A 52,310-nucleotide genomic window follows, 5' to 3' on the forward strand; every position below is an offset into this window, starting at 1 on the left:
TGAAACCTGTAAAACTGTCCGTAAGAGGCATTATTATGGACAAAAATCGACTTGTTGCGGTCTTTTTTGCTTTAATAGGGGGGAGTGGTCATGTTGAAATTTTCAGCCTTGAACAGAGATGCCATTCTAAAGGAAATGGGGGAAGAGGAATTTGATGTACTGGTGGTCGGTGGTGGGATAACAGGCTGTGGAATTGCATTTGATGCTGTAACTAGGGGATTAAAAACGGCTTTAGTGGAAATGCAAGATTTTGCCGGCGGGACATCTAGCCGGTCGACAAAGCTTGTCCATGGCGGTTTGCGTTACTTAAAGCATTTTGAAGTGGGGTTAGTTGCGGAAGTTGGCAAAGAACGTGCGATTGTATATGAAAACGGTCTGCACGTCACAACGCCAGAATGGATGCTTTTGCCTATCTATAAAGATGGGACGTTTGGAAAGATTGCAACAACAATTGGACTAAGTGTTTATGACTTTTTAGCTGGAGTGAGCAAAGAAGAGCGAAGAATAATTCTGTCTCGAGATGAAACCATTGAAAAGGAGCCGCTTATTAAAAGAGAAGGTTTAATCGGCGGCGGATACTATGTAGAGTATCGCACCGATGATGCTCGGTTGACCATTGAAGTCATAAAGGAAGCCGTGGAGAACGGGGTTAAAGCCGTCAATTATGCTAAGGTGATTGACCTTTTGTATAAAGAGGGCATAGTGAGCGGTGCAAGAGTGAAGAACCAAATAGATGGTGTTGTTTACGACATTTATGCAAAAAAAGTCATTAATGCGACGGGGCCATGGGTAGATATGCTTCGAGAAAAAGATCAATCGCTGAGAGGGAAACAACTGCGGCTGACAAAAGGGGTTCATTTGGTATTTGATCAATTGCTGTTTCCCCTAAGGCAGGCAGTTTACTTCGACACGTTGGATGGCCGGATGATATTCGCAATACCGCGCGAAGGGAAAACGTATGTGGGGACAACCGATACCTTCTATAATCAGGATCCGATCAATCCGGAAGTCACCTTAGCTGACAAGACGTATCTTATTAATGCGGTCAATTATATGTTTCCTACTCTAAATGTAACGGAAGAGGATATTGAATCAAGCTGGGCAGGAGTACGGCCGCTGATCTATGAGGAAGCTAAGGGTCCCTCCGAGATTTCCCGAAAGGATGAAATTTGGATATCTAACTCCGGACTTGTTACGATTGCAGGCGGAAAGCTAACGGGTTATAGAAAGATGGCGGAAACGGTTGTGGACTTCATAGTAAAGCTTTTACAAAAGAAAGAGGGGCAGAATTTTAAAGCTTGCCAGACAAAACATTTGCCAATTTCAGGCGGGCACTTTTGCAGTTCAGGTAAGTTTCATTCATTGATTGAGTTGAAGGCAAAAGCGGCTGAACTAATTGGTTTCTCACCAGAACAATATTTAAAATTAGTGAAACGCTACGGATCCAATATTGAGCGTATTTTTGACATTGCCAAAACGTATGATCAAAACAATAAATACGGCTTGCCATTAGAGGTGTATGTTCAAATTATGTATGGAATAGAAGAGGAAATGACCGTGAAGCCAGTGGACTTTTTTATCCGCCGAACCGGGGCGTTATTATTCGATATTAAATGGGTTTATGAGTGGAAGCAATCAATCCTCGAGATAATGGCAGATTCCTTCGACTGGACAGAGGAGGAGAAAAACAAAGCAGAGAAAGAACTCGAAACACAGCTAAACAATAAGATAAATCCAGAGGGTAAACTGTAAAAGAAACAGGCGCCATCCAGAAAGTTGATAGTGCCTGTCAGCTTCCATAAATAAATAAAAGAGCGCTTTCGTTTAGGCGCTCGCTGTGACAAAGTCGCTGATGTATTTGTTGAAGAGATCTTTTTTTTCGATGTTGCTTAGGTGTCCTGTGTTTTTTAATAGGGCTGTTTGTGCTCGCCTTATAAAAATTCCCATCATAAATATGTTTATCGAAGGTGTGACCTTATCATGTGTGCTGCCGATCAGAAGGACAGGCTTCCTGATTGTCGGAAGGATAAAAAAGTAATTGATCCCTACAGATGCTTTTGCAGATTCAATGTATGTGTCCCGAATATGAAAAGCCTTTTTGGCCTCTTCTTTAAAAGCTGAATCGTACAGCCCTCTTGATACAATGTTGTCCACTAGTTCTTCTTCACCTTTTTGCAGCAGTTTGTTGGATTCGCTGATTATTTTATGTCCTAAAATAGCTGGCACATATGAAGTGGTATTTGAAAGGATTAATCCACTAACCATTTCTGGACGCTGCCTATACAATTCCTGAGCAACAATTCCACCTAATGACAATCCGCAAATGAAAGCTGAGCTGACGTTTAAGTGCTCCATCAGTTCGATAATGTCTGAAGCAAAGTTCTTAATGGTAAGATCTTCATTCAAATCTGTTTCCCCGTGGCCTCTCAAATCAGGAATGATTAACCGATAGTTATTTGCCAGCTCATGCTGTGGAGTCCAGGCTTCTTTCTTACTCCCTAGACCATGAATAAGAACAATCGGCTTTCCTTTACCTAGATCGTTGAACTTTAACATTATCAACAACCCCTCATTTCATTCCCTCAAAAAGCAATCTTTGTTATTTCTAGGCATTATGGTTTTGGAGGGAGCTATTTATTAAAACAGTATGAACAACAGATTGCTAAACCAAACCACTTCAACTGCAAAAAATTGAAACCAGCCTATTTTTTTCCTTATAACCAAAAATAACTTTATTTTATCCCCCTGCCGACTGTTTGGAGGCGCCCTGAGGTTTCAAGAGTAATGGGTAACAAAATTTTGCATTCCGAAATAAATGAAATCATTACAATATTTTTCCTTATAAGATAGCGCTTGCGCTTTTCTTTAAAAAAGATAAATACAAATTCTTGACTTTGAGAATTGTCTAGCTCCAGCGCCCAGCGACTAGTGGACTTCGCTCACCTCCTTACGATAAGTCAAGCACGAATGCGCTTCCGCTCTTCGTGTTTCCTTTATCTCATACGGTGCGCTCCAGTCCATACGTCGCTAAACGGGCGCTTACGCTTTTCTTATGAAAACGGATTATAAATGACTTTATATTCTTATGCAGAAAGAGAAATATAGTGCTAGTACCGTGAAAAATCATTCATAGAAATAAATTTACTCTTTTTTTAAAGATGCGGGCATTCACCGTTCCACTATTTTCATCCTTTCATAACTTGTACCAAACGTTATGAAAGGAATAGATAAGCAATGTTTGGATATTCAATGGTACAAATGGTACGGGCCCATGCTCATAAGCTGGATGGATCTGTTCGGGAAGAGATTTTAAATCTCTATAAACCGTTCAAAAGGATGCCATGTTTTTTGCATAAATTCTTTGAGAATTCCATTAAAAAAAGGAAAAAACTTTCACTCATTATTGAATTTGAGAATAGCTGTCATGAGGTGGGACGGAACCAAATAAATGATATCTTGAAAAAACATAAAAATAATCGCATAAAGCATGAATTTCCAAGAGTTTTTTGCTGTAGTACGGAGATGACGCCAACGGGATTAGAGGAGGTTCTCTCAAGCTGTAGCCATATTCGGAGGGTGTATTTAAACAGGGATGTTCGTGCACTTCTTGATGTAGCGGTACCTTCTGCAAATGCAAAAAATATTGTAAAAAACAATACATCACTAACAGGAAAGGGAGTAACTATCGCTATCGTGGATACAGGTATTTATCCACACCAGGATCTTTCAGGGAGAATTATAGGATTTAAGGATTTTATTAAAAATAAGACAGCGCCATATGATGATAATGGTCACGGTACTCACTGTGCAGGAGACGCCGCGGGAAACGGTGCTGCTTCCAAATTTAAATATGCAGGACCGGCCCCAGAGGCAAACCTTATAGGGGTGAAAGTCTTAAATAATAATGGATCTGGGTCATTAGAGACGATAATGCAGGGGATTGAGTGGTGCATCCAATATAACGAGAATAACCGATTGAAAAAAATTGATATCATCAGCATGTCATTAGGAAGTACAGCCCAGACCTATACCAACGAAAATGAGGATCCAATGGTAAAAATCGTTGAAAAAGCCTGGACCGCTGGAATTGTCGTATGTGTTGCTGCTGGAAATGATGGCCCAGAAGCGAGAACGATCAGCAGTCCTGGTATAAGTAATCAGGTCATTACCGTTGGGGCACTTGATGATCGTGATACAACTGGAACAAACAAGGATGATGACATTGCAAGCTTCTCAAGTAGGGGTCCAACGCTTTATGGAGTTACAAAACCGGATATTGTAGCTCCAGGGGTAAATATTGTTTCATTAAGGTCACCTAAGTCTTCCTTGGACAGGCAGCAAAAAGCCAATCGAGTAGGAAGATATTACTTTGTTTTATCAGGTACCTCAATGGCTACTCCCATATGTGCCGGCGTCGTTGCATTGATTAAACAATGGAAACCTGACGTATCACCTCAGGAAGTAAAAGACATTCTGAAAAATGGCGCCGATTTATGGAGAGACAGGGATCCTAACACATATGGGGCTGGATACATTAATGCGGGGAATTCGATTCGGTTACTTTGATAAATATCGGACAAAAAATAAGTAAGCTTTTAAATGATCCAGGGAATGGTAAAATAAAGAAACATAGATGCTTATCTAATCGGAGGATGCCTCAAATGGATGTAATTGAAAAAGCACTCATGATGGCAAGTCAGGCACATGAGAATCAATACCGAAAAAAAACAAAAATTCCCTATATCACTCATCCTGTTGCTGTGGGGATGATTTTAATGAAAGCAGGTTATGGGGATGATCTTGTTGCAGCTGGAATCCTGCATGATACGGTTGAAGACACCCCCCTCACTTTGGCTGATATTGAGGAATCATTTGGACCAAAGATTGCAAAAATTGTTGAGGGCTGTTCCGAACCGGATAAATCACTTCCTTGGGAGGAAAGGAAGAATCATACAATTGAATTCCTAAAGACAGCCCCGCTTGAGACTCGTGCCGTTGTATCTGCAGACAAACTGCATAATATTCGATCAATCATCGATGATTATGAACAACAGGGGGAAGAGGTTTGGAATAAGTTTAAGCGCGGGAGGGACCAGCAAAAGTGGTACTACACGAAAGTACTTGAAAGTCTAGGATTCCAATCTCATTTTCAGTTATTAGATAAATTAAAAATAGAGGTCGATCGGTTATTCAAATAATCAAAGGGACGGATCTCTTGCTTTTAAAAGCAAGAGATCCGTCCCTTTTTTTCACAATATAAGAAAGTTTAAAGTTTTGAACATAGATAACTGTCTAGCTCCAGCGCCCAGCGACTAGTGTACTTCGCCCACCTCCCTACGATAAGTCAAGCACGAATGCGCTTCCGCTCTTCGTGTTTCCTTTATCTCAGTCGGTGTGCTCCAGTCCTGTCGTGCGCTAAACGGGCGCTTTTGCTTTTCTATTTTGCAGGAAATAATAAAAGCAAAAGGGGGTGTTGTAAATTGACGAATATTATCGATGGCATGGATGCAGCGAGATTTCAAGCACCGAACTCTAGTAATAACAAGCTTAAAAAGAAGATAAATGAAGAAGAGAAGAAAATGCCGATGGTTGTAAGAAACCTAAAAAATGGGTCATGAAATGAAAAAAACAATCTTTCAAAAATAGCATAAAGAAGGGCTCGGAGAAGACTTCGGGCCCTTCTTTACATGCGAAATACATAAAAGGTCAGTGCCATGTAATTTTTTTAAAATAATTTATTAGTATATATCCAATAATTACTGAATGGGTTGGCTATGATCCATGATATGAACCATTTCTATATCAAACTGCGATAGCTTTCATCTAAATTATATATTGTTAATATGAATAAAATGAGTTAAAATGAATTTATGTTATTTTAAGAAAGTTTTGGATAAAGATTTCTCTATATTAATATAGTGTAAATCAAAAAGCATATAGCAATGAAAACATCAGCTTGTGCATTTATTATTAATAGATTGGAGTGGTACAAATGAAAAAGGTCAGCCTAGCATGGCAAATTTTTATTGGCTTAGTTCTTGGTATTATTATTGGTGCGGTCTTTTACGGAAATCCGCATTTGGAGCAAGTATTACAGCCAATTGGGAATATATTCCTAAGACTAATTAAAATGATTGTTGTTCCTATTGTCATTTCATGCCTTGTCGTTGGAGTAGCAGGGGCAGGAGATATGAAGTCACTAGGGAAGCTCGGCGGAAAAACGCTTATATATTTTGAGGTTATTACAACGATCGCCATCGTTGTTGGGCTTCTTACAGCGAATATTTTTCACCCGGGTACAGGTGTTGACCGTTCCCAACTTATTAAATCAGACATTAGCTCTTATATAACGACTGAAAAAACAACAGCGTCACATTCAAAGATTGATACATTTGTAAATATCGTCCCTACCAATGTCGTTCAGGCATTTGCAAATGGCGATATGTTAGCCATTATTTTCTTCTCAGTTATGTTTGGACTTGGCGTTTCTGCTATTGGAGAAAAAGGTGCTCCGATATTAGCATTTTTTAGGGGAACAGCAGATGCGATGTTCTATGTAACAAATCAGATTATGAAGATCGCTCCATTAGGTGTTTTTGCATTAATAGGTGTAACTGTTTCAAAATTTGGTTTAGCATCTCTAATCCCGCTCGGAAAACTTGTGCTGGTTGTATACGGCGCAATGATATTCTTTATTATCGTTGTTATGGGAATTGTTGCTAAAATTGCTGGATATAACATTTTCAAATTGTTAAGTTATTTAAAAGACGAATTAATTTTAGGTTATTCAACAGCCAGCTCCGAAACCGTACTTCCAAGAATAATGGAGAAAATGGAAAGGATCGGCTGTCCAAAGGCGATTACATCCTTTGTTATCCCAACTGGTTATTCCTTTAATCTTGATGGATCAACATTATATCAGGCAATCGCAGCCTTGTTTATTGCCCAAATGTATGGAATTCATTTGAGCATTGGTCACCAAATTACATTGGTGCTTATCTTGATGATCACTTCTAAAGGTATTGCAGGAGTTCCAGGCGTTTCGATTGTTGTTCTTCTTTCTACATTAGGAAGTGTGGGTATTCCAGTTGAAGGTCTAGCATTTATTTTAGGTGTTGACCGAATTCTTGATATGGCACGTACATGTGTGAATGTTGTTGGAAACTCCTTAGCTGCCATTGTTATTTCAAAATGGGAAGGTCATAAGCTTAAAGATCATGCCGAGCAACAAGCAGCCTAAAGCTATAATTTATATTAATGATATTAGATAAACAACAAAGCCTGTTTCTCGATTTTTCGGAAACAGGCTTTTTTTTTCGGAGCATCCTGGTGTTTATGAAGCGAACTTGCTTGCACTAGACCCGAAAGATCCTGATGTCCAAGCGTCGGGAGGGAAAATTGTTTGAGGGAAATTTGGACATAGGATAGTAAAGCAAACCTAGCTATAATATGATTAGAATACAAATTGAAGATAAAAGGATGATAGCGGTGAGCAAACAAAAAAAACTAGGTTTGCTAGTAGATGTTGAAACAACGGGATTAGGGCCTGATTCAGATGAGATCATTGAACTTGCATTAAAATTATTTTCCTATCGAAGTGATTCTGGTGAAGTCATCGACATTCTAGAAGAAGATTCATTTCTACGAGAGCCGACATCAAATTCTGCTCTAAAAAATTACAACCAGGCATATAGAGTTCACGGCATTCCGTTTGAGTCGGTACGGGGAAAAAGCTTTTATGATGTGAAGATTAAAACTTATTTTCACAGGACAGACTCTGTGTTTGCACACAATGCTTCCTTCGACCGCAGCTTTTTATACCGGTTATACCCAGAAATCAATGATTTAAAGTGGTTTTGTACCATGCGTGGTGTCCCATGGAAAAAATATGGATTCCCGAATGGAAAGCTGCTTACCCTCTTACAATCACATCAGATAACGGATTATCAAACACACCGTGCCATGGACGATATTACATATCTGTTAGAGCTCCTCAAAAAGACCAGCCCAAATGGGAATCTTTATTTACGCGAGATACTTGAAAATGGTCCAATGAGAAAATATCAGCCGACTGGTCAAGCAAAGATGGGCTAGAGAAAAATAAATTGGGTAAGCAGGACTGGGGCGGCATTTGCCTAGTCCTGCTTCTTTGTATACCGTACTTGAACTGAAAAATATACAAATTATCTGAAAAGGCAACATATAAATGTTACAATTAAGTGAATTAAAAATACATTTATATGGTGATCAACGTGGAATTTTTACTATTATACATTTTTCTTGCATTCAGTTTAATGCTTTTTATGTATTCGAAAAAAATATATGTAGGTACAGCTGCGATGGCTGCTGTTATGGCATTTGGAATTACGACACAAGGGGTTCTTTTTAATTTTTTTGGCAGTCATTTCTTTTATAGCACAGGTGGAAGAATTCTTAGTATATTGGACCTAGCCTTATGGAGCTCTTTTGTATTTTCCTTTGCTTTATCGTACTTCAATAAAAAATTTAAAGAAGTACATTATTCCAATCTAATCAATCGCTTTGGAATGGGAACATGGGTTGCAGGCACTTCTATTTGTGGAATCTTAGTTGATAAACAATTTAACGAATGGGAATTTTTCGTTAAAATCATTTTATGCATTAATGTAGCTCTGTGGGCTTTTTACATATGGATCTGTTTGAGAACTCTGGCGGATGTACGTAACAAGCGCCTTACAAAAAGTGTTCATGGAGTCCTGCTTTTAACTACGGTAAGTACCCAGTCGCTAGTACTATTCGCTAGTACGGTTTATAAAGGTGTACCCTTATTTATTGACCTCGTTCTCATTACAATCGGGATCGCATTCTATTTCGTCAGTGCTATTTTAATCATAAAACGGTACAGTTCACTTGGGACATGGTCCATTCGGACGGATTGGAACAATACAAACTGTATCCTTCATGGGGCATTGTCGATCACAGGTCTTGCCTGTCTTGTTTCACATCTCTTAACTAATCACAGTGTGATGATTATCTGGTTTTGTTCAGCGCTGGTTTTTCTTATTGTTGAATTGATCGAACTTTATCGACTTATTGACAGAATAAACTTTTATGGATGGAAGCGGGCCATTTTGGTTTATGATGTAAGTCAATGGAGCCGGGTTTTTACATTTGCGATGTTCTATACATTTACTTATCTGAGCGGACCAAACCTTTATTTCATTTCACTCATTCGTAAAACGATTATTATTTCAGGAATATGGCTAGTCCTTCTGTTAGCAATTTTTGAAATAGGGCTGGTTGTAAAATATTTAAGTGGAAATCATCCAACCAACTTGAAGAGAAGTTCTTCTGACGGGATTGATCCTTCATTTTAATAATTCGGAACAAAATGCTACAAAATGCGTGGATTTCCTACTTGGGATTGGCGATAATTTATCGACATTTGTATAATGACAATGAATAGACTTTTTAATACGCTGTCTTCCTCCAAAAAACATATAAGTGTATCGATATTTTTTTGGAATACTATTAATATCAAGGAGGGGAAAAGGTGGAGCCGATTATCCACATCGAGAATGTTTCTTTTTCTTATAAAATAAATGAACAAACGTCAGTTCCGGTCCTAAAAGATCTATCCTTTTCAATTTTCCCCGGAGAATATGTCGCTATTATTGGACACAACGGTTCAGGCAAGTCCACATTATCAAAGCATTTTAACGGTCTATTGAAACCAAATTCAGGAGACGTGTGGGTTCACGGCCTTAATACGAAGGATGAAAGCAAAAAGAGGGAGATCCGCAAAGCCGTAGGAATTGTGTTTCAGCATCCTGATAACCAAATCGTTGCGACGATTGTTGAAGAGGATGTAGCATTTGGTCTTGAAAACATTGGAATCCCCCGGGATGAAATGAAAAAGCGGATTGATGAGGCACTAAATGTTGTGAAAATGTCTGAATTTCGCAAAAGGCCACCCCACCACTTATCAGGTGGGCAAAAACAAAGGGTTGCGATTGCCGGAGTGCTGGCTATGCATCCTGATTGTATCGTATTTGACGAAGCAACCAGTATGTTAGACAGCTTTGGCAGGAAAGAAGTCCTTCAAGTAATGAAAAAAATGAACGATATGGGAATGACCATCGTTACTGTCACACACCGAATGTCAGAGGCAGCTGAAGCAGACCGCATTATTGTGATTGAGGGTGGACAAGTTGTTATGGATGGATCACCGCGCGAAATTTTTAGACATAAGCAAAAATTAACAGCGCTTCAATTAGAAGTCCCGTCAGTAAGCCAAATGGCAGAAATTATTCATAATCGATTTTCCGATTTCTCAAAAGATATGATTCAAGAAGATGAGCTCATCTCTGAAGTTGCAAGGCTCAGGGGGAGCAGGGGGTATTTAAGCTGAACAGTCCCAACCAACCTCTCATCGAGGTAATTAATTTATCACATATTTATATGAAAAATACTCCAATGGAGCATATTGCCTTACAGGGTGTAAACATGTATGCCAACGAAGGAGAGTGTATTGCGATTATCGGGCATACTGGTTCGGGAAAATCAACTTTAATCCAGCATTTCAATGGGTTAATGAGGCCCGAATCAGGAAAAGTGCTAATTGATGGACAGGATTTATCCAATAAAAAGGTCGACTTAAAAACACTGAGGCGCAAGGTCGGATTGGTATTTCAAAATCCTGAGGATCAAATTTTTGAAAAAGTTATTGGTGATGACATCGCCTATGGGCCGTTCAAGCTTGGATTACCACTGAAGGAGGTAAGGGAGCGTGTGAAATGGGCTATGGGTGTTGTTGGTTTAGACTTTGAAGAAATGAAGGACAGGCAGACATTCGCGTTAAGTGGCGGCCAAAAACGAAAAGTTGCTCTTGCTGGCATTTTAGCACTAAAACCCAAAATCTTGGTACTTGACGAGCCGACCGCAGGCTTAGACCCAAAATCAAGAAATGAACTATTAGACAAAATTAAGTTTCTGAATAAGGAAGAGGGATTAACAGTCGTATTTGTTTCACACAATATGGAAGAAGTGGCCTTTTTAGCTGATCGGGTCTATTGTATGGCGAATGGAACAGACGTGTTAACGGGGACGCCAAAAGAGATCTTCTCAGATAAAGAAAAGCTTGAGCGTTACCAAATTGGAACCCCCGAAACTGTACAGATTCTTTATCGGTTGACAGATCTTGGCTACAATGTGAATACATCAGCATTTACAATTTCAGAAGCATCAGATGAAATTATGAAGGTTCTTAGCAGTAAAGAGGGTGGGCACAATGTCTAGTGAATTTGATCTTACTAGGAACATAACAATCGGTCAGTATATACCAACGGATTCGTATATCCATCGATTAGACCCGAGAATTAAGCTATTCTTGTTTATTATTCTTGTATTAGCTATCGCACTTAATACTAGTTATCTTGGCAATGCAATCGGTCTTATCTTATCTTTTTATTTATTTTGGGCAGCAAAGATTCCAATTAGCTACGGTCTATCAGGCGTAAAGCCGGCAATTCCCTTTATTATTATTTTAGGGCTCCTGCAGCTGCTCTTTCAGGGCGAGCTTTTTTCGGGTGGAACTGTTTTCGTTCACTACGGATTTATCCTTATTACGAGTGAGAGCATTCGTCTTGTTATTGTTTCCACAGTCCGGTTTGTTGAGATTATTTTTTTAAGCAGTGTGTTAACGCTCTCAACATCAATTACCGAATTAACTCATTCAATTCAGAGTTTACTAAGCCCGCTTCAGAAGATAAAATTTCCAGTCCATGAAATATCGCTCATCACGACAATTGCGATTCGTTTTGTCCCGACCTTCGCAATGGAAATGGAGAAAATGATGAAGGCACAAGCATCACGTGGGGCAGACTTTGGATCGGGAAGCTGGTGGAGAATCATTCAAAGAACCAAGGATATGTTTCCGATCATCATTCCTTTATTCAATACAGCGTTATCAAGGGCTGAAGATCTTATTTTAGCAATGGAGTCACGCTGCTATACACCTGGAGGTGATCGAACCTCATTTCTTGTTTACAAAGCACGGCTGAAAGACTACGTTGTTTTAGTAATTGGATTAATCCTTGCTTTTACTTTATTCTTTTATCGTTTTCCATATTAATCCCAAAAGTGTGGGCACAGATATAATTTGTGAATTAATGTACAAATCTGCGAGATTAAACTAAAGTCGGCAAAATAACGAAACTAAGGTTTGTCCTAAAGGGAGGAAAAGTAAGTGAAAAAGTCATTAACGGTACGAGATATCGTTATTGCTGGTGTTTTAGGGGCGGTAGCAATTTTGTTAGGTGTTACAAGGCTAGGGTATATTCCTGTTCCAACAGCCGCCGGTAATGCTACGATCATGCACATACCAGCTATTATTGGTGGAATCATGCAGGGACCTGCTGTAGGTTTAATCGTTGGTGCCATTTTCGGTGTCTCATCTTTTTTAAATGCAACTGTACCTTTGTTCAAAGATCCACTTGTGGCTATTTTACCGCGCCTTTTTATTGGAGTAGTAGCATGGCTGGTTTATGCAGGAATCCGTCGGAAGAGTGAGTTTCTAGCTGTTGCAGTATCATCGTTTTTGGGAACATTGACAAATACTGCGCTTGTTTTAATCATGGCGGTGATCCGCAATTACATGTCTGCAAAGGTTGCTTGGACAGTAGCAATTACGAACGGAATTCCGGAAGCAATTGTTGGGATGATTGTGACTTTAGCTGTCGTGTTATCATGGAAGCAAGTGGGAAAAAGTAAAAAATCGAAGATATCTGATGAAGTAGAATGAGCGGACAAATTATCGATGTGCCAGGTGTAAAGGTTGGTCAAAAACAGGATTTGAAGGCCTTAACAGGATGTACGGCCATCCTTTTTGAAGAAGGAGCAGTTGGAGGAGTAGATGTAAGAGGATCTGCTCCGGGTACCCGGGAAACAGATTTATTGAACCCAATCAATCTAGTGGAAAAAGTCCATGGAATTTGCTTGAGCGGCGGCAGCGCCTTTGGTTTGGATGCAGCTTCTGGTGTGATGCAGTATTTAGAAGATCAAGGGATTGGTTTGGATGTGGGTGTTGCGAAGGTTCCGATCGTTCCAGCAGCAGTCCTGTTTGATCTTGCAGTTGGTGATCCGAAAGTCCGCCCCAATAAGCAAATGGGCTATGAAGCAGCAGCACTAGCAACTCCGAAAAAGTTTCCTTCCGGTAATTATGGTGCAGGCTGTGGTGCGACAGTCGGAAAATTAGCTGGACCTGATTCATGTATGAAGGGCGGACTTGGCAGTGCTTCGATTTGTTTGGAAAATGGGGTTGTGATTGGGGCAATTGTTGCGGTTAATGCGGTAGGAGAGATCCGCGATCCGGCTAATGGAAAAGTAATTGCAGGAGTCTATGATCGAAAAAGTGGAACGATTCTAGATAGTATGACGCTGCTCGAGAAGAATTACCAAGCACCAATTCCGGCTGGAACGAATACTACCATTGGGGTAGTAGCCGTAAATGCCGATTTTACAAAGGCCGAAGTCAATAAAATTTCGCAAATGGCCCAGGACGGGTTTGCCAGGACCATTTATCCTGCCCATACCATGAATGATGGAGATACTATTTTTGCAGCAGCCACTGGGGGAATAAAGGTCCCAGTTGATGTTGCCGGTGCCTTAGCTGCAAAGGTAATCAAGATGGCCATTTTAGATGCCGTCCGTTCAGCTGAGAGTGTGGCAGGGATACCTGCGTATAATGATATTAATTGAACTATGGGTTGAGAGTAAAACAGAGGGATTTCCGTTAGTTGGAAATCCCTTTTTTTTCTGTTAATTAAGTAAATGTGCCCGAAGACAAAAAAAGAGCAAATAAATAGTAACAGATAAAGGCTATCGTCCAGTGAACGCAAAACCTTTTTTTATAAAAAAATCCTTTATTTTTGGAAATGTATGGAATATAATTTAAACTGTATTAAGGATAATAGTACACTTAGTACAGATGAGGGGGTAATTATGTTTGAGCTTGACATGAGAAGTCGTAAACCTATTTATGAACAGCTTGTCGACAAATTGAAAGAGTTGATCATTAATGAAGTATTTAAGTCTGATGAACAGCTGCCATCTGTCCGAACGCTTGCCGGCCAGCTTACGATTAATCCAAACACGATTCAAAAAGCCTATCGGGAACTCGAAACTCAAGGCTTTATTTATTCAATAAAAGGCAAAGGAAGCTTCGTAAATTCAAACCATCAGAAAAAAGATAAAGAAAGGATTGATTCGGTGAAAAGGGAGCTTGAAAAACTGATATTGGAGGCATTGTACCTTGGCGTTCCTGCTAATGAACTAATTGGGTTGGTCCAAGATTTAGAAGCTTCAAAAGGGGGAGGGGCAGGCAATGATTGAATTGAAGAAAGTGTGCAAAGGATTTGGCCGCTTTAACGTGATCGAAAACGTTGACCTTTCCATTCAAAAAGGATCCATTTATGGGTTAATTGGGTCGAATGGTGCTGGAAAAACAACCTTAATTAAACTGTTGGCAGGGATCTATCAGCAAGATAAAGGTGAAGTCACGATAGATGGCATGCCGGTATTTGAAAATGTTCATTTGAAGCAAAACATTTTCTATATTCCGGACCAGCCCTATTTCTTGTCTCATTATACAATTAAACAAATGGCCAGTTTTTATAAAAGTATCTATCCTAGCTGGAACGAAGAGCGTTTTCATAAGCTGGTGAAGCTGTTTGAAATTGACCTCGATAAAAAAATCCACACCTTTTCAAAGGGATGGCAAAGGCAGGTGGCATTTGTTCTGGCGCTTTCGGCAATGCCTGAGATTCTTCTCCTGGATGAACCGTTGGATGGTCTTGATCCTGTTGTTAGAAAAAAAGTGAAGAACCTGTTAATTCAAGATGTCGCCGACAGGACAATGACCATCTTAATTTCATCCCATAATCTCCGTGAGGTAGAAGATCTTTGTGACCATGTCGGGATCATCCATAAAGGAACGATTGTCATGGAAAAAGAGCTGGATGAACTAAAATTGAACATCCATAAAGTCCAAGTTGCCTATCAAGGCGAGGGCCAAACGGAGAATGTACTGAAAAGTCTCCGCTCCCTTCATACAGAGAAAAGAGGGAGTATCCTCCTGTGCATAGTCCGAGGGGATGAGGATGAGATTGCTAAACAAATTCGGAAAACAAACCCGGTAATCTTTGATTTACTACCACTTACTCTCGAAGAAATATTCATTTATGAAATGGAGGATATCGGCTATGCCATTGAAAATGTCATTGTTTAACAAGGAACTCATCCTTCAGATTGGACGAAGCACTGGCTGGATCTCCATCGTTTACATACTAGGCCTGTTGTTTGCCCTGCCGCTCAAGATGATGATGATGTATTCAGATAAAAATCATCTCCAAAATTACAACAAGGTAAATAATCTTTTTCAATATGATTTTTCCATTCAAATTACGCTCTTGGTAACAATCCCAATTTTATTGGCTGTATTCTTATTCAGGTTCTTGCACGTTAAACAAGCAGCAGACCACATGCACAGCCTGCCGTTAAAAAGAGGTAAGATTTTTCACCACTACGCATTATTCGGTTTGGTGTTTCTGATTTTGCCAATTTTGATCACAGCAATTGTGGTCTTGTTCACACATGCTGCATTTGACCTGACACCTTATTTTACAAAAAGGGATGTCCTCTATTGGACAGTCATTACCATCGTTGTGAATCTCATTTTGTATACAGGTAGTATTTTTGTTGCGATGATGACGGGAATATCGGCAGTACATGCGGTTTTATCCTATGTTTTTCTCTTTTTCCCAGTCGGGATCATGCTGTTATTATTTTATAACTTAAAGGCAATGCTCTATGGATTTCCTAGTGATTATTTTCTCAATAAAGACCTTGAAAAAATGTCGCCGATTACCTATGCAGCTGCCCTTGACGGCAAACCTTTTCAACTCAATGTAGCTGTTATTTACTTAGTTTTCACGGTCATCCTTTATTGGCTAGGGCTGTTTTTTTACAAAAAAAGAAAACTAGAAGCCGCTTCAGAGGCAATTGCGTTTGCAAAATTACGGGTGGTATTCAAATACGGAGTGACCTTTTGTACCATGCTCGCAGGTGGTATGTATTTTAGTGAAGTTCAGGCAAACAGCCTTGGCTGGACTAACTTTGGATATGCGGTGGGAGCGGTAATTGGCTATTTCGTTGCTAATATGGTGCTCCAAAAAACTTGGCGGGTTTTCAAATCTGTTAAAGGTCTTGCTGTCTATACAGTTGTAATCATTGTTGTGGTAACTGTGGTTAAATCACTTGGAATCTATGAAAATAGCATTCCAGAACAGAATCAGATCAAAAGTGCCATGCTTACTGACAATCCGAATATTTTTCTTGATCAAAATGAAAGCTACGAATTAGCCTTCTTGCCAAAGCCTTTGTACGAAAAAGGCAATATCAAGGCAGTCAGGAAACTGCATCAGCAGATCCTCAATGATAAGGAAGTTAATCAGCAGGAAAATGTATACCAGTATGATCTGTATGGCCCATATGACCCCCACGAAAACGCCTTTCTTATCTATGAGATGATAGATGGAAGCAAAGTCATTCGTGAATACAGGATAAATAAACTTCTTTATAATGATTTTTACAAGCCAATCTATGAATCTGAAGAATATAAACGAAATTCCAAGGAAATTTTTAAAGTAAAAGAAAACAAAATCAAGTCCATCTTGATAACGGCAAATGGACCTGTGAATAAATCAGTTACCATTTCCGATCCAAAAGATGTGAGTGAAATGATTTCCCTTTTAAAAGCAGAGGTATTGGCTGAAAACTACGAGGACAGCGTTTATTTCAGAGATAGAGGTGCCACCGTTGAAATTAATATGGGAAAAGGCCGGGTTGTGAATATGGGAATAAAGCCATCCTATTTGAAATTAACCAAGTGGTTGGCGGACAAGGGCTTGTACGAAAAGACAATGGTTACGGAAAACGATTTTGATTATGTACTGGTAGGAAAAAATAACTTTGCAGGTTTGAAGAATCCGGATTTGGTCGTGCAGGAAATGGAAAAACAAGCGGGTATTATAAAAGTAACGGATAAACAACAAATGAAAAGTACTATTGATCATGCTGGGGTATTAAATACCGGTAATTATGCGGTTGTATTTCGTTACAAACAGGGAAGAAACTATGAAGTGTTTTATTTTGATGATAAGCATGTACCAGATTTTGTAAAAGAGCAGATTAAATAAAGAAAAAGATTGAAAGCTTAATTGAGGGTATCCAAATGTTATTGGATACCCTCAATTACTTATGCTTGAAAAATCCGGTCGATTTTTTCGATTTCTTCTTTTGATAAGCTTACTTTTAAGGTCTTTAGATTTTCGCTTACTTGTTCAGGCCGTTTTGCTCCAGGGATTAAAACATCAATGGAGTCGCGGGTTAAGTACCATGCTAAGACTACATGGGCTGTCTCTGCATTTTTTGCTAAAGCAATTTCGCGGACCCGTTCAACTTTTTCAAGGTTCTGTGCAAATGTCTCACCCTGGAAGAGAGGATTTTTCGCCCTGCCATCAATAAATTTGGAATCCTTATGGTATTTCCCACCTAATAATCCCGAAGCAAGCGGGAAATAAGGGATAAAGGAAATCTTATTCTCTGCCGTATATGGTAATAAGTCTTTTTCAGCACCGCGTTTGAATAGGTTGTATTCTGATTGTACGACATCGACATAGCCGTCTTTATTTGCTTCCTTCAATTGTTCAATCGAAAAATTAGAAACTCCAATGGCTCTAATCTTTCCTGCATCCTTTAATTCTTTTAGTGCTCCGACAGCCTCATCCTTTGGCGTATCATGATCAGGAAAATGAATATAGAATAAATCAATATAATCAGTTTGAAGCCGCTTTAAACTGCTCTCAACAGCTGCCTTTAAGAAAGCAGGGGAATTGTCAAAGGCCATTTGGCCATCAACAAATTTATGTGCTCCTTTTGTAGCAATGACGATGTCATGGCGATTCCCTTTTTCTTTTACTACTTCGCCAATTAACTGTTCTGAACGTTCAGGACCGTATATGTATGCGGTGTCTAAAAAGTTAATGCCATTTGTTAATGCCGTACGAACGATTTCTCTTCCAGTTTCATCATTTAAATTGGGGAAAAGATTGTGCCCGCCAACGGCATTTGTTCCAAGTCCAATTGGGCTGACATATAAATCTGTCTTTCCTAACTGATTTTTCTTGCACATAAAATCATCTCCTTTTCCACTTTGTTTTATCATAACAAATTCTAAAGATAGAGGTGAAGTCGTCAGGCTTGGCCAGCACGATATAGTTTAATCAAACGTTTGATTAAACTATTGAAAAGATATTTAATATTTTTCGGTTAACAAAGGTAAAGTTAACCAGCGTGAGGTTTTTAATTTACAAAATATGTTAAAAAGCTCATAACTCATTAAAAATGGTGCATAACTCTCCCAAAATGGAACATAAATGCTTGAAAATGGTGCATAACCTCTTGGAAATGGTTCATACCTCTTGAAAATAGTTAATATCCCAAAAATTTCTATTTAAAAAAGCCTGCCATTGAATTTTGGGCAGGCTGGGGAGGTTTAACGTCCCCACTTTATTGCAAATGACAAAGAGCAGCAGTTTTCTGGGGCATGATGGTTTTCTCGTGAATGAAGGGTAAAAATAATCCCTGTTGGCGAAAAATGCGTAGTAATGGGAACAGTCAGACCAATTGACTTTACTAAAGCCTCGACCTGTGTATTTTTACCATGCTGAGCAGCCTCCATGATCCTATAAGCAAAGGAAGGATTGCTTAGCCGATTTAGCAATACTCTTCCCTGTTCCATTAAAGGTGAAAAGGCCTTAACAGAATGGATGAACACCTTTGTGTCAACGGTTGGATAAGCAAAACGGAAATTGGCTGGAGTGGGTGGTAAAATAGTGAAAAAAGGGGATGAAGGATAGTAGCTAGGGTGTCCGTACATATTTACACTCCTCGTTAGTAGAATTAAAATCCTCCTTCAGAAGGGTTAAACGGGATTGTAAGTCTGTTCTCCACAACCCGGAGCCTCGTGTTTAATCGATTCAATTGGCGCGATTGTCTTACATTGATATCATTCAGCCTTGTCAGTTCATGAGTAAGTCGATGTACTTCTCCATTTAACCGGTGGATTTCTTTATTTTGACGGACTAGTTCATCGCTTAGCCGACTTAGTTCCTTTATTTGCTGGATATTTTGCCGCTCTAGTGCACTTACCCTTTTTTCAATTCCTTGTGCTTGGGGTGGTTCTCTGTATGGATCAAAATAGTGGTCATTATAAATTTGCTGGAGTACAGGATAATGATATGGATTCATTGGGCATCTCTCCTTTTCAAGTACGGGCTAATTCCCTATAACATATGTAGTAAATGATAGCATGGCACGGCGATCACCCAACTACAAGCACCAATTAGTAATTTGCAAAAACTAATTTTCAATATCAATATGTTTAAAGCTTGGTACATGAAATAACCCTATGTCTGTTAACTTTAGTTCAGGTATAACAGGGAGGGCCAAGAACGATAACGTTAAAAAAGGATTAAAAAAACCGCTTGCCCCTAGATCCTTGAGCGCATTGTTGATAAAGCTAAGGTTTGAATTAACCTGCTGATAAGGCTGATCTGACAGTAATCCGGCAATTGGTAATTCAAGCGAAGCTAAACTTCTTCCATTTTCGACGACAATTAATCCACCTTGCATCTTTTTCATTTTCTCAGCAGCAAATAGAAGATCAGAATCGTTCGTGCCCGCAAGGATTAGATTATGGGAGTCATGGGCTACGGTGGTGGCGATTGCGCCTGATTTCAATCCTAAACCTTTAACAATACCTAAGCCAATTTGCCTGGTCATATGATGACGTTCAATGACAGCAAGCTTTAATTGGTCTTTTTGAATCGAGGGTTGAAAAAGGCCATCTTCATTAACTGTTACTTCCTCAACAATATGACGAGTTACTAAGCTATTTGGAATAATTTCAATTATGTTTGCCTTTGGATGCATTAAATAAATATTGAAATCAGTTTCGGTCAGCTTATCAAAGTGAACAGTATTTGTTAGTTTTTCTTTCTTGACCGCGGGACTTGGCTCAGGATAATCAACCAAACGGTTATTTTCCATAACAAGTTTTCCATCTTTATAAACATGGGAGATTGCAACAGTGTCAAGATCATGGAGAATAAGGAAATCGGCTTTGTAGCCAGGGGCAATTGCTCCTTTATCAGGAATACTAAAACATTCTGCAGGATTAATGGTTGCCATTTGGTAGGCAATGATCGGATCTAAGCCTTCGGAAATAGCCAATTTCACATTGTGATCTATACTTCCCTCTGAAAGTAAATCATCTAAAAGCTTATCATCTGTAACAAACAAACAACGGCGGGAATTACGCTCATTTACAACTGGCAGTAATTTCCGTAAATCTTTCGCTACCGTACCCTCTCTGATCATTAAATACATTCCTTTTCTTAACCGTTCCTTTGCCTCTTCAGATGTTGTACTTTCATGATCAGTTCGTATTCCTGCTGCCATATAAATATTTAAGTCTGTGGCTGATAATCCCGCTGCATGCCCGTCTATTTTTTTTCCAGCCCTTTGGGTTTCGAAAATTTTATCTATCATGGAACCTTCACCATTATGAACTGCCGGGAAATTCATGACTTCAGCTAGTCCTAGAACCTTTGGATGGAGATAAAAGGGCTTTAAATCCTCAATATTGAGAATTGCACCTGAATGTTCAAACTCAGTTGCAGGAACACATGATGGCAGCATGGTGTAAATATCGAATGGGAGATTTTCAGAGGAGTCTAACATATATTGAATACCCTCAACACCTGAAACATTGGCAATTTCATGTGGGTCAGTAACAACAGTAGTAACTCCATGTAAAAGGAGGACTTGAGCAAATTCATAAGGAACGACCATTGATGATTCAATATGCACATGTCCATCAATAAAAGCGGGAGTTATATATTGTCCTTTTGCGTCAATAATGGTTTCTCCGCTGTATTCACCGATTCCAGCAATGGATCCGTCCATAATAGCAATGTCTCCGTCTATGATTTCACCATTAAACACATCAAGAATTTGTCCATTTTTAATAACAAGATCAGCAGGGGATCTCCCTGCTGCAACATCAATTCTCCGCATTAAGTCCTTTTTGTCCAATATCCTCTGCTCCTTCTATTTAGTATGAAACCTTTGTACTTGAAGCCTCCCAGGCTTTGAATGGAGAATAAAACTCCTGTGGAATCAGCTGTTGCATCCTAATTGAGCGTTTTTCGATCGGAAGCTTGATTTGTTCATAGATAAAATGATCGTCAAACCCTATTCTGGCAGCATCTTCTTTTGTACAAGCATAATAAACTGACCTTGGTCTAGCCCAATAAATTGCTCCAATACACATAGGGCAGGGTTCACAACTTGTGTAGATGTCACAATCTTTTAGCTGAAACTCCTTAAGGTAATTACATGCTGCCCTTATTGCTTGGATTTCGGCATGGGCAGTAGGGTCATTTGTGGCAGTCACCAGGTTTCTGCCCACTCCAATAATTTTTCCAGCCTTCACAACAACAGCCCCAAAAGGACCACCATTGTTCTTTTCTACATTCTCAACAGCAACTTCAACTGCCTTTTTTATATATTCCCACTGATCCAAAAAATCACCCCATCAGAAAAAGGTTTACTTACTACTATGATTCCTCGCTCCTATTTAGTAGATTTTTTCTTTAACAATCATTTTGAAATTTGCCATTCCCCTGCCTTATTTAAATTATTTATTATTGGATACTGAAAATCTATTCTCTTATCAGAAAGCCTTCCAGCTTTTTAATAACGGGTATACTGGCACTCATCAAGTTGGAAAGTACCGTATCATTTGCCATGCAAAAGAAATACTAATTTAGGCGGTATTATATAAAGGGGGTCTCACAATAAATGCGAAGAGTAAATCATTTGCCAACACTAATTAGGTTGGGACTGTTAGTTTCATCATTCTTGACAATGTTTTTTATTCCTAAAGAAGCAATAAAAAAATATTTCCCTGTAGCAACCTTTTCATCAATACTGGTAATAGTGCTTAGTTTATTTAACATTTCTTTTAAATGGTGGAAAGTTGAAGGTAGATTACCAAATAAAATTTTTAATGACTTGTCTTTTATACTAGGCCCATACTTTTGTGGAACTATTTGGATTTTTCATTTAACCTTTGGAAAGTTTATAAAATATTTTTTGACTAACCTGGTAATGGATGCTTTGCTTTCATTTCCTGCGGTTACATTGTTTCGAAAATTAAAAATTTTTAAATTAGTCGGATTTAAGCCGAAAAATATTTTTTACATCACTTTTAGTTATGCACTCGTTCTATACGTATTCCAGTTATTTAAATCTCGTTTAAAAACAAGTAAGTGATAAACCTGATTTTCTTTTATTCGATCGGTTCAAAATGCTGTCTCTTACTCACTTTGTGAGCAATAATGTAAATGAAAAAATAAATGGGTACTCCATAATAATGCTTCCATTTTAACAGTGCATAAAGTTTCATCCATTCAAATAAAGGTTCAAATAAGATTGCAGAAAAAACAGCAAAGAATATTGCTTTTAGATAAGGACTTATATTTGGCTTGTATTGGATTAACAACATGACCATAACAGGAAAAGCCCCAAAGTCCCAAGGCATGAAAAATGAGTGTATATAAGGAAAAGGTGTATATAAATAAAACCATAGTCCAAATGCTACACCGGCAGAATCAAGCCCCGAGGTAATTAAATAAACAAATAATCCCGACAACAACAACCGATTGGTACTTTGCTTCTTTCTTACGATAAGCCAAAAAATCCAAGGCAAAATTAAGATCGCTGTAGTTAACCACCAACGCCATGTGAGAAACATATCTTCTTTCCAAATTTCTATATAGGTCTCATTCATTTTTCCGATTGTCTTATGTATTTGAGTCATCTTTTTAATAAGTTCATCAACCATAGTATCATCACTCATCCTTAAATCTAAGAAGTTATTATTATTGATAGGATTACCAATAAATAACTCTTATTACACATCTCTTTCAGGAATGATAATTAAAATGTAGTGAAAAATAGTAAAATCGTTAAACAAACATTTTGCTAAAATAATGATTGAAATGATACGATTTTTTTAGAGTAAAACAATCTGGAGGAAAATCTATATGAATTCTAAATTTAAAAGCTTGTTTGAGTCCTATCAATTTTCCAATGGCGTAAGCTTGAAAAATCGTATCATCATGGCACCGATGACTAACTTTTCTTCTAATCCCGATGGCACTGTATCGGATGCCGAAGTAAATTACTATACCCGCCGCTCAAAAGGAGTCAGCATGGTTATTACTGCGTGTACATACGTAACACCTAATGGAAAAGGGTTTCCGGGCGAATTTGCCGGTGACCGGGATGAGATGGTTCCCAGCCTGCAAAAATTAGCAACCGCAATTAAAGCGCAAGGCGCCAAGGCAATTTTACAAATTTTTCACGGTGGAAGAGAGTGCCCTCCTAATGCAGTACCAAATGGAGAAGTTGTAAGTGCTAGTGCTGTTCCTTCTGAGCGAGCAGGTTCTGTGACACCAAGGGAATTGCATACGGATGAAATTGAATCGATTATTCGCGCTTTTGGTCAGACAGCAAGGCGTGCGATTGAGGCCGGTTACGACGGTATTGAAATTCATGGCGCAAACGGATACCTGATCCAGCAGTTCTTTTCTCCTCATTCTAATCGCCGGGAAGATAAATGGGGAGGGACACTTGAAAAACGTCTTTCTTTTCCCCTTGCAGTTGTGGAAGAGGTACAAAAGGTTGTTAACGACCATGCTAAACACCCTTTCATTGTAGGTTACCGCTTTTCACCGGAGGAACCGGAAACACCAGGTATTACAATGGATAATACATTAAGATTGGTTGATGCATTAACAGACAAAAAATTGGACTATCTTCATGTCTCGCAACTCGATTTTAAGGCTGGACCAAGAAGGGGTGTAGAAGATACCCGCTCAAGACTTGAAATCATTCAAGAACGAGTTGGGGACCGAATTCCAGTGATTGGCGTGGGTTCTATTTATCAAGCCGAAGATGCACTGAAAGCATTAGAAACCGGCGTTCCCCTGCTGGCATTAGGACGGGAGTTAATTATCGATCCTGATTGGGTAGAGAAAATTGAAAATGGCCGTGAAGCTGAAATCGTGACGAAAATTGACAAAAATGCGCAAGAGCGTTTAGTCGTCCCTGATCCTCTTTGGCAGGCAATTGTCCATCGTCCAGGCTGGTTTCCTGGAATTGAATAATAATATAATTTTAAAATGGGGATTTCCCCATTTTTTTTGCAATAAAAATACTATAAAGTGTGAATTTAATAGTATTTACAAAGAATATCCATAACGCAAGAACATTTTATTGACATAATAATATTTCTGGATTACTCTAAGAAAGTTGTTTAATAAATTAAAGCCTATAAGGATACGGGGGATTAGAACATGAAAAAATCATTATTACTTTTCCTTGGTTTATTTTTAGTACTGGCCTTAGCTGCTTGCAGTGGCACGACGAAAAAGAATGACCAAAAGGCAACGGCTAACAAAACTCTTTATGATCAAATTAAATCTAAAGGTGAAGTCACGATTGGAACTGAAGGTACTTACGCTCCATTTACCTTCCATGATAAAAGTGGCAAGTTAACTGGTTTTGATATCGAGGTTGCTCAGGAAGTATTCAAGCGTCTTAACATAAAGCCGAAATTTATTGAAACAAAATGGGATGGTATGATTGCTGGTTTAGATGCAAAACGCTATGATATGGTTGCCAATGAAGTTGCGATTCGACCTGACCGTCTGCAAAAGTATGATATGTCAGATCCATATATTGCTTCAAAGGCAGTATTAATTGTAAGAGCGGATAATACGACAATTAAATCTCTTGATGATTTGAATGGTAAAAAAGTTGGTCAATCATTAGATAGCAATTACCGTAAAACTGCGGAAGATCACGGTGCAACAAACACAGTTGTTGAGGGATTCAACCAAGCAATTGATTTATTAACATCGAATCGAATTGATGCAACCCTAAATGACAGTCTTTCCTATTTAGATCTTAAAAAACAACGTCCTGAACTGCCAATTAAGGTGGTTTATACAGAGCCAAACGCAACAAAAAATGGTTTCTTATTCCGCAAAAATAATCCAGAATTAGTTAAGGCCGTCAACAAAACTTTAGCTGACATGAAGAAAGATGGCACTTATTTAAAGATTTCCAAGAAATATTTTGGAGAAGACGTTTCTAAGTAAAGGATTGATCCGAAATGGTTGCAGATGATCGTTTACAGAGAATATTAGGAATCCTTAGCGATTCCTTTTTTCCTATTTTACAGGCGGGATTGTATTTTACAATCCCGTTAACATTGATTTCCTTTGTGTTGGGGACATTATTAGCCTTTTTTACTGCACTAGGGCGATTATCAAATATAAAGGCATTAAATGCGATTGCGAAGTTTTATGTGTGGATTTTTCGCGGTACGCCCTTATTGGTCCAGCTCTTTATCCTTTTTTACGGGTTTCCAAGTATGGGAATCACCTTAAATCCATTTCCAGCAGCAGTTATTGGATTTACCCTGAATGTAGGTGCATACAGCTCGGAAATTATTCGTGCGGCGATCCAGTCGATACCCAAAGGACAATGGGAGGCAGCTTTCTCGATTGGGATGACAAAGTCGCAGGCGATGAGGCGTATTATTTTGCCACAGGCTGTAAGGGTATCCCTTCCGCCATTGGGGAATTCGTTTATCAGCCTTGTAAAAGATACTTCTTTAGCTGCAACGATAACTGTTACGGAAATGTTTCAAAAGGGTCAACAAATCGCATCTGTTACATATGAACCACTGTGGTTATACATTGAAGTTGCCTTCATTTATTTAATTTTCAGCACCTTCCTATCCTTTTTCCAAGCAAGGCTTGAACAGCGATATGAAAGAGGAGTTGCATAATGATAATTGGAGGGAAGAATATGATCTCGGTTGAAAACGTGCATAAGCGATTTGGGGAATTAGAGGTCCTTAAAGGGATAAGCTTTTCGATTGATAAGGGAAAAACAGTCGTTATCATTGGGCCTTCCGGTTCGGGTAAAACCACTTTCCTGCGCTGCTTAAACTTATTAGAAACACCTGACCAAGGGAAAATAACTTTAGGCGAAAAGTCTGTTGATTTTTCCGGAAAGACCAAATTATCCGCTTCTGTTATAACATCGTTTCGTCAGCAAACAGGCATGGTTTTTCAAAATTATAATTTATTTCCTCATCTAACGGCGCTTGAGAACGTGATGGAAGGACAGATTGTTGTTTTAAAGCGGGATAAAGCTGCGGCACGGAATAAAGCTCTAAGTCTGCTGGAGAAAGTAGGATTGAAGGAAAGAGCCGATATGTATCCGCATCAGTTGTCAGGCGGTCAGCAGCAACGAGTCGGGATTGCTCGTGCAATGGCAATAGATCCGGCTGTATTATTATTCGATGAACCCACCTCTGCTCTTGATCCTGAACTGGTTGGCGAGGTTTTAAAGGTAATGAAGGACCTTGCTGAAGAAGGCATGACGATGGTGGTCGTCACGCATGAAATGTCGTTTGCAAGAAATGTTGCGGATCAGGTTATTTTTATGGATCAAGGGATTATTATGGAAAAAGGAACGCCAGAAGAAGTATTTGGAAATACTCAAAATCCTCGGATGGCCCAATTTCTGAATAAAGTGATCGGCAGGTAATCTTCAATTAAGAAATCTAATAAGAAACCACCGGTTTTCCGGTGGTTTTTTCACACCTTAACGGGCTTTCCTGAGAAAAAGCTGATATCATTAAAATAAAAACTGAAAATTCACTTTTTAAAGAGGGGGAAAAGCCTGCAGTGGATAAAGATGTGTTAAATAGCCTTAATGAAAAGGTAATGGAATGTTTTACTGAAGTGGTTAGCTGGAGGAGATTTATGCACCAGCATCCGGAATTGTCCTTTAAAGAAACGAAGACAGCTCAGTATATTAAAGAAAAGTTACTTGGCTTTGGAATCTCAGTAAAAACCAATCTCGGTGGACATGGTTTGATCGGAATTCTAGAGGGGAATCATCCCGGAAAGACAATCGCTCTTAGAGCAGACTTCGATGCATTGCCGATCAATGATGAAAAAGAGGTAGCTTATAAATCGCAAAATCCAGGGGTCATGCATGCGTGCGGTCATGATGGGCATACCGCAGCCTTGTTGGGCACAGCAAAAGTACTGAGTCAATTTCGCGAACAGCTGAAAGGGAAAATAATCTTTATTTTTCAGCCGGCAGAAGAAATGCCGCCTGGTGGAGCAAAATTTATGATTGAGGATGGCGCTTTAGATGGGGTGGACTATGTTTTCGGCGCCCATTTAGGCTCACAAATACCTCTAGGAAAAATCGCAGTCGGTACAGGATATCAAATGGCTGCAGTAGATAAATTTACGATTCATATTAATGGTAAAGGTGGTCATGGAGCAAGGCCCCACGAAGCTATTGATTCTATTGTCATTGCCAGTGATATCGTCAGTTCCCTGCAAAAGATTGTTAGTCGCAGTGTGAATCCTTTGCAATCAGCTGTCGTAACAATTGGCGTGTTTCAAGCAGGTAGTGCCTTTAATGTCATTGCTGATAAAGCTACCTTGGAAGGTACTGTGCGTACATTTGACAGGGGCATTCGTAAACAGGTAGAAGGCCAAATAAACAGCATTGTAGCAGGTATTACATCAGCATTTGGTGCTACGTATTCAATCGATTATTTAAATGGTTATCCTTCTTTGTATAATCATCCAGAAGATGCAGAAACAGTTCGAGCATTGCTTGCTGAGGAATTTTCCGAAGAGAATATCGTGGAAATGGAACCAACAATGGGAGCGGAGGATTTTTCATATTACCTGTTGGAGAGGCCGGGGACATATTTTAGAGTAGGCTCCCAAAATGAAGATGAGGCTACCCACTATTCCCATCACCATCCAAAGTTCGATATAGATGAGACAGCTTTAATCAATCTTGAAAAATCATTTCTAAAAATTGTCTCCCATTATTTGTTTTAATTTAATGTTTAAATAAAAACATTAAAAGAAGAACTTCAATACAAGTTCTTTCTCTACTTCATATTCCAAGCATACTCAAACCCCTTTCTTAAATATGTTAAAATGACCTTAATACTGTTCTTTGGGGGAGATAAAAATAATGAATATTATAGACCTTCATTGTGATGCTTTAATGAAGCTGCGGGAAGGAAAAGGAAAGTTGCGTTTTGCTGATTCACCAGAATTGCATACTAATAAATTACGCTTGAAGCAAGGTCAAGTAATGGTACAGTGCTTTGCCATTTTTATCGAACCTGATATTATCTCTGATCAAAAGTTTCAGGCTGCACTTGAGCAGGTTGATTATTTTTACAAGGAAGTGCTGGGAAAGAATCCTGAGATGAAGCAGGTAAAGGAATGGACCGATTTCGATCATTTAAAGGATGGGGAAATTGGCGCGATGCTTTCACTTGAAGGAGTAGACGCGATTGGCAATGATCTGACAAAGCTCCACATTCTTTATCAGCTGGGTGTCCGTTCTGTAGGTCTCACCTGGAATAATGCGAATTTGGCTGCTGATGGTGCAGGCGAACCGCGCGGCGGCGGGTTAACCTTGTTTGGAAAGGAAGTTGTTGATTTTAATAATCAACATCAAATGTTAACTGATGTTTCCCATTTAAGTGAAAAAGCGTTTTGGGATGTCATGGAGTTGGCTGATTATCCAATCGCCAGCCATTCGAATTCGAAAACACTTTGCAATCATCCACGAAATTTAACAGATGAGCAGGCAACAGCATTGTTTAACAAGGGGGGAATGATTCACGTAGTTTACAATCCTCCGTTTGTTAAAGAGGATGGAAAAGCGACTATTACTGACCTTGTTGAGCATATAGATCACTTTTGCTCATTGGGGGGACTCAAGCAAATTGGCTTAGGCTCAGATTTTGATGGAATTTCAGAACTTATTCCAGGCTTAGAGGATGCATCGAAAGTTCAAAATCTCATTAATGAATTATTGAAGTATTATAGTGAAGAAGCAGTAAAGGGCTTTGCTTATCAAAATTTTCTTACTCACCGCCCAGGAATAATGTGAAAGCGGGACGAAGCACAACAGCGTAAAAAAAGAATGGAGAAAAAGGATGTATCTTACAGTAAAAGAAGCTGCAGAATATTTATCATTACCAGAAGCAACAATTGAAAGCTTAATCTTACAAAAGAAAATCCGCGCCATCCACGACGGAGAGCAGTATTTAATTTACAAGGAGCAATTTAAAACACATTTTAAACAGTTGGAAAAGTATAAGGAATTAATTGAGGAAATTATGAATGAACCGATCCCGGAGGATTTGGATGTAAAGGATGAAGACTAAAAAGGGGCGGAAGCATGACTAATATTTTCATAAAAAGAATCTATGAACCGTGTGACGAGGCTGATGGTACCCGCATTTTAGTTGATCGAATTTGGCCGCGTGGCATTTCCAAAGAGAAAGCAGGTTTAACGGACTGGTTTAAAGACATTGCCCCAAGCAGCGAACTACGCAAATGGTTTTGCCATAAACCTGAACTGTTCGAGGAGTTTCGGGAAAAGTATCTGGAGGAACTGCGGATTGATGAGAGAAAGGCAGAAATGGTGGCGCAGTTATCTGCCTTGGCTCAAGAGGGCAGAGTCACTCTTTTATATGGAGCAAAGGACCCAATTCATAATCAGGCCGTGGTATTGTATGAGGAAATAAAAAGAAAATTAGCTGAAAAATAAGAAAGGGTGCGGTTTCGCACCTTTTTAAATGACATATAGGAAAATTGATAGAAAGTGGGCTAAGCTGCCAAATAAGATAAAGACGTGAAAAATTTCATGGTAGCCCATATATTTGAACTCTAAAAACTTAGGTTTAAGACCGTATATAACCCCGCCAATTGTGTAGAAAATCCCCCCAAGAGCAAGCAAGTACAGCCCCATTGCACTTATTGAACCGTAGAGTGGACCGGCAACAATAACAATCATCCAGCCCATTGCGATATAGATTGCGGTCGACAACCATCTAGGACACTGAAACCAAATCATTTTAAAGAGTACCCCTAATACAGCAACAGTTGTAACGATTGCAAACAGGATAGTACCGGTTTTTCCATGTAAACTTATTAAGCAAAATGGTGTATAGGTGCCGGCAATTAAAATGAAGATCATCGAATGATCGAGCCTACGTAAAAAAGCAATGATATTGTCTTTCGCAATCACCATATGGTAGGTTGCAGACGCTGAATAAAGAAGGATCATGCTAACACCAAAAATAACCACGGCTGTGATCGCTACTACTGAATTAGTTGCGTTTACCGCTTTTATCACCATGGCAAGCAAACCGAAAAGAGATAAAATCGCACCAGCAAGGTGTGTCAGCCCATTGATTGGTTCCCGAATATAGTTAGTCAAAATAATTCCTCCTATCACAACATGTAGTTTATAATACTATGTACAATGATACTTATAAACCATGATGTAGTCAATGTTTACTGAATCTTTTTTTTTCGTTATAATATAGTTGTTAAATACTATTAAGACAGAGGTCTTTTATGGAAAATTTGGATCAACTCATAGAAACATTAGGGCTTGAGAGAATGCTTACGTTAGCAGAAATACCAAAAATCGATTTGTATATGGATCAGGTTATCCAATTGTTTGAAAATAAGTTTGAAGAAGGAAAACGTAATGAGCAGGATAAAGTCCTGACTAAAACGATGATTAATAATTATGCAAAAGGAAAGCTGCTTTTTCCAATCAAAAATAAAAAGTATTCAAGGGAACACCTCATTTTAATCAGCTTAATTTATCAATTAAAAGGGGCATTGTCAATTAATGATATTAAGACAACGCTGGCCGGAATTAATCAAAAAATTATGAAAGATGATTTTCAGTTAAATAACTTCTATGAAAGCTACCTTCATTTAATTACGAAAAATGTAGAGGATTTTAGAGAGGGCATCAAAGAGCGATCGAAAGAAGTTGCAAAGGAAGTATCCAAGCTTGAGGAAGAACAGCATACAGAGAACCTTGATGAAGTTTTAATGATTACCTCCCTTGTACATATGAGTAATTTATACAGAAGAGCAGCAGAAAAGCTGGTTGACAATATTACGAAGGACGGCACTTCCTAACACCAACGATACATAAATTTTCCTCTTTCAGAAGAGACTAAATGGTGTTCAAGGAGGTGCCGATTATGGCTGCAGAGGATTTTGAAAAAATTTATCAGGAATACAAACAGCAGAGTGAACAACAAGCAAGAATGGAGGCAACAAATAATTCAAACGAAAGTGGAAAAGAAGAGTTTGTTGCCGTGAGGAAAAATAATGATGGCGATATTATTGCTTTTAGAACAAACTCAGGGAGGGAGTTAGATTATATTACTGCCCTGGGGGAAGCAAAGGCAGGTAATATCGCTCATATTGATGTTTTTCATAAATATGGAAGAGATATTATCAGAAGTGAACCGGATGGAATTAAAGAGAACAATTTAGACCAATTACCTGAATTTTAGCGAGAGAAAAAAGAAGAAACTAAAATCCGAGGACACTGAAAATCTTGCGATTTTTCAAATGAACTAAATAGCAGTATAAAAAAAGACGGCTTAAAATTCACTTTTGGAATTTTAAGCTGTCTTTTTTATTCAGTAGGTTATCTATTATACCTGTCAGGCCAGATTCTTCAACAGGTTTGATTCCAATTTGAAAGGGATGAACTTGAGAATGAAGAAAGATGATGGTTCTGAGATCGAGAAAGAAATACCATGACAAGACCGTTAAACGACTTGTTAGTTCTGGCAATCAAATAAATTGTTGGGTAGATATTGTTTTTCCTGAACTTCGACAGGTGTTTAAAGATGTTAAAGGGAAAGGAGCAATTGCAACCCTTCGCCTATTCCCAACACTACTTGAACTACGTTCAATGTTTGTAGACATATTAATTTGTCTTTTACACATATTTAGTGTTATCCGAAGTTAATCCAAAGTTCCGTAATCTCCTTAAAATTTATAAATTATGGTAATATGGTAAGCCATTTGCCGTTTCTAATGTAGAAGTGGTTGTATAAAATATAGCAACGGAGTGGACAAGCACACTTACTTCGTGGCCTTCTACAAACTCCGTAAACTTAAAATAGAAAGGAGTGAATATACATGGCTATCGTTAAACCGTTCATGGCGGGAAGAAGATTTGTAAGCACAATAGGAGCTGGTACAATTGCAGGTGCAGATGTGACATTTGCTAATACAGATTTCACTGATGATACTGGTGGCGTTACAACATTTCCTTCTTCACCTCCAGTTGTAAATTTATATATTAATGCGTTACTCCAAACAAGTGATACTGTAACAGGTCTTTCCACTACTGCAGTTACGATTGTAGGTGGAGCTGCTCTTGATCCTGCTACTCCAATTGTACTTGAATTTGTTGTAAACTAGTTGAGAAAAAAACGAGTTATCCTGTAGGAAAACTCGTTTTTTATTGGTTAATTAAGATAAACTGAAGTGTTATCGGCGCACCAGCTTCGGGTGCTATGGGTGACAATAATGTTAATTCCCCTGCTTGCACCACATAAGAGGTTTGCGGTTGAATTATGCCATTAATAAACAAATTTGTATACGACACTTGGTTAGGTGCTAGGATTTGGGTTGTTCCGAATTGTGGGTTTCCATCGCTATTGGTATACACCAGTTTTTTGCCATCTGATTCCGTAAAATACATAAGATTTGTTGCGGGGGTTAATCCTTGGAATGGCGGTCCTTGAGGTCCTGGAATACCTTGAGGTCCCTGAGATCCTGAAATACCTTGCGGTCCTCGAGGTCCTCGTTGTCCGGGAGGACAGATGAATCTTTGCTTTGGTGGTTTTGGAATAGGAGTCAGTGGACAACATCCTTGAAAAGGGCGGTTATTGTTAACCATATAAATCACCTCATAAAGTTTTAAAAAATCACCTTATAAAATACTATGTTAGTGAATATAGAAAGCACTGGACATTTAATAACTTTCCACTATTGTACCCACCGATATTATTTATTTTTGCATCGCTGCTATTCGTTTCGGTATCCTATCGAATTAAAAGGCGGGTTAAAACACTTTAGGGTATAATATCCGCGAAACACTCCATGTATATCCTACGAAAATCCAGTTTACCGGACCGTCCGCGAACCGCTCGCGCCTGGAACGTAAATCAACAGGCAAGTTTCAAAGAACCCATACATTTAAGGAGACTTTTCTGATATCATCCTAGAATGTAAATAAAAGGATACATCAGGTTGGAAATAATAATAATATAAACAATTCCGGAAATACAAATTGTTAACAATCGGATAGAGTGATCTTTCTATCGGTATCAGAACTTTTGAAAACGCTTCGAAAACCGTTTAAAAAAGTTCACATCCTAGTTTAAGAAATTGGGTTAAAATAAGAATGCAATATTAAATGTGAATTAATTCACATAAAAGTGAGAACTTAAAACCTACACTATATAAAAAAGAGGCGCATACAAGATGACTGGGATCACTGCAGGATTGTTAATTCGATTTTTATTAGGTGGAGTAGCTGTAGTAGTTTCAACAATTATTTCAAGAAAATTAGGAGCAAAAGCAGGAGGAATATTCGCTGCATTTCCTGCAGTATATCTTGCCGCATTATTAACAAGTCGGCTTAGTTTTACGGGAAATGATTTAATTTCTCACTCTATTTCGTTATCAAAAGGAGCCATTTTTGGTATGGCTATCAATATACTAGTTGCAATCCTCGCTGGATATCTTCTGAAAAAAGGCTGGAAACGCGGATTGGTGAACTCAATAATCTGCTGGTTTGTACTTTCATTTGCAGTCGTATTACTAACATCAAATTAACTAAAAGAGGTGGATATCATATGGATTATCTAATTCGATTTTTATTGGGTGGAACTGCCGTTATGATAAGCTATTTAATTACAATATTTTCTCCTTGGAAACTATTAGCCGGAATTTTCGCAGCATTTCCCGCGGTTATGCTGACAGCCGTATTGATGGTAGGCCTTGCTTCTGGTTCAAAGAAAGCATCTAATACGGCAAAAGGATCTGTTTTTGGACAGATGGGCGGAGTTGTTTGTGTCATTACAGTCTTAACCACATTACAAATAACAAAGAATTGGGCTTTAAGTATTTTACTAGGTTTAGTGCTCTGGCTTGGAAGTTCAGTTGCAATTTCGGCATTAAAGGAAAAATCAGCAGGTTTCAAAACTTCAGGTTTCATGAAGAAAAAGCTTTTAGTGTCAAAAAAATAAATCGTAAAAAATCCCAGTCAAGGATGACTGGGACTTTTATTGTAAATTTTTTAATAGGATTTTAAAGGAGTGGAAAATAGACATAATATCCCCCGCAAGAGGACATCCAAAATTGTTTTGAAAGAGACCTCAATACGGGTATCGTGTTAAAAAATACGGATAAACGATTATAACGTATCCAAAAAAAGTCATAAGGCATGAAGGACAAAGTTACCAAAGTCCATGAAAAAACCCCTAAATGAAATGAATTATTTCATCCAGGGGTCTAACTATTAAACCAGCTTATTTATGTGCAAGTTCGTATTGTTTAATTTTATCTTCGTAGTTTAAAGTAACACCAATCTCGTCCCAGCCATTAAGAAGCATTTCTTTTGGATAAGCCGGGATGTCAAAATGAAGCTCGAGACCTTCATTATCAGTAACAACTTGCTCTTCAAGGTTTACTGTTAAGGTATACTGAGTAGATTCAGCTTTTTTAACGATTTGTTGAACCTGTTCTTCACTTGCTGGAATAGCAAGAATACCATTTTTAACACAGTTATTTTTGAAGATATCAGCGAAGCTAGGGGCAATGATGACCCTGAATCCATAATCCTGAAGAGCCCATGGCGCATGCTCCCGAGAGGATCCGCATCCAAAATTGTCGCCACCAACTAAAATAGATGTACCTTGGTATTTTGGATTATTTAAAGTGAAATCCTTACGTGGATTTCCATCATCATCAAAACGCCAGTGATAGAACAAGAATTGTCCAAATCCACTCCGTTCAATACGCTTTAAAAACTGTTTAGGGATAAGCTGGTCTGTATCGATATTAGCCCGGTATAAAGGATAAACAAGGCCTGTATGAATGCGTAACGGTTCCATTATTCAAATTCCTCCTAATTAAGTACTTCAGCAGCAAATTGACGAACATCAACAAAATGACCTGCAATTGCTGCAGATGCTGCCATTTCTGGACTTACAAGATGGGTACGAGATCCGTTTCCTTGGCGTCCTTCAAAGTTACGGTTAGATGTAGAGGCACAGCGGTCTCCTGGTGATAAAATATCATCATTCATCGCTAAGCACATACTGCATCCGGCTTCACGCCATTCAAAACCAGCCTCTGTAAAGATTTTATCTAAACCTTCTTCTTCAGCAGCTAATTTGATGCGGAATGAACCTGGGACAACAATAGCTGTAACGGAAGGATCCACCTTACGTCCTTGGATAACTGAAGCTGCTTTACGCAAATCACTCAATCTTGAGTTTGTACAAGAACCGATAAACACATGGCTGATTTTCACGTCAGTGATCGCCTGGCCTGCTTCTAGTCCCATGTATTCAAGAGCACGTTTAATTTCATCTTTATCGCTCTCTGTTTCTGCATCGTTCGGATTCGGAACAGAAGCAGAAACTGGAAGACACATGCCTGGATTTGTTCCCCAAGTTACTTGCGGCTCAATATCAGCAGCGTCAATTTCAATAACAGCATCATAGGTTGCACCTTCGTCAGAGGCAAGGGCTTTCCACTTCGCAACTGCTTCATCAAATGATGCGCCTTGTGGTGCATGTCTTCTTCCTTTTAAAAATTCAAATGTTTTTTCATCTGGAGTAATCAGGCCTGCCCTTGCTCCAGCCTCAATTGACATATTACATACTGTCATCCGTTCTTCCATTGATAAAGAGCGAATGGCGTCACCGGTGTATTCCATAACATAGCCTGTTCCAAATTTAACACCAAATTTACCAATGATATATAGAATCAAGTCCTTGGCTGTAACGCCTGTACCAAGCTCTCCATTAATCTTTAAGTTAAGGGTCTTTGGACGTGCTTGCCATAGAGTTTGCGTAGCAAGAACATGTTCAACTTCACTTGTCCCAATTCCGAAGGCTAATGCGCCAAATGCCCCATGTGTTGAGGTGTGGCTGTCACCGCAAACGATTGTTTTTCCAGGCTGGGTAAGACCAAGTTCTGGACCAATGACATGGACAATTCCATTATCCGGAGAATTGATACCAGCAAGGGGAACACCAAATTCTTCACAGTTGGTTTTCAGTGTTTCTATTTGCTTTTTGGAAACTTCATCTTTAATCACGCTGCGGTCACGAGTTGGTACGTTGTGATCCATTGTTGCGAAGGTGCGGTTTGGCTGGCGTACTTTCCGGCCGCTTAACCGTAATCCTTCAAATGCTTGCGGAGATGTAACCTCATGGACAAGGTGTAAATCAATATAAAGTAAATCCGGTTTTCCTTCTTCACGGGAGACAACATGTTGTTCCCATATCTTTTCAATAATATTTTTTGGTGTCGTCATAATTACCTACCTCACCTAATAGATTTATATCCCTCAAATTATTTGTACAGTTTGAAAAAGGGACGTTTGCCGAAGGATGCGGCAAACGTCACATCATAAATACAAATGTTTTCACTTATAACAATCCTGAATGCATTTTGCTGGGTGCTGTGATTTAATGTAATCCACGATCAGCTTTGTCATTTCAGCGGTTCCAACAACCCGGCCGCCTTCAATTTGAAGATCACCAGTGTGGGCGCCTGATTCTAAAATGGCTTGAACAGCATCTTCAACTAACTTAGCTTCCTCTTCTAAATGGAAGGAGTATCTAAGCATAAGTGCTGAAGATAAAACCATTGCACATGGATTGGCAATTCCTTTGCCGGCAATATCAGGTGCAGAGCCATGTACTGGTTCATATAGCCCCATATCATCTTCACGAAGACTGGCAGAAGGAAGCATGCCGAGAGAACCCGTTAATACAGAAGCTTCATCACTTAAAATATCGCCAAACAGATTTTCAGTGACAATAACATCAAAGTGAGTTGGATTGGTGATAAGTTTCATGGCAGTGGAGTCTACAAGTGCATGCTCAACTGTTACATCCGGATATTGAGCTTTCTTTTCCTCAACAATCTCACGCCATAGTTTACTTGATTCAATAACATTTGCTTTATCAACAGAAGTAAGGTGACCGCGGCGTACTTGAGCTGCTTTAAATGCTTTATCTACGATTCTCTCAATCTCGGGACGTGTATAAGCTAGAGTATCCACAACAGCATTTCCGTTGTCACGGCGTTCACTTGGCTGGCCAAAGTAAAGGCCGCCAGTCAATTCGCGGACAATCAGCAGATCACTTCCGGCAACAATTTCCTCCTTAAGTGGTGAAGCGTGAAGTAATTGTTTGAAACCTGTAACTGGACGCAAGTTTGCAAATAAATCAAGTGCCTTGCGAATACCCAATAATCCCCGTTCAGGGCGTAAGTGGGATGGGTTATTATCCCATTTTGGTCCTCCAACCGCACCTAGTAAAACAGCATCTGCTTTTTTGGCAGCTTCTACTGTTGATTCCGGTAGGGGAGTGCCATATAGATCAATAGCAGTTCCACCAATTTCCTGTTGCTCAAAGCTGAAAGAATGATTGAACTCTTCAGCAATCGCTTGAAGTACTTCCTTTGCTGAATTAATAACTTCTTGACCGATCCCATCACCAGGAAGTAAGACGATATGTTTTTCCATTCAAGTGAACCCCCTTTTAAAATTGGTTAAAATAGTGTTTGTTGTTTTTGCAGCTGAGTTTGGTTAAATAAGAAACGGTTTACTGCGTTCAGGAAAGCTTTAACTGAAGCCTCCAACAGATCTTGAGAGGTTGCCCGTCCCTTTACCGCTGTTCCATTAACAGTCATCTCTATATGTGTCTCAACTAAGGCATCACGGCCCTGGCCAATCGATCTTAGATTAAAATTGGTGATATGGATTTCTTCCTTTATCAAAGCTTCCATTGTGTTGAACAGTGCCTCGACACTTCCTTTGCGGCCGGTGCCGGCGGTTTCAATCCGCTCACCCTCAGGGCTTGTAAGGGCAACAGTTGCTGTCGGCAAGTTGCCAGAGCCAGAATGGACCTGGAACGCTAATAGTTCATATTTTTTTACATTCAGCACAGCTGTCTGAATATCGGTTAAAATTGTAAAGATATCCTCATCTGTTACTTCTTTTTTATGGTCAGTCAGCTTTTTAAATGAAGTAAAGGCCTCTTGGAGCTGTTCATCTGATACAGTAAAGCCCATTTGTTCAATTTTGTCTTTAAACGCGTGGCGACCAGAATGTTTTCCCAGAAATAAATGATTGCCTTTAATCCCAACCAACTCAGGAGTGATAATTTCATAGGTTGCCGCATTTTTTAAAATACCATCCTGGTGGATTCCGGATTCATGTGAAAAAGCGTTTCTGCCGACAATAGCTTTGTTTGGTGCAATGGCCATACCGGTAAATTTGCTCACAAGGTCACTTGTCCGCTTAATTTCGCTCAATACTAGATTATTAGTAAACGGAAACTTATCCTTCCGGATTTTTGCTGCAACGGCAAACTCCTCAAGTGACATATTTCCGGCACGTTCGCCAATGCCATTAATCGTACCCTCAACCTGCGTAGCGCCATTTTGGACTGCAGCAAGGGTATTGGCTACAGCCAAACCTAAATCATTATGGCAATGTGCTGATAAAGACACTTTATGAATATTCCGAACATTTTCTTTAACATAACGGAAAAGATGGCCATATTCTTCTGGTGTTGAGTACCCGACAGTATCAGGAACCATTATGACAGTTGCTCCGGCGTCAATTACTTTTTCAATAATTCTAACAAGAAAATCAAGGTCAGATCGTGAAGCATCTTCTGCTGTCCACTGTATATGCGGAAATTTCTTTGCAGCGTAGGAAACCATGTTAACTGCTAATTCGATAACTTCCTCCGGCGTTTTATTCAGCTTGTATTGCATATGAATAGGGGAGGTAGCAAGAACAATGTGAAGCCTGGGCTCTTGTGCCTCTTTTAAAGCATCCCAAGAAATATCAATGTCTGACTTTACCGCCCGAGCCATCCCTGCAACAGACACATTTTTTATCGAACGAGCAATCGTTCGAACTGCTTCAAAATCACCCTGGGAGGAAGCCGGAAAACCGGCCTCCAGTATATCAACCCCAAAGCGCTCAAGCTGCTTAGCAATTTCAAGTTTTTCCAGCTGGTTTAAATTTACACCAGGCGATTGTTCACCATCTCGTAATGTTGTATCAAAGATGTTAACGTGAACCATTATTGGCCACTTCCTCCTTAGCCTTAACAGATTTTTTAATAAATGGCATTAATTCGCGAAGTTCTGCGCCAACTTTTTCAATTTGATGATTATTTTCGCTGCGGTTAATAGCATTGAATTGTGGACGATTTGTTTGGTTTTCTAACAACCATTCTTTTGCAAATTTACCGTTTTGAATATCTGTTAATACATCTTTCATGCGTGCTTTTGTTTCTGAAGTGATTACCCGTGGGCCTGATACGAAATCGCCCCATTGAGCAGTATCAGAAATAGAGTAGCGCATGTTTGTAAATCCACCTTCGTAAACAAGGTCAACGATTAATTTCATTTCATGTAAACATTCGAAATAGGCAATTTCAGGTTGGTAGCCTGCTTCAACTAATGTTTCAAAGCCTGCTTTGATTAGGCTGGTTAAACCGCCGCATAAAACAGCTTGCTCTCCAAATAAGTCTGTTTCTGTTTCTTCTTGGAAAGTAGTTTCAAGAATACCAGCACGGCCTGCGCCAATTCCTTTAGCATAGGCAAGGGCTAGTTCTCTTGCTTGGCCGGTAAAGTCTTGATAGATACCAAATAGGGAAGGAACACCGCCGCCTTCTGTATAAGTTCTACGAACAAGATGTCCTGGGCCTTTTGGTGCAACAAGGAATACGTCAACATCAGCTGGTGGAACGATTTGATTAAAGTGAATATTAAAACCATGAGCAAAAACAAGGGCGTTACCTGGCTTTAGGTTATCTTTAATGCTGTCATTGTAAATTTGTGTTTGTTTTTCATCTGGAGCAAGGATCATGATAACATCTGCAGCGGCAGCAGCTTCAGCTACAGAGACAACTTCAACGCCTGCCTCTACAGCCCGGTCATATGATCTTCCTTTTCTTAGACCAACAACAACATCAAAGCCGCTTTCCTTTAAATTAAGTGCGTGTGCGTGACCTTGTGAACCAAATCCGATAATTGCGATTTTCTTTCCTTGTAAAACCTCTTCTTGAATGTCGCTGTTATAAAGTACTTTTGCCATGATTAATTCATCCTTTCGAGATCGATTATTTTGATATAGAAAATGAAGATGACTCACTAGTTTGTGGCTGCTGCCCACGTAAAAACGCGGTTAAGCCTGTTCTTGAAATCTCTTTAATCCCATATGGGCGAAGCAATTCGAGAACTGCTTCAATTTTGTCTGGCTTTCCGGTAACCTCGATTGCCAGACTGTCTTTGCTAACATCAATGATGGAAGCCCGGAATGGTTCGATAATCGCGTTAATTTCTCTGTGAATTTGCGGAGTACTTGCTACTTTAATAAGCGCAAGCTCTCTTACGACAATAGCTTTATCGGAAATATCTGAAACCTTTAAAACATCAATTTGTTTATTTAATTGCTTTGTCACTTGTTCAAGCTTTTGTTCATCTTCCACTTCGACAACCAAGGTCATTTTTGAGACACCGCCAACCTCTGTTGGACCAACGGAGATACTTTCGATGTTAAATTGCCGTCTAAGTAAAAGACCAGTAACCCGGTTTAAAACGCCACTTCGATCTTCAACGGTAAGAGTTATAATGCGTTTCATGGTTTCACCCCAATCATTTCATGCAGCCCTTTCCCAGGTGCAATCATTGGATAAACATTTTCCAGTGGAAGAACACGACAATCTACTAATACTGGACCATCATAAGCAAAGATTTCAGGAAGAGTAGTAATAAGTTCTTCCTTATTTTCAATTTTGAATCCGCGAATCGAATAGCTTTCAGCCAGTTTCACAAAATCAGGATGAGAACATAGAATGGATTCTGAATAGCGTTCGCCATGGAATTCTTGCTGCCACTGACGAACCATCCCAAGGGCACCGTTATTGACGATAATAATTTTGATTGGCAATTGCCTTTCTTGAACAACCGACAGTTCTTGAAGGGTCATTTGGAAACCTCCATCACCAACAATGGCAACTACCTGATTGTCTGGTGCAGCAAATTGTGCGCCAATTGCTGCCGGGAATCCAAATCCCATTGTTCCGAGCCCTCCAGATGTAACCCAGCGGTTTGGTTCAGTAAAAGAGTAATATTGTGCTGCCCACATTTGGTGCTGACCCACGTCGGTTGTAACAACGGCATTACCATTCGTAACCTTATGAATCGCTTTAATCAGCCATTGTGGACAAATAGCTTCTTGCTGCTCGTTATACCAAAGCGGGAATTCTTCCTTATTCTTGTCAATGGCCGCTAACCAGTCCTGATGTTCTGGTGATTTATTGGCATATTTATTCAATTCAATTAACGCTTCTTTGGCATCAGCTACGATTGGAATTTGGGTAGCAACGTTTTTGCCGATTTCCGCCGGATCGATATCAATGTGGGCGACCTTTGCGTTTGGTGCAAAATGATTGAGACTTCCGGTAAGCCGATCATCGAATCTGGCGCCAATGTTTATGAGCAAATCGCATTCATACAATGCCATATTTGAGGCATAGGTCCCGTGCATTCCGCCCATCCCTAAGGAAAGAGGGTGATTGCCAGGGAAGCTTCCTAATCCTAAAAGCGTTGTTGCCACTGGAAGCTTGTGTGCGGACACCAATTCCATTAGTTCTGATGAAGCCTTTGCGTGAAGGATCCCAGCACCGGCAAGAATGACAGGCTTTTTAGCATTTGCTAATGCTTCTGCCAGCTTCTTAATTTGATTTGGATTCGGTTTTGTCGTCGGCTGGTAACCAGGAAGACTGAATTTTCCATCATTTGGTTCACCAGGTAAAGCGCCCGCTGAAATATTTTTTGGAATATCCACTAACACAGGTCCTGGCCGGCCGGTAGAAGCAATATGAAAAGCTTCTTTTACGATTCTAGGTAAGTCAGAAATTGCTTGAACTTGATAGTTGTGCTTTGTAATTGGCGTCGTAATACCGATGATATCAGCCTCCTGGAAGGCATCTGATCCAATTACATTTTGGGCAACCTGACCAGTAAAAATGACGAGTGGTAAAGAATCCATCATTGCATCTGTTATACCTGTTACTAGGTTGGTTGCGCCAGGCCCGGAGGTTGCAATAACGACCCCGGGTTTCCCAGAAATGCGAGCATACCCTTCAGCCGCATGTATGGAACCTTGCTCGTGACGGAATAGAACGTGCTCAATTCTTGCCTTTGCTTTATAAATAGCATCATATATTGGTAGAACAGCACCCCCTGGATACCCAAATAACGTGTCTACACCTTCATTTATCAATAAATCAATGAGAAGATCTGCACCTGTTTTTGGAGCTGCGTTAGTTTTGTAATCCGGTTTAGCTTCTACTTTCACGAAGTGATCCCTCCTTAAATATATTTAAATATTTGAAAAACTCAGCTGGCGGTTGTGTCTTTTACCAAAGTGTTAGATTTTTAAGGCTCTTTTATTACAAAATTTAAAGAGTTTTGCTAACTTGCAAAAGAAAAAGACCAATCCTCATCCGAATAAACTGCCTTTTTTGCAGAATAAACGGGGAGAAAAGGCCTTGCTTTTCACGGTACCACCCGATTTTTGCAATATCCTCACGAATATTGCCTTATGAAGCGATCAAAAGTCTAACCGCTTCTTTTTGTAACAGGTGTCCTAGTAGCCACCTGATTGAACCTAATAGGAAAGTCCGTTCAGTCCAACACTCAGGGATGATGTCGAAATAAGTTGTACTACCGGGCTTCCAGCAACCCCGGCTCTCTGTAAATACAAGTTCCTATTCCTTTATTCCCGTCATCGATTTATTAATAATTTAATTGTTTTGAAAATTTATTTTACCATGTTATCAATTAATTGTGGGTTTGTAAACAAATATTTTTATTTTTAAGGAAATTAAATAATAACCTATTGGTAACTTTGAAAGAAGTTAATCAAAGTCCAGCTCCAGTGCCCAGCGACTAGTGTACTTCGCCTATCTCCCTACGATAAGTCAACATCGAATCGCTAACGCTCTTCGTGTTTCCTTTATCTCAGTCGGTGTGCTCCAATCCATACGTCGCTAAACAGGCACTTTCGCTTTTGTTTCTTAAATTTTCATAACCCCGCCGGTACTGGCAGAAGTAACGAGCTTTGCATACTTAGCAAGGTAACCTGATTTAATTTTAGGTTCAGGCTTCACCCATGATTTCCGGCGTTCATTTAGAATATTGTCATCAACAAGCAACTCAATGGAACGCGCTGGTAAATCAATTAAAATTTTGTCGCCATTTTGAATGAGGGCAATCGGTCCGCCTTCTGCTGCTTCAGGCGAGATGTGGCCAATAGATATACCACGGCTAGCTCCAGAAAAGCGTCCGTCAGTAATTAAGGCAACTTCTTTAACCAAGCCTCGTCCGGCAATGGCAGAGGTTGGTGCAAGCATTTCCGGCATTCCTGGTCCGCCCTTAGGACCTTCATAACGGATTACAACTACATGACCTGATCGAACGGTTCCGTTATTAATTGCTTCTTGTGCATCATCCTGCGATTCAAACACAATTGCTTCACCAAGAAATTTCTTAATAGATGGATCAACAGCTCCAACCTTGATTACACCACCGTCAGGGGCAATGTTTCCATATAAAATAGATAATCCTCCAACGTGACTGTATGGATTTTCTCTTGGTCGGATCACTTTTTCATTTGTAATTTTTGCATCTTTTACATTTTCAGCAATAGTCTTGCCAGTTATTGTAATGCAATTTTTATTCATTAAACCATCAATTTGGCATAATTCATTGATAATAGCACTTACTCCGCCGGCATTGTGTACATCCTGCATTGAAATATCGGATGACGGCATAATTTTGGCTAGATAAGGAACCTTTTCAGCAATTTTATTGATCTCATGTAAATCATAATCAATGCCTGCTTCGTGCGCAATGGCCAATGTATGCAATACTGTATTCGTCGAGCCGCCCATGGCCATATCAAGAGCAAATGCATTGTCAAATGCTTCTTTTGTTAATATATCACGCGGGCGAATGCCCTTTTTGATTAATTCCATTAAATGTTTTGCTGCCTGGCGAATAAGTTCATGTCTTTCTTCAGAGGTGGCTACTATGGTTCCATTTCCAGGAACAGCCATTCCTAAGACTTCCATTAGACAGTTCATAGAGTTGGCAGTAAACATACCCGAACATGATCCACAAGTGGGGCATGCCGATGTTTCAAGCTCCAGCAGTTCTTCTTCGTTAATTGTCCCGTTATGAAAGGCTCCGACTCCTTCAAACACAGACGTTAGGGAAAGATTTTTTCCAGTTGAGGACACGCCTGCTTCCATTGGACCACCAGAAACAAAAACGGATGGCACGTTGGTTCTTGCTGCCGCCATTAACATTCCTGGAGTGATTTTGTCACAGTTAGGAATGTAAAAGACACCATCCAACCAGTGGGCATTAATCACCGTTTCAGCACTGTCGGCAATAATTTCACGACTTGGCAGAGAATAGCGCATTCCGATATGGCCCATTGCGATACCATCGTCCACACCAATAGTGTTAAATTCAAAAGGAACTCCACCGGCGTCACGGATCGCTTGTTTTACAATTTCTCCGAAAACATTAAGATGTTTGTGTCCCGGTATAATATCGATATACGAATTACAGACACCGATAAATGGCTTTTCTAAGTCACTGGTTTTAACCCCAGTTGCATATAATAAACTGCGATGTGGGGCACGATCGAACCCCTTTTTAATCATATCGCTTCTCATTTTTCTGCTGCCTCCTATTTCAAACGGTTTAGGTTGTTGCAGACAACGAACCAGAACCCGCTGTTGCTGCATGACTATATTCCTAAGTCAATTGAAGGCTTTTACTAAATAGTCTTCAAAGGAAGGATAAAAATTTCTATAAAAGTTTTATTGACGATAATCATACAACCAATCGATAAAGTGGTCAATATTAATATCTGACAATTCAAAACAGTCCAATCATTTGATAGCGTTTACAATGTTGCTATTACAAGGAAAATTCTAAAATAAAAAATTTTTCAAAATTATTTATTTTATTTTGGGTATTGTGAAAATATAGTGGACAAACCTTATATTTAATAAGAAAACGGGATTCTAAAGATTAGTTTATATGGATAAAAATGGTTATTATTATTTTTGTTAAATAATTTTTTAGGGAAAATAAGGATTTCAGCCTTTAGTGATCTGCTCATATACTTCACGTAAAGTTACGATTCCCATTTTCTGTGCTCTTCTTACATAATAGCTCCAGATTTGTGCGGTCATTTTTGCATCTCCAAGGGCGTGATGACGATCTTTGATTTCTACCCCGCACTCCTTACAAACTTCATCTAGGGTAAATGACTTCATATTTGAGTTGAATAGACGTATTAAAAAAGCAGTATCGATTAGACGGTGCTCGAATCTGGTTCGTAAGATATCCCAGGTCATTTTTTGCATAAAAGCTTTCTCGTGACTTGAATGATGAGCAACAAGGATGCTGCCGTTAATAAACTTATAAAACTTTAACAAGACTTCTAATGCAATGGGTGCTGCAGCCAGCTCGTCATTGTGAATATTTGTTAGGGCTGATATTTCATTTGGGATTGGTTTGTCAGATTTTATCAAAGAGTAAAAAGAGGCTTCTTCGCCTTCTTCGATAGTTGCTCCACACATCTTGATCGCGCCGATCGAGATGGCTTGGTCGCCTTTTTCAGGATAAAATCCCGTTGTTTCCAGATCAAAAACAACAACCTTTAATGTTTCAAGGGGAGTATCGAGGTTGTTTTTTTTATTTAATTCTTTTTGGAGCTGCCTGAGGAAGGAAATGTGTTGGGGATTTGACTGCCCGCGAATCCCTGCATAAATATTTGAATTGAACTTACCTGACATATCCTTGAAAAATTGGAACAACTCATTCATCCCCATAAGATCCTTCCTTTTCTATTAACCGTCTTAATTGATAACAAAGCGATAATGTCGTTTTGATTATTTCCTTTATTTCTTTCTTTTTCACTTTTGATAATTTCATAATGTTTAAAAAGTGACTTGCTTCATAATTTGAATCATTTCCATATAATAGACGGAAATTTAAAAGCTTTATAAATTGCTGCTTGTATTTTTCTTTGTCTTCTTTGGAAAACAACCGCTCTGGAAGAAGATCTATTCTTGTGAGCGTAGAGGCCTCGATTATATTGTTTCTTATGGCTAAAAAACGGATGGCATTGACAAAAGGGAAAAGGGTTGTTTCTTTCAAATTTAGCTGTCCGGCATAGATGCCATGGGTTTCAATCAACAACTGACCAAGAATGCCAATTCCTTTTTTGTAATACATTGTATTGTTAAATATGTTCGGGAGAAGCTTTTTGCTGTGAATAGATTGATTGATATAGTTTTTTATTTCTTCAATATATTTCTTCTCGCCGTATAGTGAGCGGCTGTCGATAAAGATTAACAGATTGCGAATGGACTCCCAGTTTGCTTCCTGGACCCAGCAGCTTATTTGCTGCTGCCATTCTAAGCGGGACTTACACCAAGTGGGGTTACTTGCCATTACATCACCGCTACAATACTCATAACCTGCTAGATAAAGTCCTTTAGAGATTTCACTCCCTAAGTGTAGAAAATAACTTTTCGCATTCGCATTCGTGTTCGTTTCTTCATAGATAATTCCGTGGTCTTGATCGCTCCATAAACCTTGTTCAAAGCGTCCGGCGCTACCCATAACGAAAAATGAAAAGGGGGCAGGACCCAGTCCATCATCTTTCTCTACTTTTCTTAAGGCGATTCTGACTACTTGTTGCATGATTTCATCATGGAATTTGTTTAACAAAAAATGGTCATGAATAAAGTCGTTGAGTTTCAGGTCACGATACTTTCTAACCTCTTCATAGGAGCCAGGGCTCATTCTGTTCCCACCCTTCATTACGCAAAAAAACTTTTGTGGCGGTCATGGTTAACCATGACCGCCTTATTTAGTTTACTCAGTTTTTGCTCGTAGTGCTTCGTTTAGTTGTAAATTATCCTTGTGCTTTAGCAATTCAGGATAACCATAGCTGCCGTGCTCACTGATATCTAAACCAATTATTTCTTCTTCCTCTGATACACGAAGTCCTTTCATTACAGCTTTCATTACATACAGGATAATATATGATGCGGCGAAGGCGAAGAGGCCGCATGCAATAACTCCCATTGCTTGAACGCCAAGTTGGTGAAATCCACCCCCATAGAATAATCCTGGTTTACCAACAGTCGCTAATTCTCTTGTTGCAAAAAATCCATTGGATAATGTTCCCCAAATCCCTGCAGTACCGTGAACAGACAATGCTGCGATTGGATCATCAATTTTCATTTTTTCAAAGAAGCGCATGCTGTAGAATACTAGAATTCCGGCGATAAAACCGATCACGACTGCTGCCCATGGAGCAACAAAACCACAAGAAGCGGTAATAGCAACTAATCCGGCGAGTGCACCATTTAACATCATTGGTACATCTGCTTTGCCTAAGACGATCCAAGAAACAATCATTGCTGCAACTGTACCTGCGGCTGCACCTAAGTTTGTATTAAGGGCAACATATCCAAAGAAGCCATCTGCAACTCCTAGCGTGCTGCCAGCGTTAAATCCGAACCAGCCGACCCATAAAAGTAATACACTTAAAGCTGTAAATACTTGATTATGACCTTCAATAGTATTAGCGGAACCATCTTTATTAAACTTTCCAATCCGAGGCTTTAACAAAATTGTTGCGGCAAGAGCTGCAGCTGCACCAGTTAAATGGACAACCGTTGATCCGGCAAAGTCTTGTTTTCCATGTTCGGCTAACCAGCCGCCGCCCCAAATCCAATGGGCAATTGGAGGATATACAATAATAGAGAATAATACCGAGAAGATGAGGTATGCTGCTAATTTTGCCCGTTCTGCAAATCCGCCAAAGGCGATTGTTAAAGAGATGCCAGCAAAAGCAAGTTGGAATAAAAAGAAAACTGATCCTGAGAGTGCTAAGCCTTTTATTTCATAACCGGAGTAAAAGAAATGGGATAATCCAATCAGTGAATTCAGTGAACCACCTGAACCAAAAGCTAAGGCGTAGCCGACTGCCCAAAAAATAAGTGAGCTGATTGAAAAGGTTAAAATTGTTTTACCGGCGATATGGCCAGCATTCTTCATTCGGGTTGAACCTGTTTCGAGTAAGATAAATCCACCAATCATCAAAATGACAAGTACCGCACCAACCATGGTCCAAAGACTGTTCATTAGAAATGTAGTAGTCATGTTTCTCCCCCTTTAAAAACTATGTTAATTTTTATTACATTGTTGATAGTTGTATTTTTACATGTAAATTGATTTGATTCTATAAGTTTGTAAGATTATCTAACATGGTTTTTGAGAAGGGGAGAATTATAGGCAATAAAACACCTTCACTTAGTTGCAAGTGAAGGTTAGGATTTTCCTATTTCCTCTGATTGGTAACTTACTAGTTTTTAGACAGTCATTATCTTTTACGTACACCAAATTGGGCATTGATTTGTCCCTGAATCATTTTCCGTCTGGCTTCTCGTTCATCACGTTTTTTCTGTTCACGGACCATTTCCTGCCTGATTTCGTGTGTTTGAATGCCATCCTCAATTTTATTGGCAATCTCCATTAGTAACTCGATATCAGAAAAGGAGTATTTCCTGCTTCCGCCAGAGGACCTCTCAGGGAAAATAAGCTTTCTCTCTTCGTAATAGCGAATTTGCCTTTCGGAGAGACCTGTTAACTCTCTGACAATTCCAATTGTAATGACCTTCTTATCCTTATAAGACGATTCACTTCCCATTTTTTGTCAATCACCACCGGGTTTTTGTGATTAGTAAACTATATGTTACATATTATACACCTAATGCGTTACATTTCCTTACATTATTCGCATTTTTTGAAGTATTATGATTAAGTCCTATATTATTAGGAATGATGGGAATGTTTATTTCTTATCTCTATCTAACCGCTTGTCATGCTAATAAATCGCTTCAAGTTCACTAACGGTAAGGGATTTTAACTCTGGTATGTCTCCCTGTGAAGAGCATCATCGATTATTTTGTTTATATAAAAACTTTTTAATTTCTCCATGGCAGAACGCAAATGCTCTGACAATTTCATCATCCCCCCCTTTGTTAGGAATTTTGAATTCTGCGTAAAAGCTCCGGGGCCTGTGAACCTAAAGACTTTAATAGTTCCTCATACAATTCCTCTCTTAATAGATCCAGACGGACAATTTTCATTGCTAAATTTATTTCATTCTTCCGATACATTTTACCCATCCTTTCTAATGGTATTGGCATTGTATATTTATAAGAGACCAAAAAACTGTGAATTTTGATTACTACCGCTTTTTTTATAAGATTAGTTTATTTTTGATCTTCTGTCAGAAGTATTGTTAGAAAAACTAACAGGATTTTTACTTCCAATTGAGGCAATATTAATTACTTTTTTCTATAAAAAGAGATACAATCTTCATAGAAGAAAATAACTGTTTGGAGAGAGAATATCATGTTGCAAAAGGTTAACCGGAAGCTTGAAAAATTGATGCCGGTCATTACCCCTGTTAGTGTCTTAATTGGAGTATTACTTGCATCCTATCTAAAAGGCTTTTCTTATTTAATTCCATGGATTTTTGCATTTATGACGTTTACCGGAAGCCTAGGCTCTAATTTTAAATCGTTTAAGGAAGCTGTTAGTCATCCCGTTCCGATCCTGGCTGCATTAGGGTTATTACATGTTGTCATGCCACTCTGGGCGCTGGCGATAGGTCATCTTACTTTTAATGGTGATGCCTACACTATCACAGGATTGGTGATGGCTATGGTCATCCCCACGGGGATAACAAGTTTTGTATGGGTTTCTATCTATAAAGGAAATATTGCTCTGACGTTATCCATCATTCTCATCGATACAATGTTATCACCGTTTATCGTTCCGCTTACACTATCATTAATTGTTGGACAAAATATCGAAATGGATGTATGGGGGATCATGAAGGGGTTACTTGTTATGGTCGTCATTCCCTCGCTGATTGCCATGACTTTAAATCAGTCAACAAATGGGAAAGCTAAACAAGTTTTAGGGGCGCCTTTAGCGCCTTTTTCAAAAATTTTTCTGGGAATTACTGTGATGCTGAATAGTGCTGTTGTTGCACCCTATTTAAGTCATGTTACCTTAAAGCTGGTTGGAATTGTACTAGTTATCTTTGTTATTGCTTCAACAGGCTACTTGTTCTCCTTTTTTACAGGATTGTTGCTGAAGAGAGATAAAGGGACCGTTGTTTCGCTAATTTTCACAGGTGGAATGAGAAATATTAGCGCGGGAGCCGTAATAGCGGTAGCCTATTTCCCGCCTGCAGTAGCAGTGCCAGTTGTAGTGGGAATGCTTTTTCAACAAGTCCTTGCATCCCTAAACGGAGCATTATTGGATAAATACTATAAAAAGCAAGTTCATAAAGAAAGTTTGTCTGCCTGATGCAATTTTTGTGAATAGGAATAATGAAAAAAACGTATCCGAAAATGATACGCTTTTTTTTTTATGGAAGGTCTTTGTGACAATATAATCTGCAAAATGAAGGAGCTATAGAAGTAATTTGTAAATAAGACGTCAGAAGTTAACTATTTCCCGGAAAATTGTCGAACGGGCGTTTTTGTAGCTTCCATTTTGTAAAAGCATCGGAAAACTAAGTCTAACATCCACTCTTTACCTGAATTCGGTCCAATATCTTCCTTCTATCCAACAAAGGAAGGACTAAAGTTTAACGATTGTTCTTCCACGAGCTTCTCCTTGAAGAATCGTAGACAAGGAACCAGGAAGTTCCTCTAGGGAAACCTCTTTATTAACAATCATTTCTAAGCGATTTGGCTTAAAATCTGTTGCCATCCGCTTCCAAATTGTTTTTCTCGTTTCCATTGGACAGTAGACTGAATCGATGCCAAGCAGGTTGATCCCGCGGAGGATGAAGGGAAACACGGTTGTTGGTACATCTGTACCACCTGTGAGACCGCTGACTGCAACCGACCCATTGTAGGCTGTTTTACTTAGAATCGAAGCGAGCGTTTTGCCGCCTACAGGATCTACAGCCCCGGCCCAGAGCTGCTTGTCTAAGGTTTTGATCTTTTCTTCAGTAACATCATCCCGGGTTAGAATTTCTTTTGCTCCTAATTCCTGAAGAAATGAATGTTCAGCATTTTTACCAGTACTTGCTACAACATCATATCCACGCTTCGCAAGAATGGACACGGCCATGCTGCCTACTCCGCCAGTAGCACCTGTAACAAGGACTTTTCCTTTTTGAGGAGTTAGGCCGTTTTCTTCTAATCGATGGACAGATAATGCCGCCGTAAAGCCGGCCGTTCCATAAATCATTGCTTCTTTTAAGCTAAGACCTTCTGGCAAAGGTACGATCCATTCAGCCGGAATTCGTGCATACTCACTATAACCGCCATAATGAGAAACACCGATCTCATAGCTTGTAGCAATTACCTTGTCGCCTTTTTTAAAGAGCGGGTCCTGTGAATCAACCACAACACCTGCTAGATCAATTCCCGGAATAAAGGGATAGGAGCGAACAATTTTTCCTTTAGGAATGCTCGCCAATCCGTCTTTATAGTTTACACTCGAGTAGGCAACTTTGATTAGAACATCACCTTTTGGCAGATCATCTAGGGTTATATCCTTTATATTTACGGTGAAATCTTCATCTGTCTTATTTACCATTAAAGCTTTAAAAGACTTGTCCATTGTTAAAACTCCTCTCAGATTAAGTAAGTGATTAAATCGTTTTATAAAGAAGAAATGCAATTTTTAGAATGACATATTCATCAATATTTCTAGGATTGTAGCCTGTAAGATTGGATAATTTATTAAGCTTGTACTGAAAGGTGTTTTTAT

Annotated in this window: 53 protein-coding genes and 1 pseudogene; 31 read left to right on the forward strand and 23 right to left on the reverse strand. The window is 39.2% G+C overall.

Features of this window, described 5'->3' with window-relative positions; genetic code table 11:
• The first annotated feature begins 93 nt into the window (after positions 1-93).
• On the forward strand, positions 94-1,752 hold the full coding sequence (locus JN080_RS22415; protein ID WP_256238253.1) for a glycerol-3-phosphate dehydrogenase/oxidase: 1,659 nt from the start codon (positions 94-96) through the stop codon (positions 1,750-1,752).
• A 72-nt stretch (positions 1,753-1,824) separates the two neighbouring features.
• Here the strand turns inward: JN080_RS22415 and JN080_RS22420 are convergent, their stop codons facing one another.
• Positions 1,825-2,556 carry an alpha/beta fold hydrolase gene (locus JN080_RS22420; RefSeq protein ID WP_256238204.1) on the reverse strand — a complete coding sequence of 244 codons (732 nt, stop codon included), beginning with the start codon at positions 2,554-2,556 and terminating at the stop codon, positions 1,825-1,827.
• Between the two features lie 678 nt (positions 2,557-3,234).
• Here JN080_RS22420 and JN080_RS22425 point away from each other — a divergent pair.
• From JN080_RS22425 to JN080_RS22490, 14 genes are all read left to right on the forward strand, one after another.
• Positions 3,235-4,566, forward strand: a complete 1,332-nt coding sequence (locus tag JN080_RS22425; RefSeq protein ID WP_256238205.1) for a S8 family peptidase — start codon at positions 3,235-3,237, stop codon at positions 4,564-4,566.
• 95 nt (positions 4,567-4,661) lie between these two features.
• The gene (locus JN080_RS22430) at positions 4,662-5,198 is read left to right on the forward strand and encodes an HD domain-containing protein (RefSeq protein ID WP_256238206.1); all 537 of its coding nucleotides are present in this window, start codon (positions 4,662-4,664) and stop codon (positions 5,196-5,198) included.
• A gap of 282 nt (positions 5,199-5,480) precedes the next feature.
• Entirely contained in the window at positions 5,481-5,618 is a 138-nt protein-coding gene (locus JN080_RS22435; RefSeq protein ID WP_256238207.1) for a hypothetical protein, read from the forward strand.
• 374 nt (positions 5,619-5,992) lie between these two features.
• Positions 5,993-7,240: a cation:dicarboxylate symporter family transporter gene (locus JN080_RS22440; protein WP_256238208.1), complete on the forward strand. Its 1,248-nt coding sequence runs from the start codon at positions 5,993-5,995 to the stop codon at positions 7,238-7,240.
• A gap of 239 nt (positions 7,241-7,479) precedes the next feature.
• Positions 7,480-8,094: an exonuclease domain-containing protein gene (locus JN080_RS22445; protein ID WP_256238209.1), complete on the forward strand. Its 615-nt coding sequence runs from the start codon at positions 7,480-7,482 to the stop codon at positions 8,092-8,094.
• A gap of 158 nt (positions 8,095-8,252) precedes the next feature.
• Positions 8,253-9,356, forward strand: coding sequence for a TDT family transporter (locus JN080_RS22450; protein WP_256238210.1), 1,104 nt, complete (start codon positions 8,253-8,255; stop codon positions 9,354-9,356).
• 176 nt (positions 9,357-9,532) lie between these two features.
• On the forward strand, positions 9,533-10,390 hold the full coding sequence (locus JN080_RS22455; protein WP_256238211.1) for an energy-coupling factor transporter ATPase: 858 nt from the start codon (positions 9,533-9,535) through the stop codon (positions 10,388-10,390).
• Positions 10,387-11,277 (forward strand): energy-coupling factor transporter ATPase, encoded by an 891-nt coding sequence (locus JN080_RS22460; protein ID WP_256238254.1) that lies wholly within the window; start codon positions 10,387-10,389, stop codon positions 11,275-11,277. The genes JN080_RS22455 and JN080_RS22460 overlap by 4 nt, the downstream gene beginning before the upstream one ends.
• Positions 11,270-12,112, forward strand: a complete 843-nt coding sequence (locus tag JN080_RS22465) for an energy-coupling factor transporter transmembrane component T family protein (RefSeq protein WP_256238212.1) — start codon at positions 11,270-11,272, stop codon at positions 12,110-12,112. The genes JN080_RS22460 and JN080_RS22465 overlap by 8 nt, the downstream gene beginning before the upstream one ends.
• A gap of 114 nt (positions 12,113-12,226) precedes the next feature.
• Positions 12,227-12,781 carry an ECF transporter S component gene (locus JN080_RS22470; RefSeq protein ID WP_256238213.1) on the forward strand — a complete coding sequence of 185 codons (555 nt, stop codon included), beginning with the start codon at positions 12,227-12,229 and terminating at the stop codon, positions 12,779-12,781.
• Positions 12,778-13,737 carry a P1 family peptidase gene (locus JN080_RS22475; protein WP_256238214.1) on the forward strand — a complete coding sequence of 320 codons (960 nt, stop codon included), beginning with the start codon at positions 12,778-12,780 and terminating at the stop codon, positions 13,735-13,737. The genes JN080_RS22470 and JN080_RS22475 overlap by 4 nt, the downstream gene beginning before the upstream one ends.
• Positions 13,738-13,980: 243 nt before the next feature.
• Entirely contained in the window at positions 13,981-14,370 is a 390-nt protein-coding gene (locus tag JN080_RS22480; protein ID WP_256238215.1) for a GntR family transcriptional regulator, read from the forward strand.
• Positions 14,363-15,265, forward strand: a complete 903-nt coding sequence (locus JN080_RS22485; protein ID WP_256238216.1) for an ABC transporter ATP-binding protein — start codon at positions 14,363-14,365, stop codon at positions 15,263-15,265. Before JN080_RS22480 ends, JN080_RS22485 begins: the two co-directional genes overlap by 8 nt.
• Positions 15,240-17,234, forward strand: coding sequence for an ABC-2 family transporter permease (locus JN080_RS22490; RefSeq protein ID WP_256238217.1), 1,995 nt, complete (start codon positions 15,240-15,242; stop codon positions 17,232-17,234). Before JN080_RS22485 ends, JN080_RS22490 begins: the two co-directional genes overlap by 26 nt.
• 59 nt (positions 17,235-17,293) lie before the next feature.
• Here JN080_RS22490 and JN080_RS22495 read toward each other — a convergent pair whose 3' ends face one another.
• From JN080_RS22495 to JN080_RS22515, 5 genes are all read right to left on the reverse strand, one after another.
• Positions 17,294-18,229 (reverse strand): aldo/keto reductase, encoded by a 936-nt coding sequence (locus JN080_RS22495; protein WP_256238218.1) that lies wholly within the window; start codon positions 18,227-18,229, stop codon positions 17,294-17,296.
• Between the two features lie 363 nt (positions 18,230-18,592).
• Positions 18,593-18,976, reverse strand: a complete 384-nt coding sequence (locus JN080_RS22500) for a YuzC family spore coat inner layer protein (RefSeq protein ID WP_256238219.1) — start codon at positions 18,974-18,976, stop codon at positions 18,593-18,595.
• Positions 18,977-18,999: 23 nt separating this feature from the next.
• Positions 19,000-19,347: a hypothetical protein gene (locus tag JN080_RS22505; RefSeq protein WP_256238220.1), complete on the reverse strand. Its 348-nt coding sequence runs from the start codon at positions 19,345-19,347 to the stop codon at positions 19,000-19,002.
• 111 nt (positions 19,348-19,458) lie between these two features.
• A complete protein-coding gene (gene ade, locus JN080_RS22510; protein ID WP_256238255.1) occupies positions 19,459-21,177 on the reverse strand; it encodes an adenine deaminase in 1,719 nt (572 codons plus the stop codon).
• 37 nt (positions 21,178-21,214) lie between these two features.
• Entirely contained in the window at positions 21,215-21,685 is a 471-nt protein-coding gene (locus JN080_RS22515) for a nucleoside deaminase (RefSeq protein WP_256238221.1), read from the reverse strand.
• Between the two features lie 278 nt (positions 21,686-21,963).
• Between JN080_RS22515 and JN080_RS22520 the strand changes: the two genes are divergently transcribed.
• Positions 21,964-22,437: a hypothetical protein gene (locus JN080_RS22520; protein ID WP_256238222.1), complete on the forward strand. Its 474-nt coding sequence runs from the start codon at positions 21,964-21,966 to the stop codon at positions 22,435-22,437.
• Between the two features lie 16 nt (positions 22,438-22,453).
• Here the strand turns inward: JN080_RS22520 and JN080_RS22525 are convergent, their stop codons facing one another.
• Positions 22,454-23,008 carry a CBO0543 family protein gene (locus JN080_RS22525; RefSeq protein WP_256238223.1) on the reverse strand — a complete coding sequence of 185 codons (555 nt, stop codon included), beginning with the start codon at positions 23,006-23,008 and terminating at the stop codon, positions 22,454-22,456.
• Positions 23,009-23,210: 202 nt separating this feature from the next.
• Here JN080_RS22525 and JN080_RS22530 point away from each other — a divergent pair, with 202 nt between their 5' ends.
• The 8 genes from JN080_RS22530 (at position 23,211) to JN080_RS22565 (ending at position 29,853) form a co-directional block, all read left to right on the forward strand.
• Positions 23,211-24,335 (forward strand): NADH-dependent flavin oxidoreductase, encoded by a 1,125-nt coding sequence (locus JN080_RS22530; protein WP_256238224.1) that lies wholly within the window; start codon positions 23,211-23,213, stop codon positions 24,333-24,335.
• Between the two features lie 189 nt (positions 24,336-24,524).
• Positions 24,525-25,331: an amino acid ABC transporter substrate-binding protein gene (locus tag JN080_RS22535; protein WP_256238225.1), complete on the forward strand. Its 807-nt coding sequence runs from the start codon at positions 24,525-24,527 to the stop codon at positions 25,329-25,331.
• Between the two features lie 14 nt (positions 25,332-25,345).
• Positions 25,346-26,026 carry an amino acid ABC transporter permease gene (locus JN080_RS22540; RefSeq protein ID WP_256238226.1) on the forward strand — a complete coding sequence of 227 codons (681 nt, stop codon included), beginning with the start codon at positions 25,346-25,348 and terminating at the stop codon, positions 26,024-26,026.
• Between the two features lie 20 nt (positions 26,027-26,046).
• Complete coding sequence (locus tag JN080_RS22545; protein ID WP_256238227.1) at positions 26,047-26,793, forward strand: amino acid ABC transporter ATP-binding protein; 747 nt, start codon at positions 26,047-26,049, stop codon at positions 26,791-26,793.
• A gap of 179 nt (positions 26,794-26,972) precedes the next feature.
• Complete coding sequence (locus JN080_RS22550) at positions 26,973-28,118, forward strand: M20 family metallopeptidase (RefSeq protein ID WP_256238256.1); 1,146 nt, start codon at positions 26,973-26,975, stop codon at positions 28,116-28,118.
• Positions 28,119-28,257: 139 nt separating this feature from the next.
• On the forward strand, positions 28,258-29,190 hold the full coding sequence (locus JN080_RS22555) for a dipeptidase (protein ID WP_256238228.1): 933 nt from the start codon (positions 28,258-28,260) through the stop codon (positions 29,188-29,190).
• Between the two features lie 46 nt (positions 29,191-29,236).
• Positions 29,237-29,467 (forward strand): excisionase family DNA-binding protein, encoded by a 231-nt coding sequence (locus JN080_RS22560; protein ID WP_256238229.1) that lies wholly within the window; start codon positions 29,237-29,239, stop codon positions 29,465-29,467.
• A 14-nt stretch (positions 29,468-29,481) separates the two neighbouring features.
• A complete protein-coding gene (locus JN080_RS22565) occupies positions 29,482-29,853 on the forward strand; it encodes a DUF488 domain-containing protein (RefSeq protein ID WP_256238230.1) in 372 nt (123 codons plus the stop codon).
• Between the two features lie 24 nt (positions 29,854-29,877).
• Here JN080_RS22565 and trhA read toward each other — a convergent pair whose 3' ends face one another.
• Positions 29,878-30,525: a PAQR family membrane homeostasis protein TrhA gene (gene trhA, locus JN080_RS22570; RefSeq protein ID WP_256238231.1), complete on the reverse strand. Its 648-nt coding sequence runs from the start codon at positions 30,523-30,525 to the stop codon at positions 29,878-29,880.
• Between the two features lie 140 nt (positions 30,526-30,665).
• Here trhA and JN080_RS22575 point away from each other — a divergent pair, with 140 nt between their 5' ends.
• The 4 genes and pseudogenes from JN080_RS22575 (at position 30,666) to JN080_RS22590 (ending at position 32,552) form a co-directional block, all read left to right on the forward strand.
• Positions 30,666-31,247: a DUF1836 domain-containing protein gene (locus tag JN080_RS22575; RefSeq protein ID WP_256238232.1), complete on the forward strand. Its 582-nt coding sequence runs from the start codon at positions 30,666-30,668 to the stop codon at positions 31,245-31,247.
• 65 nt (positions 31,248-31,312) lie between these two features.
• Positions 31,313-31,630, forward strand: a complete 318-nt coding sequence (locus JN080_RS22580) for a DUF3892 domain-containing protein (protein ID WP_256238233.1) — start codon at positions 31,313-31,315, stop codon at positions 31,628-31,630.
• Between the two features lie 215 nt (positions 31,631-31,845).
• Positions 31,846-32,040: pseudogene (locus JN080_RS22585) on the forward strand (IS110 family RNA-guided transposase); the annotation flags it as partial.
• Between the two features lie 227 nt (positions 32,041-32,267).
• Positions 32,268-32,552, forward strand: a complete 285-nt coding sequence (locus JN080_RS22590) for a DUF4183 domain-containing protein (protein ID WP_256238234.1) — start codon at positions 32,268-32,270, stop codon at positions 32,550-32,552.
• A gap of 40 nt (positions 32,553-32,592) precedes the next feature.
• On the opposite strand, the gene JN080_RS22595 is transcribed toward JN080_RS22590, so the two are convergent.
• Positions 32,593-33,033 carry a DUF4183 domain-containing protein gene (locus JN080_RS22595; RefSeq protein ID WP_256238235.1) on the reverse strand — a complete coding sequence of 147 codons (441 nt, stop codon included), beginning with the start codon at positions 33,031-33,033 and terminating at the stop codon, positions 32,593-32,595.
• A gap of 587 nt (positions 33,034-33,620) precedes the next feature.
• Here JN080_RS22595 and JN080_RS22600 point away from each other — a divergent pair.
• Both JN080_RS22600 and JN080_RS22605 read left to right on the forward strand, forming a co-directional pair.
• Entirely contained in the window at positions 33,621-33,974 is a 354-nt protein-coding gene (locus tag JN080_RS22600; RefSeq protein WP_256238236.1) for a DUF3147 family protein, read from the forward strand.
• A 20-nt stretch (positions 33,975-33,994) separates the two neighbouring features.
• Positions 33,995-34,387: a DUF3147 family protein gene (locus JN080_RS22605; RefSeq protein WP_256238237.1), complete on the forward strand. Its 393-nt coding sequence runs from the start codon at positions 33,995-33,997 to the stop codon at positions 34,385-34,387.
• Positions 34,388-34,669: 282 nt separating this feature from the next.
• On the opposite strand, the gene leuD is transcribed toward JN080_RS22605, so the two are convergent.
• The 13 genes from leuD to JN080_RS22670 form a co-directional block, all read right to left on the reverse strand.
• Positions 34,670-35,254, reverse strand: a complete 585-nt coding sequence (gene leuD / locus JN080_RS22610; RefSeq protein ID WP_256238238.1) for a 3-isopropylmalate dehydratase small subunit — start codon at positions 35,252-35,254, stop codon at positions 34,670-34,672.
• A gap of 14 nt (positions 35,255-35,268) precedes the next feature.
• Positions 35,269-36,687, reverse strand: a complete 1,419-nt coding sequence (gene leuC / locus JN080_RS22615) for a 3-isopropylmalate dehydratase large subunit (protein WP_256238239.1) — start codon at positions 36,685-36,687, stop codon at positions 35,269-35,271.
• 111 nt (positions 36,688-36,798) lie between these two features.
• Entirely contained in the window at positions 36,799-37,905 is a 1,107-nt protein-coding gene (gene leuB, locus JN080_RS22620; RefSeq protein ID WP_256238240.1) for a 3-isopropylmalate dehydrogenase, read from the reverse strand.
• A gap of 26 nt (positions 37,906-37,931) precedes the next feature.
• A complete protein-coding gene (locus JN080_RS22625; protein WP_256238241.1) occupies positions 37,932-39,479 on the reverse strand; it encodes a 2-isopropylmalate synthase in 1,548 nt (515 codons plus the stop codon).
• Positions 39,466-40,497, reverse strand: coding sequence for a ketol-acid reductoisomerase (gene ilvC, locus JN080_RS22630; RefSeq protein ID WP_256238242.1), 1,032 nt, complete (start codon positions 40,495-40,497; stop codon positions 39,466-39,468). Before ilvC ends, JN080_RS22625 begins: the two co-directional genes overlap by 14 nt.
• A gap of 25 nt (positions 40,498-40,522) precedes the next feature.
• Entirely contained in the window at positions 40,523-41,044 is a 522-nt protein-coding gene (ilvN, locus tag JN080_RS22635; RefSeq protein WP_256238243.1) for an acetolactate synthase small subunit, read from the reverse strand.
• Entirely contained in the window at positions 41,041-42,765 is a 1,725-nt protein-coding gene (ilvB, locus tag JN080_RS22640) for a biosynthetic-type acetolactate synthase large subunit (RefSeq protein ID WP_256238244.1), read from the reverse strand. Before ilvB ends, ilvN begins: the two co-directional genes overlap by 4 nt.
• A 721-nt stretch (positions 42,766-43,486) precedes the next feature.
• A complete protein-coding gene (gene ilvD / locus JN080_RS22645; protein WP_256238245.1) occupies positions 43,487-45,154 on the reverse strand; it encodes a dihydroxy-acid dehydratase in 1,668 nt (555 codons plus the stop codon).
• Between the two features lie 429 nt (positions 45,155-45,583).
• Positions 45,584-46,321, reverse strand: a complete 738-nt coding sequence (locus JN080_RS22650) for an exonuclease domain-containing protein (RefSeq protein ID WP_256238246.1) — start codon at positions 46,319-46,321, stop codon at positions 45,584-45,586.
• The gene (locus JN080_RS22655) at positions 46,308-47,300 is read right to left on the reverse strand and encodes a DUF294 nucleotidyltransferase-like domain-containing protein (protein ID WP_256238247.1); all 993 of its coding nucleotides are present in this window, start codon (positions 47,298-47,300) and stop codon (positions 46,308-46,310) included. The genes JN080_RS22650 and JN080_RS22655 overlap by 14 nt, the downstream gene beginning before the upstream one ends.
• A gap of 72 nt (positions 47,301-47,372) precedes the next feature.
• Positions 47,373-48,668, reverse strand: coding sequence for an ammonium transporter (locus JN080_RS22660; protein ID WP_256238248.1), 1,296 nt, complete (start codon positions 48,666-48,668; stop codon positions 47,373-47,375).
• Positions 48,669-48,888: 220 nt separating this feature from the next.
• On the reverse strand, positions 48,889-49,215 hold the full coding sequence (locus JN080_RS22665) for a MerR family transcriptional regulator (protein WP_256238249.1): 327 nt from the start codon (positions 49,213-49,215) through the stop codon (positions 48,889-48,891).
• A 334-nt stretch (positions 49,216-49,549) separates the two neighbouring features.
• Complete coding sequence (locus JN080_RS22670) at positions 49,550-49,687, reverse strand: hypothetical protein (RefSeq protein WP_256238250.1); 138 nt, start codon at positions 49,685-49,687, stop codon at positions 49,550-49,552.
• A 238-nt stretch (positions 49,688-49,925) separates the two neighbouring features.
• Here JN080_RS22670 and JN080_RS22675 point away from each other — a divergent pair, with 238 nt between their 5' ends.
• A complete protein-coding gene (locus JN080_RS22675) occupies positions 49,926-50,891 on the forward strand; it encodes a bile acid:sodium symporter family protein (RefSeq protein ID WP_256238251.1) in 966 nt (321 codons plus the stop codon).
• Between the two features lie 276 nt (positions 50,892-51,167).
• Here JN080_RS22675 and JN080_RS22680 read toward each other — a convergent pair whose 3' ends face one another.
• A complete protein-coding gene (locus JN080_RS22680; protein WP_256238252.1) occupies positions 51,168-52,160 on the reverse strand; it encodes an NADPH:quinone oxidoreductase family protein in 993 nt (330 codons plus the stop codon).
• Positions 52,161-52,310 lie beyond the last annotated feature (150 nt).

Source organism: Bacillus sp. EB600, from assembly GCF_024494385.1.
GTDB lineage: Bacteria > Bacillota > Bacilli > Bacillales > Cytobacillaceae > JAEVLT01.

Coding starts and splice junctions, on each gene's coding strand:
- JN080_RS22420 (WP_256238204.1), bottom strand. CDS start 2,556: ATGTTAAAGTTCAACGATCTAGGTAAAGGAAAGCCGATTGTTCTTATT.
- JN080_RS22425 (WP_256238205.1), top strand. CDS start 3,235: ATGTTTGGATATTCAATGGTACAAATGGTACGGGCCCATGCTCATAAG.
- JN080_RS22430 (WP_256238206.1), top strand. CDS start 4,662: ATGGATGTAATTGAAAAAGCACTCATGATGGCAAGTCAGGCACATGAG.
- JN080_RS22440 (WP_256238208.1), top strand. CDS start 5,993: ATGAAAAAGGTCAGCCTAGCATGGCAAATTTTTATTGGCTTAGTTCTT.
- JN080_RS22445 (WP_256238209.1), top strand. CDS start 7,480: ATGATAGCGGTGAGCAAACAAAAAAAACTAGGTTTGCTAGTAGATGTT.
- JN080_RS22465 (WP_256238212.1), top strand. CDS start 11,270: ATGTCTAGTGAATTTGATCTTACTAGGAACATAACAATCGGTCAGTAT.
- JN080_RS22475 (WP_256238214.1), top strand. CDS start 12,778: ATGAGCGGACAAATTATCGATGTGCCAGGTGTAAAGGTTGGTCAAAAA.
- JN080_RS22480 (WP_256238215.1), top strand. CDS start 13,981: ATGTTTGAGCTTGACATGAGAAGTCGTAAACCTATTTATGAACAGCTT.
- JN080_RS22485 (WP_256238216.1), top strand. CDS start 14,363: ATGATTGAATTGAAGAAAGTGTGCAAAGGATTTGGCCGCTTTAACGTG.
- JN080_RS22490 (WP_256238217.1), top strand. CDS start 15,240: ATGCCATTGAAAATGTCATTGTTTAACAAGGAACTCATCCTTCAGATT.
- JN080_RS22495 (WP_256238218.1), bottom strand. CDS start 18,229: ATGTGCAAGAAAAATCAGTTAGGAAAGACAGATTTATATGTCAGCCCA.
- JN080_RS22500 (WP_256238219.1), bottom strand. CDS start 18,976: ATGTACGGACACCCTAGCTACTATCCTTCATCCCCTTTTTTCACTATT.
- JN080_RS22505 (WP_256238220.1), bottom strand. CDS start 19,347: ATGAATCCATATCATTATCCTGTACTCCAGCAAATTTATAATGACCAC.
- ade (WP_256238255.1), bottom strand. CDS start 21,177: ATGCGGAGAATTGATGTTGCAGCAGGGAGATCCCCTGCTGATCTTGTT.
- JN080_RS22520 (WP_256238222.1), top strand. CDS start 21,964: ATGCGAAGAGTAAATCATTTGCCAACACTAATTAGGTTGGGACTGTTA.
- JN080_RS22525 (WP_256238223.1), bottom strand. CDS start 23,008: ATGGTTGATGAACTTATTAAAAAGATGACTCAAATACATAAGACAATC.
- JN080_RS22530 (WP_256238224.1), top strand. CDS start 23,211: ATGAATTCTAAATTTAAAAGCTTGTTTGAGTCCTATCAATTTTCCAAT.
- JN080_RS22535 (WP_256238225.1), top strand. CDS start 24,525: ATGAAAAAATCATTATTACTTTTCCTTGGTTTATTTTTAGTACTGGCC.
- JN080_RS22540 (WP_256238226.1), top strand. CDS start 25,346: ATGGTTGCAGATGATCGTTTACAGAGAATATTAGGAATCCTTAGCGAT.
- JN080_RS22545 (WP_256238227.1), top strand. CDS start 26,047: ATGATCTCGGTTGAAAACGTGCATAAGCGATTTGGGGAATTAGAGGTC.
- JN080_RS22550 (WP_256238256.1), top strand. CDS start 26,973: ATGGAATGTTTTACTGAAGTGGTTAGCTGGAGGAGATTTATGCACCAG.
- JN080_RS22555 (WP_256238228.1), top strand. CDS start 28,258: ATGAATATTATAGACCTTCATTGTGATGCTTTAATGAAGCTGCGGGAA.
- JN080_RS22560 (WP_256238229.1), top strand. CDS start 29,237: ATGTATCTTACAGTAAAAGAAGCTGCAGAATATTTATCATTACCAGAA.
- JN080_RS22565 (WP_256238230.1), top strand. CDS start 29,482: ATGACTAATATTTTCATAAAAAGAATCTATGAACCGTGTGACGAGGCT.
- JN080_RS22575 (WP_256238232.1), top strand. CDS start 30,666: ATGGAAAATTTGGATCAACTCATAGAAACATTAGGGCTTGAGAGAATG.
- JN080_RS22580 (WP_256238233.1), top strand. CDS start 31,313: ATGGCTGCAGAGGATTTTGAAAAAATTTATCAGGAATACAAACAGCAG.
- JN080_RS22590 (WP_256238234.1), top strand. CDS start 32,268: ATGGCTATCGTTAAACCGTTCATGGCGGGAAGAAGATTTGTAAGCACA.
- JN080_RS22595 (WP_256238235.1), bottom strand. CDS start 33,033: ATGGTTAACAATAACCGCCCTTTTCAAGGATGTTGTCCACTGACTCCT.
- JN080_RS22600 (WP_256238236.1), top strand. CDS start 33,621: ATGACTGGGATCACTGCAGGATTGTTAATTCGATTTTTATTAGGTGGA.
- JN080_RS22605 (WP_256238237.1), top strand. CDS start 33,995: ATGGATTATCTAATTCGATTTTTATTGGGTGGAACTGCCGTTATGATA.
- leuD (WP_256238238.1), bottom strand. CDS start 35,254: ATGGAACCGTTACGCATTCATACAGGCCTTGTTTATCCTTTATACCGG.
- leuC (WP_256238239.1), bottom strand. CDS start 36,687: ATGACGACACCAAAAAATATTATTGAAAAGATATGGGAACAACATGTT.
- leuB (WP_256238240.1), bottom strand. CDS start 37,905: ATGGAAAAACATATCGTCTTACTTCCTGGTGATGGGATCGGTCAAGAA.
- JN080_RS22625 (WP_256238241.1), bottom strand. CDS start 39,479: ATGGTTCACGTTAACATCTTTGATACAACATTACGAGATGGTGAACAA.
- ilvC (WP_256238242.1), bottom strand. CDS start 40,497: ATGGCAAAAGTACTTTATAACAGCGACATTCAAGAAGAGGTTTTACAA.
- ilvN (WP_256238243.1), bottom strand. CDS start 41,044: ATGAAACGCATTATAACTCTTACCGTTGAAGATCGAAGTGGCGTTTTA.
- ilvD (WP_256238245.1), bottom strand. CDS start 45,154: ATGAGAAGCGATATGATTAAAAAGGGGTTCGATCGTGCCCCACATCGC.
- JN080_RS22650 (WP_256238246.1), bottom strand. CDS start 46,321: ATGGGGATGAATGAGTTGTTCCAATTTTTCAAGGATATGTCAGGTAAG.
- JN080_RS22655 (WP_256238247.1), bottom strand. CDS start 47,300: ATGAGCCCTGGCTCCTATGAAGAGGTTAGAAAGTATCGTGACCTGAAA.
- JN080_RS22660 (WP_256238248.1), bottom strand. CDS start 48,668: ATGACTACTACATTTCTAATGAACAGTCTTTGGACCATGGTTGGTGCG.
- JN080_RS22665 (WP_256238249.1), bottom strand. CDS start 49,215: ATGGGAAGTGAATCGTCTTATAAGGATAAGAAGGTCATTACAATTGGA.
- JN080_RS22670 (WP_256238250.1), bottom strand. CDS start 49,687: ATGTATCGGAAGAATGAAATAAATTTAGCAATGAAAATTGTCCGTCTG.
- JN080_RS22675 (WP_256238251.1), top strand. CDS start 49,926: ATGTTGCAAAAGGTTAACCGGAAGCTTGAAAAATTGATGCCGGTCATT.
- JN080_RS22680 (WP_256238252.1), bottom strand. CDS start 52,160: ATGGACAAGTCTTTTAAAGCTTTAATGGTAAATAAGACAGATGAAGAT.